49 protein-coding genes (1 of these 49 cut by a window edge) are annotated in these 57,671 nt (G+C 48.9%); 24 read left to right on the plus strand and 25 right to left on the minus strand.

Translation table 11 applies throughout. The features are described 5' to 3' along the window. A protein-coding gene (locus tag B7990_RS00520) for an EI24 domain-containing protein (RefSeq protein ID WP_088639132.1) crosses the window boundary here: on the minus strand, positions 1 to 728 show its 5' portion. Its footprint begins 31 nt before the window's first position; 728 of the gene's 759 nt are visible here — the first part of the coding sequence; its start codon is at positions 726 to 728; its stop codon lies off the left edge, out of view. A 380-nt stretch (positions 729 to 1,108) separates the two neighbouring features. Between B7990_RS00520 and B7990_RS00525 the strand changes: the two genes are divergently transcribed. Beyond that, a complete protein-coding gene (locus tag B7990_RS00525) occupies positions 1,109 to 3,502 on the plus strand; it encodes a Tex family protein (RefSeq protein WP_088639133.1) in 2,394 nt (797 codons plus the stop codon). A gap of 174 nt (positions 3,503 to 3,676) precedes the next feature. Here the strand turns inward: B7990_RS00525 and B7990_RS00530 are convergent, their stop codons facing one another. Further along, positions 3,677 to 3,874, minus strand: coding sequence for a ferredoxin (locus tag B7990_RS00530; RefSeq protein ID WP_014546849.1), 198 nt, complete (start codon positions 3,872 to 3,874; stop codon positions 3,677 to 3,679). A gap of 292 nt (positions 3,875 to 4,166) precedes the next feature. Between B7990_RS00530 and B7990_RS00535 the strand changes: the two genes are divergently transcribed. The 5 genes from B7990_RS00535 to B7990_RS00555 all read left to right on the plus strand — a co-directional run bounded on the left by B7990_RS00535 (position 4,167) and on the right by B7990_RS00555 (position 8,968). After that, positions 4,167 to 4,712: a hypothetical protein gene (locus B7990_RS00535; protein WP_088639134.1), complete on the plus strand. Its 546-nt coding sequence runs from the start codon at positions 4,167 to 4,169 to the stop codon at positions 4,710 to 4,712. 148 nt (positions 4,713 to 4,860) lie between these two features. Beyond that, positions 4,861 to 5,652 carry an acetylglutamate kinase gene (argB, locus tag B7990_RS00540; RefSeq protein WP_014546850.1) on the plus strand — a complete coding sequence of 264 codons (792 nt, stop codon included), beginning with the start codon at positions 4,861 to 4,863 and terminating at the stop codon, positions 5,650 to 5,652. Beyond that, positions 5,633 to 6,844, plus strand: coding sequence for an aspartate aminotransferase family protein (locus B7990_RS00545; RefSeq protein ID WP_088639135.1), 1,212 nt, complete (start codon positions 5,633 to 5,635; stop codon positions 6,842 to 6,844). The genes argB and B7990_RS00545 overlap by 20 nt, the downstream gene beginning before the upstream one ends. 298 nt (positions 6,845 to 7,142) lie before the next feature. Next, positions 7,143 to 7,847, plus strand: coding sequence for a hypothetical protein (locus B7990_RS00550; protein WP_141099191.1), 705 nt, complete (start codon positions 7,143 to 7,145; stop codon positions 7,845 to 7,847). 140 nt (positions 7,848 to 7,987) lie between these two features. After that, entirely contained in the window at positions 7,988 to 8,968 is a 981-nt protein-coding gene (locus B7990_RS00555) for an Rpn family recombination-promoting nuclease/putative transposase (RefSeq protein ID WP_088639137.1), read from the plus strand. A 129-nt stretch (positions 8,969 to 9,097) separates the two neighbouring features. On the opposite strand, the gene B7990_RS00560 is transcribed toward B7990_RS00555, so the two are convergent. Further along, the gene (locus B7990_RS00560; RefSeq protein ID WP_088639138.1) at positions 9,098 to 10,228 is read right to left on the minus strand and encodes a GGDEF domain-containing protein; all 1,131 of its coding nucleotides are present in this window, start codon (positions 10,226 to 10,228) and stop codon (positions 9,098 to 9,100) included. A gap of 136 nt (positions 10,229 to 10,364) precedes the next feature. On the opposite strand from B7990_RS00560, the gene B7990_RS00565 reads away from it, so the two are divergent. Continuing rightward, the gene (locus tag B7990_RS00565; RefSeq protein WP_088639139.1) at positions 10,365 to 11,201 is read left to right on the plus strand and encodes a site-specific integrase; all 837 of its coding nucleotides are present in this window, start codon (positions 10,365 to 10,367) and stop codon (positions 11,199 to 11,201) included. Positions 11,202 to 11,333: 132 nt separating this feature from the next. Here B7990_RS00565 and B7990_RS00570 read toward each other — a convergent pair whose 3' ends face one another. Continuing rightward, the gene (locus B7990_RS00570; RefSeq protein ID WP_088639913.1) at positions 11,334 to 12,839 is read right to left on the minus strand and encodes a radical SAM protein; all 1,506 of its coding nucleotides are present in this window, start codon (positions 12,837 to 12,839) and stop codon (positions 11,334 to 11,336) included. 89 nt (positions 12,840 to 12,928) lie between these two features. Here B7990_RS00570 and B7990_RS00575 point away from each other — a divergent pair, with 89 nt between their 5' ends. Beyond that, positions 12,929 to 13,510, plus strand: coding sequence for a toxin-antitoxin system YwqK family antitoxin (locus B7990_RS00575; protein WP_254917249.1), 582 nt, complete (start codon positions 12,929 to 12,931; stop codon positions 13,508 to 13,510). A gap of 96 nt (positions 13,511 to 13,606) precedes the next feature. Here B7990_RS00575 and B7990_RS00580 read toward each other — a convergent pair whose 3' ends face one another. The 6 genes from B7990_RS00580 to B7990_RS00605 are packed head-to-tail and all read right to left on the minus strand — an operon-like array spanning position 13,607 to position 20,292. Further along, a complete protein-coding gene (locus B7990_RS00580) occupies positions 13,607 to 14,362 on the minus strand; it encodes a DedA family protein (protein WP_088639141.1) in 756 nt (251 codons plus the stop codon). A gap of 18 nt (positions 14,363 to 14,380) precedes the next feature. Continuing rightward, a complete protein-coding gene (locus tag B7990_RS00585) occupies positions 14,381 to 15,946 on the minus strand; it encodes a hypothetical protein (RefSeq protein ID WP_088639142.1) in 1,566 nt (521 codons plus the stop codon). Between the two features lie 7 nt (positions 15,947 to 15,953). Then, on the minus strand, positions 15,954 to 16,628 hold the full coding sequence (locus B7990_RS00590; RefSeq protein ID WP_254917250.1) for a hypothetical protein: 675 nt from the start codon (positions 16,626 to 16,628) through the stop codon (positions 15,954 to 15,956). 3 nt (positions 16,629 to 16,631) lie between these two features. After that, complete coding sequence (locus B7990_RS00595; protein ID WP_088639143.1) at positions 16,632 to 18,017, minus strand: hypothetical protein; 1,386 nt, start codon at positions 18,015 to 18,017, stop codon at positions 16,632 to 16,634. Further along, positions 18,017 to 19,588, minus strand: a complete 1,572-nt coding sequence (locus B7990_RS00600) for a hypothetical protein (protein WP_088639144.1) — start codon at positions 19,586 to 19,588, stop codon at positions 18,017 to 18,019. The genes B7990_RS00595 and B7990_RS00600 overlap by 1 nt, the downstream gene beginning before the upstream one ends. After that, positions 19,585 to 20,292: a hypothetical protein gene (locus tag B7990_RS00605; RefSeq protein ID WP_088639145.1), complete on the minus strand. Its 708-nt coding sequence runs from the start codon at positions 20,290 to 20,292 to the stop codon at positions 19,585 to 19,587. The genes B7990_RS00600 and B7990_RS00605 overlap by 4 nt, the downstream gene beginning before the upstream one ends. A 62-nt stretch (positions 20,293 to 20,354) precedes the next feature. Here B7990_RS00605 and xseB point away from each other — a divergent pair, with 62 nt between their 5' ends. Next, on the plus strand, positions 20,355 to 20,522 hold the full coding sequence (gene xseB / locus B7990_RS00610) for an exodeoxyribonuclease VII small subunit (protein WP_244263647.1): 168 nt from the start codon (positions 20,355 to 20,357) through the stop codon (positions 20,520 to 20,522). Next, positions 20,522 to 21,346: an ABC transporter ATP-binding protein gene (locus B7990_RS00615; protein ID WP_088639146.1), complete on the plus strand. Its 825-nt coding sequence runs from the start codon at positions 20,522 to 20,524 to the stop codon at positions 21,344 to 21,346. Before xseB ends, B7990_RS00615 begins: the two co-directional genes overlap by 1 nt. A 61-nt stretch (positions 21,347 to 21,407) precedes the next feature. Here B7990_RS00615 and B7990_RS00620 read toward each other — a convergent pair whose 3' ends face one another. From B7990_RS00620 to B7990_RS00635, 4 genes are read right to left on the minus strand one after another with little or no spacing between them, the layout of a single operon-like run. Continuing rightward, positions 21,408 to 22,010: an ABC-type transport auxiliary lipoprotein family protein gene (locus B7990_RS00620; protein WP_254917251.1), complete on the minus strand. Its 603-nt coding sequence runs from the start codon at positions 22,008 to 22,010 to the stop codon at positions 21,408 to 21,410. A gap of 12 nt (positions 22,011 to 22,022) precedes the next feature. Beyond that, on the minus strand, positions 22,023 to 22,946 hold the full coding sequence (locus tag B7990_RS00625) for an MlaD family protein (RefSeq protein ID WP_088639147.1): 924 nt from the start codon (positions 22,944 to 22,946) through the stop codon (positions 22,023 to 22,025). A 12-nt stretch (positions 22,947 to 22,958) separates the two neighbouring features. Continuing rightward, positions 22,959 to 23,741, minus strand: coding sequence for an ABC transporter ATP-binding protein (locus B7990_RS00630; protein ID WP_014546866.1), 783 nt, complete (start codon positions 23,739 to 23,741; stop codon positions 22,959 to 22,961). A gap of 8 nt (positions 23,742 to 23,749) precedes the next feature. Beyond that, on the minus strand, positions 23,750 to 24,814 hold the full coding sequence (locus B7990_RS00635; RefSeq protein WP_088639148.1) for an ABC transporter permease: 1,065 nt from the start codon (positions 24,812 to 24,814) through the stop codon (positions 23,750 to 23,752). Between the two features lie 181 nt (positions 24,815 to 24,995). On the opposite strand from B7990_RS00635, the gene B7990_RS00640 reads away from it, so the two are divergent. The 4 genes from B7990_RS00640 to B7990_RS00655 all read left to right on the plus strand — a co-directional run bounded on the left by B7990_RS00640 (position 24,996) and on the right by B7990_RS00655 (position 28,513). Beyond that, complete coding sequence (locus B7990_RS00640; RefSeq protein ID WP_088639149.1) at positions 24,996 to 26,474, plus strand: class I SAM-dependent RNA methyltransferase; 1,479 nt, start codon at positions 24,996 to 24,998, stop codon at positions 26,472 to 26,474. 49 nt (positions 26,475 to 26,523) lie between these two features. Beyond that, entirely contained in the window at positions 26,524 to 26,967 is a 444-nt protein-coding gene (locus B7990_RS00645) for a hypothetical protein (protein WP_088639150.1), read from the plus strand. Between the two features lie 12 nt (positions 26,968 to 26,979). Next, a complete protein-coding gene (locus B7990_RS00650; RefSeq protein WP_088639151.1) occupies positions 26,980 to 27,906 on the plus strand; it encodes a hypothetical protein in 927 nt (308 codons plus the stop codon). Between the two features lie 160 nt (positions 27,907 to 28,066). Beyond that, complete coding sequence (locus B7990_RS00655) at positions 28,067 to 28,513, plus strand: hypothetical protein (protein ID WP_141099192.1); 447 nt, start codon at positions 28,067 to 28,069, stop codon at positions 28,511 to 28,513. A gap of 281 nt (positions 28,514 to 28,794) precedes the next feature. On the opposite strand, the gene B7990_RS00660 is transcribed toward B7990_RS00655, so the two are convergent. After that, positions 28,795 to 32,334 (minus strand): hypothetical protein, encoded by a 3,540-nt coding sequence (locus B7990_RS00660; RefSeq protein ID WP_088639153.1) that lies wholly within the window; start codon positions 32,332 to 32,334, stop codon positions 28,795 to 28,797. Between the two features lie 267 nt (positions 32,335 to 32,601). Next, positions 32,602 to 34,575, minus strand: coding sequence for a carbohydrate binding domain-containing protein (locus B7990_RS00665; RefSeq protein WP_088639154.1), 1,974 nt, complete (start codon positions 34,573 to 34,575; stop codon positions 32,602 to 32,604). Positions 34,576 to 34,780: 205 nt separating this feature from the next. Here B7990_RS00665 and B7990_RS00670 point away from each other — a divergent pair, with 205 nt between their 5' ends. Continuing rightward, a complete protein-coding gene (locus B7990_RS00670) occupies positions 34,781 to 36,163 on the plus strand; it encodes a nitroreductase family protein (RefSeq protein ID WP_088639155.1) in 1,383 nt (460 codons plus the stop codon). Between the two features lie 400 nt (positions 36,164 to 36,563). Beyond that, positions 36,564 to 37,166 carry a hypothetical protein gene (locus B7990_RS00675; protein ID WP_088639156.1) on the plus strand — a complete coding sequence of 201 codons (603 nt, stop codon included), beginning with the start codon at positions 36,564 to 36,566 and terminating at the stop codon, positions 37,164 to 37,166. Positions 37,167 to 37,727: 561 nt separating this feature from the next. On the opposite strand, the gene B7990_RS00680 is transcribed toward B7990_RS00675, so the two are convergent. Further along, positions 37,728 to 38,396 carry an LrgB family protein gene (locus B7990_RS00680; RefSeq protein ID WP_088639157.1) on the minus strand — a complete coding sequence of 223 codons (669 nt, stop codon included), beginning with the start codon at positions 38,394 to 38,396 and terminating at the stop codon, positions 37,728 to 37,730. Positions 38,397 to 38,410: 14 nt separating this feature from the next. Further along, positions 38,411 to 38,767, minus strand: coding sequence for a CidA/LrgA family protein (locus B7990_RS00685; protein ID WP_088639158.1), 357 nt, complete (start codon positions 38,765 to 38,767; stop codon positions 38,411 to 38,413). Positions 38,768 to 39,027: 260 nt separating this feature from the next. Here B7990_RS00685 and fmt point away from each other — a divergent pair, with 260 nt between their 5' ends. Genes fmt through B7990_RS00705 form a run of 4 tightly spaced genes read left to right on the plus strand, consistent with a single transcriptional unit; the run spans position 39,028 to position 43,530 of the window. Then, positions 39,028 to 39,951 carry a methionyl-tRNA formyltransferase gene (gene fmt / locus B7990_RS00690; RefSeq protein ID WP_088639159.1) on the plus strand — a complete coding sequence of 308 codons (924 nt, stop codon included), beginning with the start codon at positions 39,028 to 39,030 and terminating at the stop codon, positions 39,949 to 39,951. After that, positions 39,945 to 41,222, plus strand: coding sequence for a transcription antitermination factor NusB (locus B7990_RS00695; RefSeq protein ID WP_088639160.1), 1,278 nt, complete (start codon positions 39,945 to 39,947; stop codon positions 41,220 to 41,222). The genes fmt and B7990_RS00695 overlap by 7 nt, the downstream gene beginning before the upstream one ends. Next, the gene (locus B7990_RS00700) at positions 41,219 to 41,821 is read left to right on the plus strand and encodes a hypothetical protein (RefSeq protein WP_088639161.1); all 603 of its coding nucleotides are present in this window, start codon (positions 41,219 to 41,221) and stop codon (positions 41,819 to 41,821) included. The genes B7990_RS00695 and B7990_RS00700 overlap by 4 nt, the downstream gene beginning before the upstream one ends. Beyond that, on the plus strand, positions 41,821 to 43,530 hold the full coding sequence (locus B7990_RS00705; RefSeq protein ID WP_088639162.1) for a hypothetical protein: 1,710 nt from the start codon (positions 41,821 to 41,823) through the stop codon (positions 43,528 to 43,530). Before B7990_RS00700 ends, B7990_RS00705 begins: the two co-directional genes overlap by 1 nt. A gap of 32 nt (positions 43,531 to 43,562) precedes the next feature. Here the strand turns inward: B7990_RS00705 and B7990_RS00710 are convergent, their stop codons facing one another. The 7 genes from B7990_RS00710 to aroE form a co-directional block, all read right to left on the minus strand. Continuing rightward, entirely contained in the window at positions 43,563 to 44,717 is a 1,155-nt protein-coding gene (locus tag B7990_RS00710; protein WP_088639163.1) for an A/G-specific adenine glycosylase, read from the minus strand. Positions 44,718 to 44,774: 57 nt separating this feature from the next. After that, positions 44,775 to 46,205: a glycosyltransferase gene (locus B7990_RS00715; RefSeq protein WP_088639164.1), complete on the minus strand. Its 1,431-nt coding sequence runs from the start codon at positions 46,203 to 46,205 to the stop codon at positions 44,775 to 44,777. Further along, positions 46,168 to 46,950 (minus strand): phosphoribosylformimino-5-aminoimidazole carboxamide ribotide isomerase, encoded by a 783-nt coding sequence (gene hisA / locus B7990_RS00720; protein ID WP_088639165.1) that lies wholly within the window; start codon positions 46,948 to 46,950, stop codon positions 46,168 to 46,170. Before hisA ends, B7990_RS00715 begins: the two co-directional genes overlap by 38 nt. After that, a complete protein-coding gene (locus B7990_RS00725; protein WP_088639166.1) occupies positions 46,950 to 47,999 on the minus strand; it encodes a hypothetical protein in 1,050 nt (349 codons plus the stop codon). The genes hisA and B7990_RS00725 overlap by 1 nt, the downstream gene beginning before the upstream one ends. A 102-nt stretch (positions 48,000 to 48,101) precedes the next feature. Continuing rightward, entirely contained in the window at positions 48,102 to 49,085 is a 984-nt protein-coding gene (locus B7990_RS00730) for a GDP-mannose 4,6-dehydratase (protein ID WP_088639167.1), read from the minus strand. Further along, positions 49,086 to 50,708 carry a 3-dehydroquinate synthase gene (gene aroB / locus B7990_RS00735; protein WP_088639168.1) on the minus strand — a complete coding sequence of 541 codons (1,623 nt, stop codon included), beginning with the start codon at positions 50,706 to 50,708 and terminating at the stop codon, positions 49,086 to 49,088. 1 nt (position 50,709) lies between these two features. Continuing rightward, complete coding sequence (gene aroE / locus B7990_RS00740) at positions 50,710 to 51,627, minus strand: shikimate dehydrogenase (RefSeq protein WP_088639169.1); 918 nt, start codon at positions 51,625 to 51,627, stop codon at positions 50,710 to 50,712. A gap of 290 nt (positions 51,628 to 51,917) precedes the next feature. Between aroE and der the strand changes: the two genes are divergently transcribed. From der to B7990_RS00760, 4 genes are all read left to right on the plus strand, one after another. Then, positions 51,918 to 53,345 (plus strand): ribosome biogenesis GTPase Der, encoded by a 1,428-nt coding sequence (der, locus tag B7990_RS00745; protein ID WP_085490876.1) that lies wholly within the window; start codon positions 51,918 to 51,920, stop codon positions 53,343 to 53,345. Continuing rightward, positions 53,293 to 53,919 carry a glycerol-3-phosphate 1-O-acyltransferase PlsY gene (gene plsY / locus B7990_RS00750; protein ID WP_176407159.1) on the plus strand — a complete coding sequence of 209 codons (627 nt, stop codon included), beginning with the start codon at positions 53,293 to 53,295 and terminating at the stop codon, positions 53,917 to 53,919. The genes der and plsY overlap by 53 nt, the downstream gene beginning before the upstream one ends. Before the next feature lie 204 nt (positions 53,920 to 54,123). Beyond that, positions 54,124 to 55,155 (plus strand): NAD(P)H-dependent glycerol-3-phosphate dehydrogenase, encoded by a 1,032-nt coding sequence (locus B7990_RS00755; protein WP_088639171.1) that lies wholly within the window; start codon positions 54,124 to 54,126, stop codon positions 55,153 to 55,155. Between the two features lie 441 nt (positions 55,156 to 55,596). Then, positions 55,597 to 57,513, plus strand: a complete 1,917-nt coding sequence (locus B7990_RS00760) for an FISUMP domain-containing protein (protein WP_088639172.1) — start codon at positions 55,597 to 55,599, stop codon at positions 57,511 to 57,513. Positions 57,514 to 57,671: the final 158 nt, after the last annotated feature.

The following is a 57,671-nucleotide window of genomic DNA, read 5'->3' on the forward strand; positions in this document are numbered from 1 at the left end:
GTGGCGGCGACGGTTGAAACGCCCCCAATGAAGGCGGCGATGAACGATCCGCAGATGAGGTAAAGCGGTAGCGAATAAACGGCCCCGTTTGCAAATGCCACAAACTTTAGTTTATGTGTTTCCTTGCGGCTGTTCTTTGGCGATAAACGCCAGCGCTCGTAAGTGTAGTCCATGAATCCATAGCCAAAGTAATACGCGTTGATGATGAAAATCAGGACAAGCGATGCGATGCTTCCTGCGACGGGGATAAAGTTCAGCAAAAGGCAAAGAGCGGTCAAGACGAGCTGCTTTGCCGTGTTGCGGATGGCGATGATAACTGCGCGCCAGATGTCCTTGAGTGTTTGCTTCATGTCAAACGGAAATTCTTTCCCGGTGAGGATAGTTTCGGTTTTTTCGGAAAGGAACGTGTAAATGGGCGACATGAGAATGTTGACAATCGTGCCGCCGATGAAAATGAATAGCGCAAAGAAAACGATGGGGAGGATGATCTTGATGGCGACCATGCCGGCGTGAATCCAGCCGTTCATGTTTTCGGTGCTGCGCTCGATGATGCCGTTGATCCAGTCGCCTACGCCAACGCCCGAGAAGATGAATGCGACCACGACGATGATGTTCAAGATGGCGGGGATAAACAAATACTTTGTGAGTTTGTTGGCTCGGATGAGACGGATTGCCTTGACGTAGGCGGTGAAGCCAGTTTTGAGTTGTTTTGCGCGAGGTATTGCCATTTGTAGTTTCGAGGTTTGATGAAATTTTTTTCGAGTCGGAGAGGGGCATCCTGCGAAGGAGGTTCCATACGGTTCCTTTTTAGGATTTACATGCTAAAAAACATTGCTTGGATCTAAAGTATGTAAAATTTCAAGGATAGAGTAGTCTGTTATAAGTTTTTTACGTGTTAAAAGGGGGTGTGTTTCAAGCCAAACCCCAAAGTGTCAAAAATATGACACTTTCTTTTGCTATATTCAACAGACCCCCAAGAGGGGTGCCTGGCTGCGGTTGCGGCCGGGCTTGTGTCACCGAGGGCCGTGCGAGCTGTGCTATCCAATCAAGGGTGTATGGCTCGGTGGACCCCAAATCCGGAAACGGAATCTACAAGTAGGAATCTCAAATGGATTTTTCTGCGATCATTGCTGAAGAACTGAATCTTGAAGTGTGGCGCGTATCCAAAGCGCTCGAACTTATGGACCAGGGGGGTACGATCCCCTTTATCGCCCGTTACCGCAAGGACCAGACGGGAACTTTGAACGAAATTGAACTCCGCGACATCAGCCACCGTCGCGATTACCTCCAGGAACTTGTGGACCGCAAGGAAACGATCCTCAAGAGCATCGAGGAACAGGGCAAGCTCACGCCGGAACTCAAGGCTCAGATCGAAGCTTGCAAGGACAAGACTCTTCTCGAAGATATTTACGCTCCGTTCAAGCCGAAGAAGCGTACTCGCGCAACGATTGCAAAGGAACTTGGTCTGGAACCGCTCGCCCGCCTGATGTGGGCTCAGGAAAATACCGGAAACACGGCAGAAGAAATTGCACGCATTTATTTGTCCGAAGAAAAGGGCCTTGCCGACCCGCGTGCAGCACTCAAGGGTGCAGCAGACATCCTCGCCGAAGAAGTTGCAGACAACGCAGAATTCCGCCAGTACCTCCGCAACAAGGTCGAAAAGACTGGCGTCATGGTTTCCAAGGTCAAGAAGGATTTCGAAAAGCAAGAAACCAAGTTCAAGGACTACTATGACTTTAGCGAACCGGTCTCTAAGATTCCGAGCCACCGCATGCTCGCTCTCCGCCGTGGCGAAAAGGAAAAGGTGCTTCGCCTTTCCATCGAAGTTCCGAACGAAGAAATGATCGGTTACCTCCAGAATCAGGTCATCAAGCACGACTCTGTCTGGAAGCCGTACCTCGAAGATATGTGCAAGGACGCTTGGGAACGCTTGCTCCAGCCGAGTATGGAAAGCGAAGTGCGCCTCCTCCTCAAGGACAGCGCTGAAGAAGAAGCTTTCAAGGTGTTCTCCAAGAACCTTCAGGACGTTTTGCTCGCTGCTCCGGCAGGCCACAAGGCTGTGCTCGCCCTCGACCCGGGTTTCCGTACGGGTTGCAAGGTCGCTGTGCTCGACAAGAACGGCAAGTTCATGGATCACGGCATCATCAAGCCGCATGAACCGTGGAACGACAAGGCCGGTGCCGCAGTTTATCTGATGAGCCTCATCGACAAGTATCAGATTGACCTCATCGCTATTGGTAACGGTACGGCAAGCCGCGAAACGGACGCTTTCTGTGGCGAAATGGCTCTCAAGTTCAAGGGCAAGGTTCCGCCGCGCGTTATCGTTTCTGAAGCGGGTGCATCTGTTTATAGCGCAAGCATGATTGCTATTGCCGAATTCCCGAAGGAAGACGTGACGACCCGTGGTGCTATTTCCATTGGCCGCCGCTTGCAGGACCCGCTGGCAGAACTTGTCAAGGTCGATCCGCAGTCCATTGGCGTGGGCCAGTACCAGCACGACGTGAACCAGCGCGAACTCAAGAAGCGTTTGGACGAAGTCGTGGAAAGCTGCGTGAACATGGTCGGTGTTGACGTGAACAGCGCTTCTGCTCCGCTCCTCTCTCACGTGGCAGGCCTTAGCAATACGCTCTCTGAAGCGATTGTGAAGTACCGCGAAGAAAACGGCGCTTATGCAAGCCGTGAAGATTTGAAGAAGGTTAAGGGCTTTGGCCCGAAGGCTTTCGAACAGGCCGCAGGCTTTATGCGTATCCCGGGTGCTGAAAACCCGCTCGACGATTCCGCCGTGCATCCTGAAAACTACGCCCTCGTCGAAAAGATGGCTGAAAAGGTCGGCGTTCCGGTCAAGGAAATGGTCGGTAATGCAGACGCTGTGAAGGGCATCAAGCTCGATGAATTCCTCTCCGATGAAGTCGGTCGCGCTACTTTGGAAGATATCCTCAAGGAACTCCAGAAGCCAAGCCGCGACCCGCGTAAGGAATTCCGTTATGCTAAGTTCGATGACCGCATCAAGACTATCAACGACCTTGTGACGGGCAGCTGGATGGAAGGCGTGGTCACGAACGTTGCTAACTTCGGTGCTTTCGTGGACATCGGCGTGCATCAGGACGGTCTCGTTCACATTTCTGAAATTAGCGACAAGTACGTGACGGACGCTAAGGATGTGCTTACTGTCGGTGACGTGGTGAAGGTTCGCGTGGTTGCAGTCGATGCTAACCAGAAGCGCATCAGCCTTTCCATGAAGCAGGAACAGACGGACGGTGTTGCCGGTGCTGGCGCTAATGGTCCTCGCGGTCAGCGCGTGGGTGGCCCGCGTGGTAACTTCGGTCATCGCGACGGTGGTGCTCGCCCGCAGGGTGGCATCCAGGGCCATGCAACGATTGCCGACCTCAAGAACAAGATTGCCGGTAAGGAACGCCCGGGCATGCAGCCGCAGAAGAAGCCGAATGCAGCCCAGCCCGCCAAGCTGAACGCCTTGCTGAAGTCCATGAAAAAAGGCTTCTAGCCGAGAGTCGCGGCTTTCACTGTCATGCCCGCCGCCGAGCGGGCATCCCCCTTTTAAAACAAACAAAAACAGCACTCGATAGAATCGAGTGCTGTTTTTGTGTTCAATCTTACAAGATAAGCAAAGCTTCGTACCATCGCGGGGTTCCGCGATAACTTTGCCTAAATGCTCGAATTACGAGAACTTGATCACGCCGGCCGGGCAGCTGTCTGCAGCGTCCTTGATTTCGTTTTCGTATGCGCTGAAGTCAACGCCTTCCTTAACGACCATCTTTTCCGGAACGGAGAAGACTGCATCGCAAGTTGCTTCGCAAGCGCCGCAGGAGACGCATTCGTCGCTAGATTCATCGAGCCAAACTTTCGTAATTGCCATAAAATACCTCTTATATTGGTTAGGTTTTCCCAAAAGATATAAAAAAATTACGCTTGAAGAGTGAAAAAGTGAAAGAAATTTGGAAAAAATGGGGTTTGGCCATTAGTCAATGGTCAATAGTCATTAGCAATAACTAACAACTATTAACTAATAACTAGTAACTCCCAACTCCCAACTCCTAACCAACAACATGTTTTTATATATTCTCATTCAAATGCGTAAATTTGTCTGCCTTATAATCCTATTTTGCTCGTTCTCGTTTGCAAGTCCTCCAAGAGGTTTCTCTGGTCTTATGCATGATTTTGCTTATGCAGATTGGGTTGTAACTCCACTCTCTTTTTATATGAATATTCATAGTGATGTTAATTTGGGTTTTTGGAGCGGCAAGAAAATAGTAGATGGATTGTATTTGAATGGTCAGTCGTTTAATTTTCATTTGGTTGATGACGAAAAAGATTCGTGTACAAGAATTGGTGCTGCCTTTCTTTTGCATACGATTGTTATTCCGATTGCGTTTTATGATTTTTTTGATCCATCCAGTCATTCGATCTATGCATATTGTGCTATGGCATTGTTGCTGAATCCCACGTTGGAATTCTATGTCGTGCGTGAATATGTCCCCATTTCTGTAGGAATTGGTTACAATACAGATTGGTTTGCTTTTAAGCCTAAACGGAAATTTTATTTCCGGGCACATGGCGATGTAAACATCGATTTTCCTTTTGTTAGAGTGACTGCCTCTTATTCCTATTCGTTCTTGGATACTTATGATTTGAAAAAAGGTTTTAGTTTTTATTTGGGTGTAGCCTTGCTCCGTGTTCCAGAGTCAGATAGCTAGTGGTATAATTCATAAAAAATACAGAATAATCTCTACCCACTACCTACTGCTTGCTGCCAACTATTTTTAAATTTGCTTCAAGTTTTTCAAGCATATTCGGGCAATGGTGCTCGCATTTTGCGTGAAAATTATGAGGACATCGTTAACGATGAAAAAAGTGGTTGTAAAAATTGGTGGCAGCTTGGCAATCGATGAAGCCAAGTTGGCCGATTTTGTGGCGGCAGTCAGCAAGCTTCCGGCTATGGGCTGCCAAGTGGCCGTGGTGCACGGCGGTGGCAAGGACATCAACGAGAACATCTCCTTGCTCCGAGAACAACCCACCTTTATCGACGGTCTCCGAGTCACGACGCCTTCTATCATGAAGATGGTCGAAATGACGCTCTCGGGACACGTCAACAAGAAGCTCGTGCGAATGCTCCTCGAAAACAATTGCAACGCTGTCGGCCTCAGTGGCGTCGATGGCAAGTTGTTTGAAGTGGTCAAGAAGCAGGGCAAGGTGGATCTTGGCCTCGTGGGCGAAGTCAAGAAGGTCAATCCGCAGATTGTGGAAACGCTTTGGTCTGCAGGCTTTGTCCCGGTCGTAAGCCCGATTTCTATCGGTCCGGACGAAAACGGCAAGGCTGTGAGCTGGAACGTGAATGCTGATACTGCCGCAAGCGAACTGGCTGTGGCACTCCACGCTGACCAGTTCGTGCTGGTGAGCGATGTTCCGGGCGTGATGGACGATACCAAGACTGTCATTCCTGAACTCACGGAAGATGCAAGCGAAGCCCTCATTGCTTCTGGCGTCATCAACGGCGGCATGATCCCGAAGGTCCGCGAAAGCTTCAAGAGCATTGAACGCGGCCTCAAGAGCATTCACATTGTCGGCTGGAAGGATGCCGACCACTTTGTAAAACAAATTAATGGAGAACTGAACTATGGCACAATCCTTGGCTAATTCCGTTTTTGAAGAAGACAAGCAGTTTATCGCCCCGCTTTATGGCAAGGCCAATATTGAATTTGTCCGTGGCGAAGGTTCTTACTTGTTCGACAAGAACGGCAAGAAGTATCTTGACTTTGTCGCTGGCATCGCCGTGAACGCTCTCGGCCACCAGAACGCCGCAATCAAGAAGGCTGTCGAAGAACAGATGGACAGCTTCTTCCACATTTCGAACCTTTATCCGAACTACCCGCAGGTGAACCTCGCTAAGGCTCTCCTCGCTGCAACGGGTTTCGACAAGGCTTTCTTCTGCAATTCCGGTACCGAAGCTAACGAAGGCTGCATCAAGTTTGCTCGTAAGTATTTCGATCGCAAGGGTGAAAAGAACCGCCAGAAGATCGTAACGTTCATCAACAGCTTCCACGGTCGTACATTTGCTGCCCTTTCTGCAACGGGTCAGCCGGCCATCCGCGAAGGCTTTGGCTCCATGCCGGGTGACTTTGTTCACGTTCCTTGGAACGATGTCGCAGCCCTCAAGGCCGAAGTCAACAACGACACTTGCGCCATCATGCTTGAATCTCTCGCTGCCGAAGGTGGCGTGATGACCGTTTCCGATGAAATGGTCGCTGCAATCAACAGCTTGAAGAAAGAATTTGGCTGCCTCGTGATTGTCGACGAAGTCCAGGCAGGTATGGGCCGTCTCGGCACATTCCTCGGCCTCCAGAAGCATGGCATTGATGCTGACCTCGTGTCGCTTGCCAAGGCTCTTGGCGGCGGTCTCCCGCTCGGTGCTGTGCTCCTCCGCCAGAAGGTTGCTGACCAGCTCAAGGCGGGCGATCATGGCACGACGTTTGGTGGTAACCCGGTTGCTTGTGCCGTCGGTCTCGCTGTCGTGAACCAGATTGCAAAGCCGGAATTCCTCGCCAATGTCGAAGCTCGCTCCGCTCAGCTCAAGGCAGGCCTCGAAGCTATCGCAGCTAAGTTCCCGGCAGTGAAGGGCGTACGTGGTGAAGGCCTTATTCTCGGTCTCGCTCTCGACGAATCGCTCCCGGTCGGTAACGTAATTGCTGCCGCCCGCGACGAAGGCATGATGGTCCTCAGCGCTAAGGGCAACGTGCTACGTTTGCTCCCGCCGCTGAACGTCTCCGCCGCCGAATGCGACGAAGCTTTGACGAAGCTTGAAAAGGCTTTTGCAACAGCTACAAAGTAAACCGCGGCGCACTTGTCATGCCCGCGAAGGCGGGCATCACCTTTTAAAAACAGCCTATGGATAAACTCCATAGGCTAATTTTTTTGCATTCTGTATGTTTATTTATGTAGTTTATACAACGATGAAATCCTCGAAGTTAATAAGCGTTTTTGTTGCAATCCTTTTGACCTTGTTTTGCGTTTCTTGTTCTAAATCGAACGAGGAACCAGTTTCTAGTTTAAAGGAGTCGGGATCTGTTTATACAAAAGACTATTTTGTTCTGCGGCCATTTCATATAGCGTTGCCCAAGGGATATTCTGTGGAAAATATTCCTCATTTTGAGTTGGGTATTTACGAGATTAAAGACTCTGTAGGGCGTAAGCTTATGACTTTCATTCAAATGACGTACTATCATGGTGCATATCCGATTTCGTTTTTGCCTCCAAAAAATCCTAATGAGTTTAGCGAGGCGGGAAGGCTTGATACGGTTGTAACTATCGATGGAGTAAAAACTAAAAAGCGACAAGTTTATATTTGGTCTGATCGAACTCCGTTAAAGCGAAAAAGTTGGCAACCTCCTGAAATAGTTGAGTTTATTTATTATCCCGATCAGGTTGATTCGTCTATTTGTGAAAACATCATTCGTTCTGTAAAAATCCATAGTTATAATAAAGATTATATGTGCAATATTTATGTGTCTGAAAATAATTCTTTAGAAGGAACAAAAATGTCTAAAATGCGCAATTCGCAGATAAAAGATGTTCAAACATTGGTAAAAGATATTGAGTTGTTGCCTGCTGTATCTGCAAAACAGGACTTCTTTGAAAAGAGCGGAAAATACCTATTCCTCGCCGATTGCTTTATGAATGATGAATACAAGGGCTCTTTCCATATCAATGATTCCTGTGAAATTGGATGGAACGGAAAATACGCTGAAAAAGAAGACATCCTTGATTTGCTGGATGCCATGGAAGATAAACAGTTTAAAGAAAAGCTCGTGAAAAAGTGCAACTTTTCTCGATGAGATTTTATCTATTGTAAAATTTAAAAAATCTTTGAGAATTTTTAGGCCAAATGGGCTTCTAAAACGTGTTAATATAAAGGACGGGGAGCAATTTTCTGTCTATGAACCCGACATTTTCGGGGCTTTAACAACGGAAAAATATGGATAATAATATTGTGGCCGAAACGAAAAATAGCCATGGTGAAATGATTGGTGAGGCGAAAACTTTTGAAGAATACAAGGGCGCAGGCGTTTTCGCGGATCTTCTTCTCGACAGAACATTTAAGAAGGCTTTTAATCCCGACACGCAAAATAAGGTTTGCCTGATTGCTCTTTTGAACGCCGTGCTTGAAGGCGAAATAGCGTCACCGATTGTCGATGTGCAGTCCCGTAACAAGGAATACAGCGACGGATCGAACGAAAATCGAACTTCTGTCTTTGACTTGCACTGTATTGATTCTGCTCAGCGTAGGTTCATCATCGAAGTGCAGATTCTTTTTCAGAAAAACATAGTCAATCGTTCGATTTATTACGCCTCGCAGACGATTGTTGCTCAGGGGCAACGCGGTAAAAAGTACAATTACGAATTGAATCCTGTCGTTACGGTCGTGTTCATGGAATTTAACGTGTTTGCAGGTGACCGCTACATCCGCCGTGCAAAGCTTCGAGAAATGAACGGAGCTAGTATCAGCGATACTCTCAATTTTGCGTTTGTGGAGCTTCCGAAGTTCAACAAGCCTTTGGATGAGCTTGAAACGACGCTCGACAAGGCGCTTTACGCGCTTAAGAACATGAAAAACATGACGCAGATGCCCAAGCAGTATGTGAACACGGTGTTCGAACTCTTGTTTTCGACAGCGAAATTGGCTAAATTATCGAAAGAGGAACAGAAGATGATTGACGAAGCACAGAAAGCCAAGTGGGACAACTACGCAATCCATAAAGCGGCTATTGATAGTGGCTTGCAACAGGGCTTGCAACAAGGTTTGCGTCAAGGCTTGCAACAGGGGCTGAATGTTGCTAGGCAAGAAATGGCGAAGAAAATGCTGTTGAAAAAGAAGCCGATTGATGAAATTACTGAATTCACAGAACTATCTGAAGCAGAAATCCTTGCAATCAAGGCTGATTTAGATAAAGCTTGAATTGCTCACTCGTCACCTTAAAAATGCAAAAGCCTGGACTTAGTTCCAGGTCTTTTTGTATGTTTGGCGCATTGTCGCTTTCCTATAGCAAAACCTTCCTACTGTCTATTTCCTACTGCCTGCTACTTACTATCTCCCTTCCCGTGACGCTTTCTTTTGCTGGTACATGTGCTCGTCGGCTTCTGCAATGATTTCTTCTTCGGAATGCAGGCCTGTTGTGCGGACTGCAAAGCCGTAGGCTGCGCTTTCTGTAATTCCCTGAACCTGAGTTTGCTTGGATTCTTCAATAAAACGCTCTAGGAAGGCTTCGCATTTTGTACGGTTGAACTTGGGAATAATCACCAAAAATTCATCGCCTCCGGTGCGGATGGCTTCGGCGTTTTCGGGTAGGATCTTCTTTAAAATATTGGCGAAGTTCTGGATATATTCATCCCCTTTGTTGTGCCCATAGTTATCGTTAATTTTCTTGAGGTGGTTTAGGTCGAACATCACGTAGCTGCACGGGAGCTTGCGCTTCACGTCGTCAGGGTTCATTATCAGGTAGTTTCTGTTAAAAAGGCCTGTCATGGCATCGTTGAAGCTGAGCTTTTCGAGTAATTTGTGCGAAGTGTTTTCGCTGACCTGTACACCGACAAAAAGGCAAACAATTACAAAAATCACGCTGACGATATCCACGCGGATTCCTTCGACATATGGTGCTGCCGAGCCTGCGATAAAGGGCAGAATAAAGTAGATTATAAAGAAAATGACGGTTCGTCTTCCGAACTGCTTGCGGAAATAAATGATGATTCCCGCCATAAGGATGCCCCAGATGCCGGTCGCAAGCCAAGAAACGAGAGTTTCGTTTGTAGTCCAGTCGCGGGTGATATCGCCTGTAGAAACGTCTACGATGACGTTTACTAAAAAGTCGAGGATGCATAGCGCGTAAATCGTGTAACGCATGATTTTGTGCGGTTCGCATTTCCTGTTTTCGAGGAATGCAAATACATATTTCGAAAAAAAGAAAATGCACAGCGCGCTTGAAACAAAGCTGACTAAATCGACAATGGCATAAACGGGAACCGAAAGTTCACCGTCGCAAATATGGATGATAGCGTATGTGATGATTACGCCATGGTAGGCGATAATCATGCCTGTAAAGTTATATTGAAGCCTGTCGTTACGCCAGTGACCGACCCAGAGAAGGACTAAAATGAGGAACAGGATGGAAAGGCTGAACAAGTCGATACAGATATTTATCGCCTGGATAATATCGTTCATGGCTCCCTCCGCTAAAAAATGTGCAATAAATCGTAATATAAATATAATCTATGAATATGGGATGTTTTAAACAGAAGTCGAAATAATTGAAAAACGTGATTAGATTCAGCCTCCATTTTAAACAATTGGAGGTTTTATGCGTTTTTTGGACTGTGCGCTTGACTATTTAAAGAAAGATGCTGATGAACTCGCACCTTTGACGGTACGCACGTATTACTGGAATTTGAAGAAAATTTCGCTATTTGACCCAGGACTTGAATGCGAAAATGTGACTTCCGAGACGGTGCGGAATTACAAACGCCACTTGGAAACGCTCCACAACAAGGAGGCGACTGTGATCAAGGCGCTTTCGGTGTTTCGCATCTTTTGCAACAAGATGAGGGCTGATGGCATAATTCAAGGCGATCCGTTTGAAAACGTGAAGGTGGGGCGAGCCTACTCGCGTCGTGGATTTTTGACGTTGCGTGAGCTGAAACATCTTTATTTGAGTTACATGGAGTCGCATGTCGCTTTGACGCGGGCAGAAGATGACGTGATGCGCGTGTTCCTGTTCAGCTGTTTTACGGGACTCCGTTACGGGGACTTGCGCACACTTGATGCGTCTGAAATTTTTGACTGGAAAATCCGTAAGCAAATGCATAAGACGGGCGAGGCGGTGTACATCCCGATTCCTGTGCAGGCGCGGCTGTTGCTCCCGAACCCGCTAACGTCTGGGCGTGTGTTCCATGTGGTGGAAAACTCGACGTTTAATCGCACACTCCGCAAAGCGGCTAAAAAGCTAGGGCATTACAAGTATGTCCATTGCCACTTGGCGCGGCATACATTTGCAACAACATGCATTACGATTGGAATCCCGCTCCCGGCAACGAGCAAACTTCTCGGCCACCGCAATTTGGATACGACACTCATTTATGCAAAATACGTCGATACGTTTTTGGACAAAGAAATGAAAAAGTTTGATCGGCTGAAATGATGGCTGAAAAAAACGGCCCGCTTATTTGCGGGTCGCTTTTGAAATTTAACTGGATTCTTCGAGGCTATTCGCCTCTCAGAATGACGTATGATTCCAAGGAAAGGAGTCTAGAGGGAAACCTCGGGTTTCCCTTTACTCTTTAATCGTCGGAGCTTGTCTTGCGACCGGGGCGAGTTCACCATGCTTTCTGAACAGGTGCTTCACGAGCGTGCCGAATCCACGGAGGACGCGGTAACGTTCACGCGGGTTCTTGATGGCCATGATGCCCTGACGGATGATGTAGCTCGGACGCAGGTAGAATTCACGGCGGGCCTTGTCGCAGAAGTCCACGAGAGCCTGGCTTGTGAGTTCGCCGCGCTGGATTGTAGTGCGGTGGAAACCGTCCTTGTCGAGCCACTGGCTGTAATCCTTCGACTTCAAGGCTCCACTTTCAAGAGCTTCCTTGTAGGCTTCGGTGCCGGGGTAAGCCATGATGGGGTAGAACTGGGCCGTGTTCGGGTTCAGCTTCTTGGCATAGTCGAGCGTCATGCGGAGTGTTTCCGGCGTGTCGCCCGGGTTACCGACCATGAAGCATCCGTGAACGAGGAGTCCTGCCTTGCGGGCATTCTTCGTAAATTCAATAGCCTTGTCGGTGTTCTTCACGCCCTTGTGGATCTTTTCGAGAACCTCGGGGGAGGCGCTTTCGAAGCCCACGCACATTTCGCGGCCACCGGCCTTCTTCATGAGCTTGAGCAAGTCGAGCGGCACATCGGCGCGGGCATTGCAGCTCCACGTAATCTTGAGGCCACGTTCGAGAATCAAGTTGCAAATCTGGCGCACGTGTTCGTGGCTTGCCGTAAACGTATCGTCTTCAAAGAACACTTCGCCTAAATCTTCGAAGTTTTCCTTGATGTACTGGAGTTCGTCGACAACATCCTTCGGATCGCGGCGGCGGAACTTGTGGCCGTTGAGCGTCTGCGGAATCACACAGTAGCTGCAGTGGTTCGGGCAACCGCGGCCACTGAGAATCACGATGAGCGGGTTCAGGTTTGCGCCATAGAAATACTTCTTGTAGCAGCTGTAAAGATGCTTGCGATAGACCTTGGAAACCCACGGGATTTCGTTCAGGTTTTCAATCTTCGGGCCTTCGGGCTGGAAGTCCACCTTGCCTTCGGCGGTGCGGTAGGCAAGGCCTGCAAACTGACCGACCGGAGCGCCATCGCCACGCAGTGCGCGGACGAGGTTCCTACAGGTGTAGTCGGCTTCGCCAATCACCACATAGTCCAAAGATGGTTCCATTTCCATGGATTCGAGCGGCTCGGCCGTGGCGTGTGTGCCCATGATGGCAACCTTCACGTTCGGCAAAGCTTCTTTAATCGCATGGACGACCTTGAGGTCATTCAAAATACTCGGAGTGCTTGTGCTGCAAATAACGAGTTCCGGGCCGAACTTCTTGATGCCTTCGAGCGTCTGGGGCAAGTCAAGTTCCATGGCGGGGCTGTCAATCAGCTGGATTTCGTTACCGTCGGCCTCACAAACGCCGGCAGCATAGCTCAAAAACATGGGCCAGTAAAGCGTACTGGACTTCGTAACACACGGGGATCTGGATTCCCGACTGAACATCGGGTGGAAGGGGGGATTTAAAAAAGTAACGTTCATGACGCTCACAAAATACATAATCTAAAAGGATTATGCTACATTATAATGCAATGAAAAAGCGTTTTTTTACAATTTTTGCGTGTATAGTGATGGGATGCACGGCAATCCCGGCTTTTGCGGCGCCAAAGTCCAATAATGTGGCTCTTGATACGGTCCGTATGACATTTGATGACGGACGTGTGGCGAGAATTTACACGGTCAAAAAGGGTACTGACGTGCGCGAGGGGGTAGCTCTTTCGTACCATCCGAATGGGAAATTAGCCGTTGAAGCTCCGTATAGGGATGGCAAGTTGGATGGGGTTTTACGTTCGTACGATGAAAACGGGATGCCGCTTGAAACTGTTGGCTATATGGATGGGGAAGAAGAGGGCTTTAGCATTATTTATTACCAAAACGGCAAAAAGAAACGCCGCGAATCTTACCATCGCGGAGTTCTGAATGGCATGTCCGAAGAATGGTATGAAAATGGAAAGCTCTATCGCCAAATTCCATTTGATAATGGACAAATTCACGGAGTCTTTAAAGTGTATGACGAAATGGGATTCTTAGCTGAGGATATGAACTTCGTTCGCGGAATCCGCAATGGCCTTTACCACCGCTACACTTTTGGCAAGGTTACTCTAGAAGCGGAATTCCAGAATAACCGCTGCGTCAAGAATTGCAATTTTTAGTCATTGGTCAATGGTCGTTGGTCTTTAGTTATATAAGTGCGCTGAAAGCGCCAAACTTAAAATTGATGACTAATAACTAACAACTAACGACTGCCCTCACTTTTTCTTTGGCTTTACAGCGCTCCAGACCATGTAGCCGATGAAAAGTACGCCGAAGCCAAGCAACGCAATGGCAAGTTCGGAGTTGTATTTTTCGATGATGTCCTTTTGACCGTGGGCAAGATAGCCGAGCAGCGCTAAGACGCAATTCCAGATGGCTGCACCGAGGAACGTGTAGAGCGTAAACGGGGCGAGCTTCATTTTTGCAAGGCCCGCCGGGATTGAAATCAGCTGGCGGATGACCGTGATGAGGCGGCCGACGAACGTCGAAATGGCGCCGTGTTCGCGGAAGTAGTTTTCGGCCTTTTCGACCTTTTCGACATCGAGCAGCAAAAAGTGCCCGATGCGGCTGTCGGCGAACTTGTAGATAATCGGCCGTCCGAGAATCTTTGCGAGATAGTAGTTGATGTAGGCTCCGATGAGAGCGCCGAATGTCGCAAACAGGACGATGAGTGCGATGTTGAGGCCCGAACCCGGCTGCAAAGCCTTGTAAGCGGCGGGCGGCACGACAAGTTCAGACGGGAACGGAATGAACGAGCTTTCAATCGCCATCAAGAGTGTAATGGTGCCGTAGTTCAAGTTGTCATTGTACCAGTCGATAATTTGGTTGTAAATCCCTGTCGATTTTGCGGTATCGGCTGCGGTGCTTGCGAGAGCGCCTGCTGCGTCTACAGAAGCTGTATCGGCTGCGAATGAAAAAGCGGTAAAGAGGAGAGCTAAGGCAATAGTTGTTTTAAAGGCTGTATTTTTCATTGGGTCAAATTTAGAAAATTAAAAATAGAAGTAGAGGCCGACGCCGAGGAGGGCGGCGCCTGTTCCTAGTAAAATGCCTCCGGCAATCGCTTTGTTGTCTCCCTGATCGACAAGCTTCTTGTTCTTTTTGACTTTGTCCTGATAATTCTTGCCTTTGACAGCGCCAGGAATTTTAAGGTCTTTCTTGATTTCGTCGGCGTCGTTGTAGTCCAGGTGGGCAAAGTACATCATCAAGGATCCGATGAGGATTGTTCCTGCCGCACCTCCGATAAACGCTTCCCCAAGAGTCTGCATTTTTTTATCGTGTAGCCATTTTTTTTGCTTTTCGATTTCATCGAAATTGGTCAGCTTTTCAAGATCTATGCTTAAGTCGATTTGCGAAACGGGCGCCACAAAGAAGCTTACAAGCGTGTCTCGGTAGCCCGCTTTGCGGATTAAAAGGCTGTCTGTTCCCATGTTGTATGCCGGGAATTTATCTGGAGTTTGGGCTATCGCCTTGGAACGCTTTGTAATAGGCGAATTTGCCTTGTAGATGTTTGCCCCTTCGGGGAATGTGAGAATCCTGATCTCGGGTGCGACGCGCTTAAGCTTGAGTGAAACATGGACGGTGTCGCCTGGTAGTGGTATAATGTTTGTGCTTGCGCCCCAGAGGTGCCGATCGACGTTCCAGTATGCATGCACCGTAAATTTGGCTGTATCCGTGGTGACAAATGTGCAGGGTGATTTGCATATGGCTTCATCGTCTACGCGCGAAATTGTAGCCCCGTCGGGGTCCGTCTCGATATGGATATAAGATCTGTCCTTCTTTGTTTTTATGGTCTCTTTGCCTTGTGCGTCGAGAAGCTGATTCTTTAATTTGTTGTTTGTGATGGCGTCGCTGAAAGCGGTTTCCCTGGACACGTTTACGCTTGCTCTATGCAGCATTGGAAGTGAATCTTCATAGAAGGCGTGGGTCAAGTTCAATGTCAAGCTGTCTGTCTTGATGTTGGAAACGATTTCTCCGAGATAGATGGACTTAAATCCATGGGATGCGAGTTCGCTTTGAATGCAGATGTTGTCATCGCAGTTTTGAATATCGCTTTTACGCATGATTTGCAGGTTCTCGCCGGATTCCATCAAAATGCGGGCTGTGAGTGCCGTGAACTGATCGGCAATGCTTTGCGTGACACCTTCGGTCGTGTAGGCGATAAGAACTGTTTTGTGCGGCTGTTGGACCTTTTTTTCGGTTGTTACAGAATCTTGTTTAGGGACCTCGACGGTATCTGTTTTTGCAATGGTAGCGCTTGAAAGTGCCGTTGTCGAACTCGAGGCTACAGAACTCGAACTAGGTATGGTTTGCGGAGATCCGTTTAGCAGGTCGTTCCCGTGTTCATCGATAATTTTCTTGAATTGTTTTTTTGCAATTCTTACAACTGTAAATTTGTTCTGAATGTAGCCGCCGAGGCTTACGGTGTCGTTTTCGATGCCGAGGAACTTTGCTCGTTGATGGGTGCCAGACAGCAGTTCGACATCCACAAAAATCCCTTCGGAATCGGCGAAGGCGGCTGTTAACGCGAAAGCGATAATTAAGAAGATCTTTTTCATGTTCTACCTAAAATGAAAGGACGAATCCTGCGGTGAGAAATGTTAAACCTGTAAAAAAGAAAATTCCAGAGACCGTTTTGGCGGTTTGTGCGCTACCTTTATGATCTTTAAAATTCATCTTGTGCTCATCGTATTTTTCGTTCATAAAGTGAGTTTGTTCCATTGCCTTTTTGTGGTCCTTGGCTTTGCTTATATTGTATAGCGAAACTATTGCTGAAATCCCGCTGATCGTAAAAGGCGCAATGGATGCCCATCGTAGGTAACTCCCGAGGATGCGCTTGTTTCTGTGTCTCATAAGTTTTTGGTTGTTCTCGATGGTTTCTTCGTCATACGTCTGGCGTAGTGCTACAATTATGAAAGACGTGTCCTTGTCTGACAGCTTGATGTTTATAGTCGTGTCTGCGTAATCTGGATGGAAAAATGAAACGATGACATTGTCCTCTCCGCTAGAAACGGGGATGAACGCCGGCGAAACGTAACTGGGTCTGCTTGCGAAATCAGGCTGTAATGTGCCTGTGTACAAATCGACCGTTGAAGGGTTCGTTGCTATATGCAGATAACGGGTGACGGTTTCTTGCGAAGTACTTTTGAGCGTGTCTTGCAGAGAGTCCTGTTGTCCCAAGGAAATATTGCAAAGTGTAAAAAGCAAAATGAAAATGATGGAGGCCTTGTTTGATGTCATCGCTTATTCCTCCGTTTTTGAAAATGGTCCTGTAATTTTTGTCTCAGTACCATTGACTTTGATTTTCCAATAAACATTGGGAGCCTTGTTACGAGCATAGTCTTCGGCTCTTATGACAAGATTGCATTCTTTTTTGCATGTATTCGGTATTGACAGTATGTGATTTTCGAATTTTGTTTGTAATGAATCGTTGTTGATGAAAGCCTGGTTTTTTGAAGCGTTGACGCCTGCACCATTATCGAAAATGAAAAATCTTAGTGCAGAATTTGTTTGTACCACGGTCTCGACGGGAACCATATTGGGCTTGACTTTGTCGCGCAAGAACAGCGTGTCTGTCGTTGTTTTCGTGCTGGGCGCCAGATCAACCATCATGGAATCACAGCCGAATTCTGTACGGATGCTGTCGCAAACGACAATTTTGATATTTGATTGAGGTTGCAGCTCCTCGCGGATGACGGTATTGGCTTTAGCATTGGATATTCTAAAGAGTGTATCTCCTGTAGCTGAAATGATGGCCCCGTTCAGCGAGGATTTTTCGGGGTACTGATCAAATTGGCATGCGACAGGAATTTCGATGATGGAATTTTCGCTGTTGTGCAGCTTTGTCGAAAAACTGAAGATTTCGCTAAATGCGTGTTCTACGGAACCTCTACCATTTTTGATGGATGCTTCTACAGCCCAGTAGATTGTAGAACTTTCCATGTCGTGGTTGATGGAATCTCCTTTTTCGTCGATATATAAATCAAGCTCGCCGAGTAGGTTGACGCCTTCGGAACAGTAGGTGTCGCCAAGTGGTGCGCTCCAGACGGAATCTTTGTCATAGCTGGCGTAAATGGTGCAAAAGGAGGTTTCCCAAGGGTCGATGCCAGAAACATTCCACAAAAGCTCAAGACCATTTTCATTTTTTCCGTCAACTTGATTGTAGTTGTTTGCCGGAGTCTGGAGTGAAACGGTAGATGGCGTGTTTACGTAGATTGTGGCGTCCGTTCGAATGGTATCTCCGATATGGTCTACGGTTTCGAACGTGACTTTGTGAATCCCGGCCTTGTCAAAGCTTTGGTAAACCGTAGATGCGTTTACGTCCTTGTTGTCGATTAGCCATCTGTGTGTGTTGTAATACGGAGTCGACTCTTCTGAGGAAATGTAATTTCCATCAAGGGAATAGATGCCGCATATTTTGATTTTTTCGTTGACATTGACAAAGAATTCATCGGATGGATGGTAGCGCTTGCTTTCGTATGGATTTCCGTAATAGCTTTCTGGAACCACAAAAATAGATTGCGTTATTTCGGGAATGTCCGATGAATTTATTTTGAAATCAGTGCAGGCGGTAAGCAAAAAAGATGCTGTTGCAAAGACTACTGAAATTGGAAAAATTTTGTGTTGCATTATTCTTCCTCCTTCGATGTGGCTTTAGTAACTGTGAGTGTCCAGTTCTTGCTTTGCTGCATGCCGTTTGTATAGATGACTGTAGACTGTATTGTTTGCTCTGGTTCAAAAAGACTTGCTTCAAGGTTTGCCCTATATGAGTTGTTTTTTGATCCAGGAATTGAAATGATCGACTTGTTTTGAGTGATGTTGAAAAATTTTATGGTATCTACTTTGAAATCGAATGGATTGTGGTCTATGACGAAAAAGTCGATAGATTCATTGCTTGCAATTGTTGTATCGTTGTTTGTGTCAAACCAGAATGTACTTGGCATGATATAGAACGACTTTTTAGCGGAATTCTGGCTTCTGTCCATTGCGGAAATGTTGAGAATCCTATAGGCCCAGCTCTGGTCTGTTTTTTTGAGAATCACCGTTAAAATGCTGTCTTTGTATGTTTTGTCTACAACGGGTTCGCCTTCCAAGTTGACGGAAATATTTTGTAGTGAAATGGCTTCTCCTCCGTCTTTGACGATGAACTGGAGTGTATCGGCGTAAGCGATGGTGTCGTGACTGGAAAATGTCTTAATGACAGGCGCAATTGAATCGGAGAATTTTATAGACCTTGTGGTTGTTATAAAGCCATCGTTTATGCTGATGTCTTCGATGATCTCATTAAAGTCCGAATAGTCGGAACTTATTGCTAAGTGGTAATCACCTGCGGGAATGCTTCCCAATGAAATTTCATTATTCGTCTTAGAAATGGAAAAGTTGTAATGGATGGGTGTGTTTTGGCTGCGAGTGTTCTGTAATGATAGATGTACTGGAACTGCTGTCGCGTTTCCGATGTCAATGGTCGAATTAAAAGATCCTTCGCCAGGAAGCCCCTTTGTGAAAAAGAAGGATTCGATTTTTTCTTCTGAAACCAGGTCGTATTCGTTTATGGCTTGAACGGTCCATTTGTATTTCTTTAATGGATTCAGCTTGTTGTGGTATATGAAATGCGGCTCTGTTAAAACGGTATCGATTGTTGTGAATGTAGATTTTGCATTTGCGTAGCTTTGCTCGCTCAGGGTAAAGGAGTAACGATGCGCAAGTTTGATCCCTTCGGTTTTTGCACTCCATGTAAAGTAAATAGCCTCGTAGGGGTCGATTGCCTGAGTCCCTTCGGCGGGCGTGAAGGTGCTGTCGTTTAATGTTGGACTTGGCGCAATCCAGATTTCTAGCGAGTCATAGTGCATGTCCCCGAAGTAATCTTTTAGCATGAATGTGAATTTGTGGTACCCGGGTTCTGTAATTTGTTTTTTGAAATTGTATTCCGAAGAACAATATTTCCCGTCCATCAACCATTGGTAATCTTGAACTTTGATGATTTTATTGGGGCTGATTGTGGTGATGAAATAAACGGTGTCGTTGATGTTGAAAGTATCTGCCTTGACGATTTTCGAATAGTCCGTCATGGAATTCGAAAGTGTTGTCTCAACCTTGATATCGACTGCTTGTGCGGCATCGAATAAATGGTCGTCAGAATTGAAGCAGGACTGGAGCAGAAATGCTGTAACAGCAACGAGGAAGCCTTTTAAGTAATTCATTTTGCCTCCAGAGTGTCAACGACATAAAAACTTTTATAGGCGATCGTGTCTGAGTCTCCGTATAAATCGCGGACAATGATGCGGAATGAGTGTTTCCCGGCTTTGAAGCCGGATTGCTTGACTTGCATAAGGGTTCCGACATCGTATTGCGTACTGTCGATTTCTAGAATGTGGAAAAGCGTGTCTCCATTGGCTAAATCCATGTCTAGACTGTACCACTCGAATAAGAATGCAGATTCTTTTGTCCCGTAGAGCGTATCGCCATTTACGGGAATTGTAGAATCTGAAAGGACTGGGGCGGTGTTGATGATGACTGAAAATTCGTAAGTCTGCTTGTTGCTTTCTTTGTCGCTTACTGTGAGTTTATTTGGAATTGCGCTTTCGGAACGGCTTGGATAAAAAGTGAACTGTTCCCCTTTTTGAAGTAGGCTGTCTTTCCCTTCAAATGTGTAGTACCATTTGAACGAGAGGTCCTTCTGTAATTTTTCAGGTTCGACGGTTGCTAAAATGGTTGCTGAATCTGACGGGTGCACCTTGAGATCGGTTGAGTAGTCGCCCTTGTCTTGCTTGATTTTGATGTTTACGGATTCGACGGGCTGTAAATCGTCTGGATCGCTGGGGGCGTCGAGACAACCAGCAAGAAATACGCCTAAAAGGGCGATGGTTACAAAAAGGGGGAATATGGAACGGTAGAACAAATTCATTTGAATTAAATCTAACTATATTCGTGAATATGAGTGCGCAAAATTTTGAATATAAAAACGCAATGACGCGTTTAGAAGAAATTCTTTCGAAAATCGACAATTCCGAGATGGAAATAGATGAACTTGCTGTTGAGGTTCAAGAGGCTACGCAGCTTTTGCGCAAGTGTAGGCAGATTTTGATTGCGACCGAAAAGAATGTTCAGGACGCTCTTGCTGAGTTGGATGGTTGATGAATACCGAAAAATTTGATAGTACGGTTCCTGCTATCGAGGTAAACGGGCTTACGGTCAAGTTCCCGATTCGCGGGGGCGTTTTTAGCAAGGTCAAGGATTATTTCACTGCCGTAGACAATGTCTCGTTCACGCTCCCGCAAGGGAAGATTCTTTCGATCGTGGGGGAGTCTGGGTGCGGCAAGTCGACTCTCGTGAAGTCTTTAGTAGGGCTTGTGCCGGTTTCTAGCGGTAAAGTTAATTTGTTTGGACTGCCGGTGAATGGCGGCAAAGCAGGAACTGGGAAGGATTTTGTGCGCGTCTCGGACCTGGTGCAGATGATTTTCCAGGATCCGTTCAGCAGCTTGAACCCGCGCCAGACGGTGACGGAAATCTTGACGGCGCCCGTGATTGCTCGCGGCGTTCCGTATGACGAGGCTTGTGCCCGTGCTGTAGAACTGTTGGACCGCGTCTCGCTCCCGGCAGGGGCGATGGACAAGTTCCCGCATGAGTTTTCGGGCGGTCAGCGCCAGCGCCTTTGCATTGCGCGTAGCTTGATGGTGCGCCCGAAGGTGCTGCTCTGTGACGAAGTGACGAGTGCCTTGGACGTGTCCGTGCAGGCGCAAATCTTGCATTTGCTCGATGATCTGCGTAATGAACTTGGGCTTAGCATTCTCTTTATCAGCCACGATATGCAGGTTGTTCGCGCGTTAAGCGACGAAGTTCTGGTGATGTACTTTGGGCATGCCGTAGAGCACGGCCCTGCCGATGAAGTCCTCACGAACCCGCAAAACGACTATACGAAAAAATTGCTGGCGAGCGTCCCGACCATTAGACGGGAATGAAAAAGGCGGACTTAGGTCCGCCTTGCAATTCTTCCTACTTCCTACCGCCTACTTCCTACTATTATTTCACTTTCGCGATATTTTCCAAAGCGTCTTGCATGTACTTGGCGTAGAGCTTCGAGAGCGCTTCGGCTGCGGAATGGGCATCGCGCTTGTTCATGCTCTGGCGCTCGTCGTAGCGCTTTTCCCACAGCGGAGTTTCTTCACCGGCTTTGCGGAACGTGAGCTGCACGGCGAGGTGGGCTTCCTGCGAATCGCCTTCGTCAATTTCTTCGATTGCATCGACATTGCCGAGCAATTCAAAGTCCGGCTTGCCCATCGGCTTCAAGTCCACAGACTTGAACATGTTGCTCTTGATTAGGTATTCACTTGCGACCTGCGTGAGGATCTGTTCTGGACGCGTGGCCCACAGATCTCTATTGTAGAACATAAAGTCGTACGGCGATTCGCGGTAGACGATGTTCGTGCGCTGGTAGGCTGGGTCGATCGTAAATTTCTTGACGTGCACACGGGTGTCGCTTGATGCACCCGAGGTCGAAATGGATTCCGCAGAAATTGTGTAGTAGCGGGATGGTTCGGTCGATCCGCCGCCACAACCTGTGAGCGCGAATACAGAAAGGAGTGCGGCAACAGCCAAAAAACGATTTGCTTTGAAAATGCGCATGGTTTCTCCTTGTTAACGACCGCTCTTGGCTTCGGAGCGGATAAGTGCGGACGGGTTGTTCTTGATTTTCTGGGTAAATTCTTCGAGGTTTTCGAGAATCACGTTGAGTTCATCTATGGCGTTTCCGACCTGGTCTTCGTTCTTGTAAACGATGGCGTCCACGCGCTGCGTGAGCTTGTTCATCGATTCGGTGGTCTGCATCAGGTTCTCGTTCAAGCCCTTGGTGTCGATGGCTTCGAGCTTTTCCTTGAGCACCGTAAGGTTCTGTTCGGTCTTTGCGGCGAGCTTCGCTTCTTCGATTTCTGCAAGAATCTTCTGTAGCGAAGTGGCGGACTTGCTCATCGTCTTGAGCGGCTTGCCGAGGTCATCTGTCAAATGGCTCAGGTTTGCGGTCGTCTTTTCGAGATTCTTGAGCGTACGCGTAATGGTTTCCGCGTTGTCCGGGGTAAGCAAAATGGAAAGCCCGTCTACGATCGGCGTGACCTTGCCAAAGAGGTCGCCCACCTGGCCTGTAATCTGGTCGAACATAGATGTGGCCGCTGGTACGAGGCCGCCTTCAGGAACGTTCGGTTCGCTGAAAGATCCTCCCGAGAGGATCACTTGTTTTTCACCGGTGAGGTTCATGCCCGCAGTCATGCCTGCACGGGTGCCGATCTTGATCGGGGTCCCGCGCTGCACCTTGAATTCAACGACGACCTGGTTCAAGTCTTTCTCGTTGATGGTGATGTTCGTGACGCTACCGACGGCGATACCGTTCAGCTTCACCTTGGCATCGACAAAAAGCCCGTTCACGTCTGTGTCGAAAATGGTGTAGTAGTTGTCGTATTGTTCGCTCAGATAACGTTTGAGCACGTAACCCAGGAATACGCAAATAAGCACTCCGCAAAAGAGCATAAATGCGCCAAGTTTTATTCTTTCGGATCGGGTGGTTTCCATTATTTCTCCAACTCAATCAATAAAATCAAAGTGGTAAAAGTCTTCGGCATTGTATTCTTTCGGGCACTGCCTATTGAAGAAATGCCTGAGGATGGGATCGTCAGATTCCATGCCTTCTTTCAAAGTCGCATCTTTCAGAACGTAACCGTCCTTGAGGTACACAAAGCGGTCGCAGACGATCTTGATGCTTTCAAGTTCGTGGCTCACGATCACCATCGAGACGCCGAGCGTGTCGCGCAGTTCGAGGAGCAGTTCGTCGAGCGAACGGGCGGTCACCGGGTCAAGGCCTGTGGACGGTTCATCGCAGAACAGGAGTTCCGGCTTGAGTGCAATCGCGCGGGCAAGCGCCGCACGCTTTTTCATACCGCCAGAAATCTCGCCGGGGAACTTGTGGAACGCGTGGAGCAGGTGCACCTTTTCGAGACGGTCTGCGACAATCGCTTCCATCTGGCTCTTGGGCATGTAGGGCATGCTGCGCTTGAGCGGGAGCATCGCGTTTTCGGCGACGGTCAAGTCCGCAAGCAGAGCGCCACTCTGGAAGAGGACGCCTGTGCGCATACGCGTTTCGCTGTCGAGGCCTTCCTTGGGGCCGAACGACTTTCCGAAGTAAGTGATCGTTCCTTCATCGGACTTGATGAACTTGAGCACGTTGTTTAAGAGAGTCGATTTACCGCAACCGGAGCTACCGAGCACCATGCGGATTTCGCCCTTCTTGACGCCAAACGAAATATCCTTGAGGATTGTCTCGTTGCCGTAGCTCGCTTTCAAATGGTCAACTTTTAGAATTTCGTCCATATTGACCTCTAGTAGAAAATGAAGGCGAAAAGGGTATCAGAAATCACGATCGTGCAAATTGCAGCCACGACGCTGGACGTGGTCGCCTTACCGACCGCTTCTGCACCGCCATGGGCGTTGAGGCCCTTGTTGCAGGCGATGAGTGTTACAATCCAGCCAAATACGAGCGCCTTGATCGTGCTCTTGAGGAACGTCATCGGGTCGATGCCGTCGCGAAGCCCCATCATGTAGTTCGAGAAAGAAATATCGCAGAAGAAATACGCAATGAGGAATCCGGCAAAACTGCCGACGATGGATGCGCTAAACGAGAGGATCGGTGTCGTGATGCTCAAGGCGATGAATCTCGGGACCACGAGGTACTGCACCGGCGGGATGGCCATGGACTTCAATGCCTTGACTTCTTCGCAGACGCTCATGTTTGCAATTTCTGCTGCCATGGCGCTACCGGAACGCCCTGCCAAAATAATCGTCGTGAGGAGCGGGCCGATTTCTGCAAAAATGAGGAACCCAAGCCCCGAAGCGAGGTAAGAACCGCCGCCGACCGCATTCAGCATCACTGAACTCTGGAGAGCCATCGTAAGGCAGATAAGGCCCACGAACAGGAAGCAAATGCCCATGGCTTCACTGCCCGACTTGAACATCTGCTTGGTGATACCGCCAAAGTGGATTTTACCCTTGTCGAACGGTCCGACAAGCGTCCAGTAAATCGCCGTAAAGAGCAAAATAAGGACTTCGAAGACTTCCTTGAGCAGCGAAAAACCGGCACCACCCATCATTTCGAGGATGTTGTTGGTTTCGCGCTGCGGCTTCTCGGGCGGAGCCATCTTGCGGAGGTTTTGCAAATGCTGCTTGATTTCGGGCGAAAAATGCTCAAGAACGAGCTTGTTGCCCGTCTTTTCGGAGAGTTCCGCTAAAAGTGCAAAAAAGGCATCGGCGCTATAGTCCATCGAGGTCAGGCTTGATCCGTCCAGATGAAGCTCCCCTTTGGTGAGGGCACTCCTGCAACTCGAAAGCAGCTTTTTGCTGTTCGCGGCAGTGAGAGCGCTAGGTAAAACTATCGATGTCGTTTCCATTGGGCGACAATTTAGAAAAAATATGCGATTTAAATATGGTAATAATGACAGACTATTAAATATACGTGATGAAATGCAAAAATACGGTAAAGTCTTCATCATGTCTTTGTCTTGTCATGCCCAACTTGATTGGGCATCTCCCTCTCGTGAGAACCCCGTAAAAATTCTATTTTATAGCGGTATGCCAGAATTCCGCAGAAACAACCGCTCAACTCGAGACCGCTTTAATCGCGGCAATTCTCGTCCGAACCGCAATAATGACCGTCGTGACTCTAGCCGAGAGCCGCGAGGTGAATGCTTGACGCTTCGCATCGAAAAGATGGTGCAGGGGGGCGAAGGCATGGCGCGTCTGGAAGATGGTCGCGTGTGCTTTGTGGCGGGTGCGCTCCCGGGGGAACTCTGCAAGGTGCGGCTCACGTTCCAGAAAAAGGACTTTACCAAGGGGCGCGTTGTCGAAGTTCTGGAAGCAAGCCCCGATCGCGTGAAGCCGCGTTGCCCGTTGTACGGCAAGTGCGGTGGTTGCAGCCTGCAACACCTGGCTTCTGAGAAGCAGGCGGAATATCTGGAAAAGGTCGAGCGTGAAAATTTCAAGCGCCTCGCTCATGCGGAACTGCCCGAAGATTTTGTCATCCATACGGGGAATGCCTGGGGGTACAGGAATCGCGCCCGCGTCGTGTTCCGTGGTAATTCTGGTTACGATGGCGCGGCAAATCGTGATGGTGCTGCAAAACGCGCTGTCTTTGGTTTCCGTGGCGAAGAAAGCAACAACATTGTTCCTTTTGAAAAATGTCCCGTGCTCACGGACGGCTTGAATGAATTTTTACGCGGACCCGCTGCGACGCTTCTCGCGGGCGATTCTAATCGCAATTTCGGCGGTTTCAATAGCAATTCGGGCGGTCGCGAGGATTCTCGCAGATATTCACGCGATATCGATGTGAACATTTTCGATAACGGTGCTGGCGAAATCTCATTCTATTACCCAGGAATGCACAAGTCCGAATTCGATGCTCATGCCGTGAGCCATGTCGAAATTGCAGGCCGCAAAATCGAAGCGGATGCATCTGTGTTTTTCCAGAGCAATCTGGGCCTTTTGCCGGAACTCGTCAATGCTGTCCGCAAGGCTGTGGATGAAGGCTTATCAAGCGGCAAGTCCTCTGACGCTTGGCTGATCGACTTGTTCAGCGGTGTCGGTTTCTTTGCCTGCATTTTGCAGGACAAGTTTAAAAAAATCACGACTGTCGAACGCGAAGATGGTTGCCTCAAACACGCTAAAGTTAATTTGTCTGTTCCGGCGGCATCTCGCGAAGATTCAGCGGCATCTCGAGACTGCGCGGCTTCTTGTGACTCTGAAAATCGCGCGGCATCTTGTGCTGTAGAAAACGTCTCGGCTCCTGCCGAAGATTGGCTTGTCGAAAACGTCGTCGATGTCCCCGCCACTCTCATCGTAGACCCTCCGCGAACGGGGCTCCCCAAAGAAGCTTTGACTGCCATCGTGAATAGCTCTGTTAACCGCCTGATTTACGTTTCTTGCGACCCGGTGACGCTTGCTCGCGATTTCGCCAAGTTCTCCGAGGCCGGTTTTGCCCTTTCTCACGCCGAAGGCTTCGCTTTTTACCCTCAAACACCCCATCTTGAGATGATGTTTGTACTTGACAGATAGTTTTTTGCTATTTTGAAAAGTGCTGTTGGGCAAAAAAGAGAGGGATAAAATGAACAAAAAACAGAAAGTCGTTATGCTTGCTACTTTAGCCTTGGGTGGGCTTTTTGCAGGTTGCTCAAAATCCGAACCCATTATCGCCTGTGGCCGTGAATGGAATCCGGCTGTGGGTTATGTTGCCGATACGGGTAGCGTCTTCAGGATGGCTGATGAACTCATCATCCAGTTGCGTTATGGAACGGGGTTCGACTTTAATACATTGAAATTTGCCTTTTACGAAGGAACGCTCGCCAGTAAGGGTGAAAAACTTTGGGAACATGATTTCCATGTTTCCAATAAAATGGAAGCGTTTACGCTTGAAGCCCGTTCGCGCCGTGGTGGCTATGCAACCGCCCGCGAAATGACGAAGCTCAAGGCTCCGGGAACAGTCGTTGTCGAAGTCTCTTCTGAAAGGGGCGTGATTGCTTCGAAACAGTTATCTATTGTCAATCAATAATTGGTTATCTTGATGAATAAAATAAAATTCTTGAGTGGAATGTTTGTCGCTGCAATGCTTACCGCTTGTGGCGAGTCTGAAGTATCTGTTAATTATAAATTAAATGAACCTGTCACGCTCGAAATGTACACCGAAAGCTTTTATGCGACGCTGGACCTGAAGGGCGAAGAAAAGATGGGGACGATTACGGCGACGTATGCCGATTTGAACTACTCTTCAAAAGGCGATACGACGTTTGTCAAGCGCAATTACGTGATTGACAAGTCTCGCGGATACCTCAAGAATTTTATGCCGACGGAACTCGCCTGGCGCATCAAGGAAGTGAACCTTGCCGCTGTGGATCGCAATGTGACGAGCCTCACCGGCATTGACGATGGCTACGACACGTTGCTGGCTCATGTCCCGATGCCAAGCCGCTGGCGCGATCAGCTCTTGAATCCTGAATTCAAGCCGCACCTCAAGCGTTTGGAAAAACACCGCTGGGAAATGGACCACTTGCTCAAGGGCGTTGTGCCGGTCAAGGGCAATGTGACTGAACTCCTCAGGCAGCAGGGGCGTCTGAACTTCGCGCTTATCAAAGTGGACTCCGTGGTGACCAAGGGTTTCCAGAATCGCGACCATCGCAAGTGCCTGGACTACGTTGTCTATTTGCAAGAAACCGAAAGCTTCCCGTACTTCATCTGGGAACAGCACGTAGGCAGTAAGATTGTGCCGGAAAAGTTCAAGGCTTACACTGCTGGCCTCAAGGGCGAATACCGCACCGAGTTCGAAGTCATGATCGAGCCGGAAACGGGCCTCCCGTGCCAGGAACGTGAAGTCAAGGTCGGAACGCACACGATGATTCACCCGGAAACGAAGGACTCCGTCACGTTCACGAGCCACATCTCGTACGAAAGACTTTACAACACCAAGCGTGAAGTGACCGAAGCCGCCGAGTAGAGGTTGCTTCGCAACAGTTCCTAGTTCTGAGATACTAGTTACTAGAGAATTTCATATTAAGAATTCTAGTAACTATTAACTAGTACCTAGTAACTAAAGAATCTTTAGTAACTTCTAACTTCCTACTGTCTACTTCCTTCTTTTTTTGTACTTTAATCCCATGCGTTTGACAATCCCATTCTTCCTTCTCCCTGTTGCTTTGAACTTCATCGGTTGTGCGACGCACGTTTCGTCGCAGCAAACCATGGCCGATGATCGCAATCTCGTTTACGAAGATACGTACAAGGCGTACCGCGAAGCCGAAGAAAAGTATTTGAACTTGCTGTTCAATATCGAGCGCATGCCTGAAGAAGAAGAACTTTGGGTGATGAAACGTGAGCGCATGATTGAACTCATGCAGCTTAAGGAACTGATGCTTAATGCGCGTCAGGAGCTTGATGGTGCTATTCAGGAATGGGAACGCCACTTGCTTGATGTCCAGGCCGAGGTAAAATCCCGCGAAATCAAGAAGCTCAATCCAAACTTCAGAGGTCGCGACGCCGAGCGCACGAGTCCCGGCCAGCTCCTCCCCGGCGAAGCGAAGAAAACCCCAAGCTACAACTACTAAACCTTAACTATTAAATTTTAAACAAAAAAACGGCGGCTCTAAGCCGCCTTTCGTTTATGCTAATCTAGAACTGCATACACAATTATAGTTGCAGATACGTTTTATAATGCAATAAGCGTCGGCCAAGGTATTTCCTTCGCAGTAGCGTGCAAAACGAGTGTTGCGACGGGCTGCTTGCAGACCGGCATAACCGAGTGAAGCCGCTGACGCCGTTAGGCGTCAACTCTGAGCTGGGGCCCCGCCCGCGTGAAGTACTATTTTGATTTATAATTGGCAATTTTTTATTGCCAACTATTTTGGAACCCCATCCCAATTGAAAACTTGATTCTCGTGGGGCAGATGTTCTTGTGCAACAGCGGCAAGTCAATCGGGGTCAGCTTTTTACCGCCATGCAAATCCTTGTCTTCTCCAATGCGACTCAGACCGCGCGCAAACGTGAGCGTAATATCGAACGGAATGTTGTCCCATATCTTATTGCTCATGCGGAAGCTTAAGCCCACGGAACGGTCCCAGAAATCATGCTTTGTAATCTTGTCTGTAAAGAAATTTCCGGTCCATGCCGCGCCGATTTGCGCAAACAGGTCTACGTACAAACTACGAGTCGAGAATATCCAGAGGTTGTGCCGCCAGTCATCGTAAATCGGGTAGAGGTAATGGAGTTCCGCCATTGCAGTCTTTGTGCCTGCAAGAGTGTAGTCCTCATCGCTTCTCAAGTACGGGTAGCCATCGAGGAATACAGGTGTGTAGTAGTACGAATCGAGCGTGTCGCTTACATCGTCCGTGTTCCAGTGGAGGTAGCTAGAAATTTTTCCGCCTGCGGCCAGACGTGCATGGAGGAACGGTGTCTGTATGCTTCCGTAAAGGTTCAAACCGAACTGGTGGAGTGCAAAGTTTCTGTAGTGTGTTTCAATTCGGCCGTTTTCGGTAATGTAGAGCGTTCCCGGACGGCTGAGGTCGCTGTTGGCGTACTGGTAATAGGCAAAGAGTCCGTTCCCTTGGCCGGTAATTCCAGAGCCGCCTTCGCCTTCGTGGTCTCCGTAAAGCCCGAAACCGACTGTTGCGCTAAAGCGCTTTTGGTATGTCCATTCAATTCGGTCATCGTAGAAGTTGACGTTCGCCCAGTCGTAACTGATGGCGGCCTGCAATGTGTCGATGCTCTTGAAAATGCTGTAGCCTGCGGTTCCTGTAATGGCTTGCATGGCGTAAGAATAGCGGCTCGTGCCGACGCTATCTGCTACGTCTGAACCTACGCCTTCGTAACGTACGGTTTCTTCATTCGTGTAGTTCGCGTAGCTGTACGAAATGCCGAGATCAATTGGCGTACTGCGGTTGTCCCATGCGATAAAAAATTCCTTTTCTTGCCTGGGGTTAAGTCCGTCGCCGTTGATGTAGTCGATGCCCTTACCGAGTTCGAGTAAAAGCCCTAACTGCACTGTGTTTTTCTTGAGGGCGTCGCTGATGACAACGGCAAGGCCGAGTTTCGCCTTGACTTCGCCCTCGCCAAAGACGGTCACTCTTGGGGCGTTTTCTGAAATGCTGAAAATCGGGACGAACAGCGGAATGTTCGGGATAGGCTTGTAATCGCGTTCTGCACCGGCAAATTCGCGTTCGATAAGTTCCAGCTCTTTGTGGGGCTTTTGCGGAAGTGTCCCGTGCAAGATGATTTCTCGTTGTGTCGTATCCGCTGTGGCAACCTTGATGGTGTCGTGGACTTCCACCTGAATCACGTCCTTGCGCAAGACTATTTGTGTGCATCTTGCGGAATCGGCGATGTTGGCGTCGGCAATTTTAACTGAGGCCTTCCCGGCATTTGTCGAATCGGCTGGCTTCGTGGTATCTGCACATGCGACCTGAATGGTATCGGCAACTTGCAGAACGCTATCACGGATGCTCACGACAATGCTATCGCGGAATATGGGGTCCGCTTCTTTTGCGTATGGCAACTTGTAAAGCGAGAAACCGTCCTTGTCGTACTGCGTGAAGAAAATGGTATCGCCTGCAAGTGTCGGCGTGAATGCGCCACCGACCACGTTTGTGAGGACTCGTTCCTTGCCAGTGCTTAAATCCTTTTCGATCAAGTTGAAAATGCTGTTTCTGTTGCTTGCGAAAATAATCTTGTCGTTGTCAATCCAGTTGACATCGCGTTCGTCATAGCCTGCTGTGCTTACGACTTTGAAGTTTGATCCGTTTGTGTCTACAACGGCTATCCCGCGTTGCTTGTCGTCAAAGAAGCTGAACGCGATGTGCTTCCCGTCTGGGCTGAACTTGGGACTGTAAATATTATAGTAGAGGAGGGTGGAGTCTGCCTTGAATATGTCAATGGGTTCCTCGGTGGAGGCGTTTTTCAAATCGCTATTGAACGGAATCTTGCTCAAGACGAATCTTGTGCTGAATGGCTCGCGTCTCACGAATACGATTGATGTTCCTTGCTTGTTGAATGACGGGTAAACGGCATCGACGAGGTACGTGATGGCGGCCTCGTTCTTGTTCGTATCGCTCACGGCAACGTCGAAGTGCGCATGGCCATCCTTGTCTCGGTTCTGGTAGCTGATGTAGGCGAGAATTGGACCGTGTGTGCTGTCGTCGTAAACGTCGATGCCCTTGTCGAACCAGGGCTTTTTCGCCTTGAAGCCGGACTTTGCAAAATCAGCGATGTTGATGAGGCTGCTGTCGGCGCCTTCAACTTCGATATCGCCAATTTCAACCTTCGCAGAATCCGCGACTTTCGCCGAGTCTGTCGCCGTACTATCTTTCGTCTCTAGTCTCTCGTCTTTCGTCTTGAGAGTGTCTTCCAGCGGAATCTTGAACACGCTTCCGTCAAACCACGGGCCGCCAAAGTTCGAAATGCCGTAAAGGTTCTTGCCGCTCACGACTGGGAAGTCCTGCCAGAAAGCGTCCTTCGTGATTTTGATACCTTCGACAAGCGTTCCGAGAGAATCCTTTTGTGCCTGGTAATGCTCGGTAATTTCTTTTTTCCAGTTATCGTAAAGTTGCTGTTCGCTGATGCCGAGAGCGCTCTTGATGGCTCCGTTAAGCGTTGCTCGGTAGGGCTTGCTAAGTTCTTTCCAAATTTTTGGGATCGCGTCTTCGCCGTAATGCTTCGCGATGTAGAGCACAAGTGAAAAACCTTGCGTGTAGGGGCCGAGTTCAGCAAGCAACGAATTGTCGGAAAACTCGTGCATATACGGGAGCGTCATGAGGCTGTCGTTCAAGGCTGCCGTGCGGAGAAGCATGTCGCGGTGCGTGTCCCAGGCGTCAAAGCCCATGCGCGAGGATTCGTATTGCGCCGTTCCTTCGGCAAACCAAAGCGGCTGCAAGGTGAACGGAATCATTGTGAGAAAATCCGTTCTTGTGCGTTCGTTGTAATAGTCGGTATAGTTGAATTGGAAACCGTAAAGGTTTGGAACGATTTTGGCACCGCTTTCGATGCTCACGAGGTGGCTGAATTCATGCGTCACCACGTCCGAAATCCAGCCATGGCTGCTGCGGATTTTGAAGTCCCAGTTGGTGAGCCAGAGGTTTATGGCGTTTTCGCTCGGGATGGCGCTGCCGTTGCTGTAAAGTGCGTTGTTCAGGACCGCGCTGATGCGTGGGAGTGGCTTGTTGTAGCGGCTTGTGACGGAATCGTAAACGGCTTCGGCGTAAGCTGAAACTTTAGCGGCGTGTGTCGAGTATTCAACGGGGTAAATGAATTGAAAATGTTCCGTGCCTGCGGTTTTCCACTTGATATCGCTCTGGTTGCCATAAAAGCCGGCGGCGCTTGCTGTTCCCGCCAGCAATGCGGTACAGACTGCAAAAATGCTCTTGATCTTAAACTTCATGATTGTAATTTAGAATTTTGTACGTGCCCGGAAAAATAAAAGCATATAGAAAAACCGCACGATTACTCATGCGGTTGTTTGGAGGAGATGAGGATTTATTATTACGTTAATAAAAATACGTAATAAGCCTATCGCAAAATATTTTAAAATTGTCTGTTTTGATGCATCTGTGTCAACTGTATTTGCTGCATGCTCCAGACATCCTTATTCCGAAAAAAAAGTCGCGCATTTCTGCGCGGCTTTTTTGTGGATTTCAAGGAGAGATTCTTATTTTCCGACGCCGAGAGCCTTGTCGAGGCCTTCGATCAACTTGCCGTTCTCGATCACGGAGAAGTTGCCGGTGTAGCCCCAGTGCGTCCAAGGAATCTGGAGCGTGTCGCAGATTTCGCGCATGGCCGTGAGGTAGTTGATGCGGGATTCTGCTGTAGAGCGGAGGTTCAATGCGCCGAATTCGTTGATGATCACCGGCACGTTGTTGGTGGCTGCCCACTTCTTGGCTTTGAGAATCTGTTCCAAGATGGCTTCCTTGCTTCCGGTCTTGTAGTAGTTCTTGATGTTCGTCTTCACGTAAGCCTTTGTGCTCTTGTTGACACCGAAGTCGCCAGAAACCGTAGACCACTTTGCCGGATCGTAGGGGAACGGAATGTCGTGGATGGTGGCATAGTCTGTCCAGGATCCGCCCTGATGCGTAAAGGCGAACGGTTCGTAGGTGTGGATCACGTAGATGATGTTGTCGTCGGTGAACGGGGTGCGCTTGGCAAGGAGGCTGATCGAGTACCATTGGGCATCGCCGAAGAGGATGGTATGCTTGGTATCGACGGTGCGGATGGCGTCAATCATGGCCTGGGCTGCAACGGTCCACTGGGCTGCGGTGACCTTACCATCGCTCATGTCCGGTTCGTTCAGGAGTTCGAAGAACAAGTCTTCGCGTGGGCTTTCGGCATAGTGGGCGGCCACATGCTTCCATACTTCAGCCATCATCTTGATGTAGTTGGTGTCCTTTGCGCTCGTGGTGTTGTAGCTGTTGTCGTATTCGTGGTAGTCGATTACGAGAGACATGTTGTACTTGCCGGTCCATTCCACGAATGAGTCGAGAACCAGGAACAGCGTGTCGTCGTCGAATTTCAGTTCAGCATCGGTGCCCTTAACAAATGCATCGCGGTTTGTAGCGTAAAGGTCGAGGTCAATCGGCAAGCGCAGGCTCTTGAAACCATTTTCAGCGAGGATCTGGACATCCTTTTCGCCCAATTCAAAGGACTTGAACTTGCCATCGGCGTTTTCGAGCCAGTTGGTAAAGTTGACGCCCTTGTTGAGGTACTTCATGGCCTTTTCTTGCAATGGATTGGTCACGGTGATTTCTGCTTCGGTGAAGGTTACGGTCGGAATGACCGGATCCTTGATTTCCATATCCGGCTGGTCCTTTTCGACCTCAGAGGTGTCTTGCAGATAAATGTTATCGATGAAGAGGGAGTCGGTTATGACCTTGCTCTTGCTGCCTTTTGCCTGGAAGCTGATGGCATTGAGATGCTTGGCGTCGAAGACAACTTCTTCGCCCCAGCCGCCCTGGACAAGATCCTTGAAGCGGATGACAGCCTGTTTCCAGGAGCGCGATGCCGGCACTTTGGCAAGATGCACGTCGTAGTCTTTGACATCGGAGACTTCGATGTGTACTTCGTGTGCGCCACCCTTGTACCAGTAGGTGATTCCGCCAAAACGGCCGTTTGCGCTATCTTCGGTAATTTTCAGGCCCCAGCCTACATACGGATCGTATTCATATTCGCCTCTGTCGAGAGTGTAGTTGACTTGCAGGGCGAAGTTGGAACCGTTGTTGACACGGCCCGGCATGTTGTCGCCGTCGTCGTTGAGCGGAGTCACGATAGAGGATGCACCGCCGTTGTTCTTATCGTCGTAGGTGTACCAGAAATCGCCAAGCTTGCTTTCGTGATTGGCGTCTTCAAAGTCGTCCACTAAAACGCCAAGACCTTGCGGCAAGGTGATTGGGCCTTCTGCGGGAAGTTCCGTCGGCGGGAGAGTTTTGCTTGTGTCAGTCGAAGTTGTGTCAATGGCCGGAATGGAGTCTGTTCCCGGTTGCGGATTGTTGTTCGGAATGGAGTCACGAATTTCAGAACCCGGATCGCTAGGAAGCGGAATTTGAGTATTGTCATCGCCGCAGGCGCTGAGAGCCATCACGGTTGCGATGCCGAGAATGCTGATTTGTGGGTAAAATTTCTTGAGTTGCATAATGCCCTCTTGTGGGTGTTTTCTTTTTTCCTAAAAATATATTTGAGGCATGGCTCTAAATACTGGAAAATGGGATATTGATGTTAAAAGTGTATTAAGTGTTTTGGTCGAAATGTCAACTTTTTGTACGAAAATCGTTGGAAAATGTTTTATTTATATAACGCAACGCTTCCGGCGAGAATTAATCTTTTTATCTTTGGAATGGATGCGCTTTTTCTCGGAAATTTACCACGAATCGACCCAGTATATTCCCCATGGAAGTGGGGATCCCGTCATTATGCACTGGGAAAAACAGGCGTATGCCGACAAACGCTATGAAGGGTGCAACCGTTATCCTTTTACAGCGGCTTTTATGCCACTCCTTGCCCCAGTTTCCGCTGATTACCTGAATCCGGTCTGTGTCTATGCCGTGGTGCATGGGGGAGAAGTTCCCGATGGCGTTTATTACGTGGACCGCGAGGATTCAAAGCTTGTAAAGTTTGGCGGAGCCGATGTTCGCAAGGCGATTCTTGCCGCATTTCCGGAACAGGAATTTATAACCGAAGCGCAGACGATTTTCATTTACACAGGGCTCCTGGAACGTGCGGTTTGGCGGTTTCGCGAGGCGGCGTATCGACAGGTGCAAATGGACGTGGGTTCGGCTTGCGCGAATACGATCCTTTTGGCAAAGTCTCGTGGGCAAAAAGTTTTTGCGCTAGGCGGATTTGTCGATGATTCCATTGCAGTCTCGCTCAAGCTTGGAGCAACAGAAATGCCGATGGCTGCGATTGCGGTTTTCCCGGAAAAGAGCATGGTCGCGTTCAATTCCGTCGATGATGGCGTTGGTGAACTCGCGTATTCGAACCATGCGGAGATGGGCGCGTATGCGGGCGAGGATGAATGCCGCATGGAAATTTCGCGTTATCCGTCAAGATTCATGCTGCAAAACCGCCTGGAAAACATTGATGACTTGAACCTTTGCATGAAGGTGCGCCGCTTGAATGCGCAGGCGCTCCCGGGCGATGAATTTCCGCTCACTCCGTCGAAGTTCACGAATGAGTATTATTTGCGTGAACTGTGGTATTTACGCACCGATAAAAAAGTCGCGGCTCCGTTTGTTCACGGAACGTTAGACTTGGATGATTTTTCGTCGATGTTGCGCTGGCTGGAATTGGCGCAGTTGAACGCTTTTGGCGCGGGGCTAATAAAAATTTGGGTGGTTGTTTTTGATGTGATGTTCGTGTACGCTGGTGTGTACCGCTACATCCCTGTTCGCAAGTCCATTTACATGCAAAGCGGTTCTGCCAATCCGAAAAAGTTTAACAAGTGCTTCGCTGTTCCCGAACAAGTTCAAAATTCCATGTTCGCCGTAGTGCTTACTTCGAACTTGAATGAATCTTGCCAGGTGCTCGGGAATCGCGGCTACCGCTACATGAACTTGAATGCCGGCGTTCTCGCCGAATCGCTTTACGTCTCCGCGCGTCTGCTCAACAAGACTGCCCGCGAAGAGCATTTCTTCTATCACGATGAACTCAAAAAGCTTCTCGAAATTCCTGAAACCGAAAGCATCATCTCGACTGTCGTAATCGGAAAAAGTCCAGCCAGATAGCAATTAGACTGTAGGCAATTGGTCAATAGTTGTTTCTGCTTTGTCATGCCTGCCGTAGCCTGTAGCGTCATGGCGGACTTGATCCGCCATCTCGAAGCTTTGTCATGCCCGCCACCGAGCGGGCACCTCCCTCTCGTCATCCTGAAGGCGTACCATTCTTCGTCATCCTGAGGAGCTGTTATTTTCACATTGTCATCCTGAAGGCGTAAGCCTGAAGGATCCCGTCACATTTTACGCGAACACTTTCAACAATACTGGCGTTACAAAAACGGTCATCACGCCTATTTATTGAATAATGTTTTACTTTTAAAAAACTTGACAATTGATTCTTTTTTAACGAATAAATTTATTTTTATGATGGTGCTAATCTAATACTCTTAGATGCAAGGAGAAAGAAAAAATGAAAAAGTTTATAATAATTATGATAATAGTAATGATAGCGTTTTACGGTTGTGATAACGGCTCCAATTTCTATGATCGCGAGATTGTTGTAAGTGAAGATTGTACAATTGGAGATCGTGTTGGAGTTGAATTTGATTCCGATTCGGTTCGTTGTGGTATGAGTGGAAATATATATTTTGGAATTGGTCGAAAAGATGAAAGTGATTTTTCTCCGTTTGCTTTTTATGTGTTCTCTGATAGTGGTGCGAAAAATACAAGGGATTCTGTATGGATTTTGGAAACTGATTCTGATAGGTACTCCTCATGTGAAAAAAAGGAAATATCCAGTAAAAATTTTCAAGGAACTTTTTGCCTGAAAAAATTTTATGATTCAACTACTAGGGAAATGGTGAATTATTATGATGTGCTAGAAAAAAATGGTAAATATGAATACTATTTCATTTATAGTAAATATGATTCGTATAAAGCATTCTGTAATATTTCGTCGAAAGATTGTGAATTGCTTTATTCGTGTGTCGTTTTGTATGACGGATTGTATAACTTTTCTAAAGTTCCTGATGCAGATAATGCGAAACGAAAAAACATTGGATGTGTTTTCTAAAAAGAGGTGGTAAATGAAAAAAATATTATTAACTATGATTGCGATATGCATTTCGATAGCTCAAGCTGATGATCCTAAATACGATGACGATAATCGATGCAATACATCGGATGCGTCGCTTGCGCCGGGAATTTATGTGCTCACGGATATGTGTGTAAATTAGCGAGTGAATCCAATGGAACTGTTATTTTTTGGTTAGGAACTTCTGCTGATTGCAATAAGTTTCATACAACGAAGATGACGACGTATTATCCTATAAAGAATCAACCAAGCAGTTTAGATTATAATCATCCAAATAATGAATTACGTTTGACTTTGTTGCCGGATGGTGTTGATGCAAATATGTTTGGTGTGCCGTTATGGCATCGCAACTTGTTTCTGCAAAAAGTGATCGGGCTAAAGTCAGTGTGATTTATAGTTTTAAACCAGGTCCTTCTGGGCCTGACTTAAATTCTGTTCGGTTGCACTCTGTTAGTCGAGTGGATTAAGGTGATTTATTGGTTTAGGCTTTAGAGTCGCATTCTTTTATAAGAATGCTTTATATCGTTTGCTGTATGCTCGTTACCCTAAAATATTGAGCATCACCGGCGTCACGAATACGGTCATCACGCCAGCGACTCCGATTGACAAGCTGCTCATGGCTCCTTGAACTTCTCCGATTTCCATGGCTTTTGTCGTGCCAAGCGCATGGCTTGCTGTTCCAATCGCGACACCTTGCGCAACCGGATTCCCGATGCGGAAAAATTTGCAAACAAGCGGTGCTGTCACGGCGCCCGTAATTCCTGTAATGACAATCGCTACAATTGTGATGGACGGAATACCGCCAATCTGCTCGGATACCACAGAACCCATCGGAATAGTGATGGACTTTGGAATGAGCGAAAGCATCAGAGTCTTGCTGATGTTGAAAATCTTGGCGCATGCGATCACGCAAACAATGCTCGTAATGCAACCGACGAGAATCCCCGCCAAAATCGGGAGCCAGTTGTTCTTGAGCGCCTGGATGTGTCTGTACAAAGGAACGGCAAGCAGAACTGTTACAGGTCCGAGAAAGAACGAAATGTAATCGCCGCCTACTTTGTATGTTTCGTATTCGATGCCCGTGACTGTCAAAAATCCGATGATGAGAATGGTGGCGATGAGGATCGGGTTCAAAAGCGGGTTACGCCATTTGTTGCGGATGGTGACACCCAGTTCAAAAGCGATGATTGTAAGAATGATTCCAAACATAACGCATTAAAAAATCAGTTTTTGTCTTTGGATTTTTTGCTTAAAAGTTGAACGGTCCAGCCGGTCGTTACCATGGTCACGATCGTAATCACGATGCAGAGGAAGAGTAATAGTGGCCACTGACTTTTGACGTCATCGCCAACGAGCATAAGCCCGATTGCTGGCGGCAAGAAAAAGAACGAAAGGCGTTTCAAGAAGAAATCGCTCACTTCGCGAATCTGGTCGAGCTTCACGATTTTTAGGCAAAGTAACAAGAGCAGGATTAGCATTCCGAGAATGTTGCCGGGAACGGGGATGCCTGTGTGTTCGTGAATGAGGTCTCCTGCGTAGCAAATCCCCAAAATCAGAGCTAGTTGTAAAAGTACTCGCATGCGCCCAAAGATAGAAAATAAGGGCTCACGCCAAAGGTGTTTTTTTTAATGCAAAAAGTAGATTATGCGGGCGGGGCCCCAGCTCGGAGTTGCGAAGGCCGCACGGGCCCCTCCCTGCACCCTCCCCATCCTTGGCCGACGCTTTTATTCTCTCAACGATTTGTTTCTGTTTCTATAGTTATTTAAACTTCTCGCTTATACTAGAGCAAGTGCTTTTTGTATAAGACTTGAAATGCTTTCTAATAGCTATATTTCCTTGCATGAAAATTGTATTTATGGGAACGCCCGCGTTTGCGGCTCAATTCTTGGAGCATCTCGTTGCTTCCGATAACGAAGTTTTAGCTGTTGTCACACAGCCCGATCGCCCGGCAGGCCGTGGCCGAGTGCTTACGCCTCCGCCTGTGAAAGAGGCTGCGCTCAAGCACAATTTGCCGGTCTTGCAGCCGACGGACTTGAAGTCTCCTGAATTCGAAGCTGACCTCCGCAAGTACGATGCCGACCTCTATGTCGTCGTGGCGTATTCCATCTTGCCCAAGAACATCTTGGGAATCACGAAGTTTGGTGCCGTGAACGTTCACGGTAGTTTATTGCCGAAGTACCGTGGTGCCGCTCCGGTGCAGCGCGCTATTGCCGATGGCCTCAAGGAAACTGGCGTGACCGTTTTCCGCCTGGACGAAAAGATGGACCACGGTCCGATTCTTGCACAGCGCACTGTCGTGATTGACCATCAGGACACAACCGCAAGCTTGCTCGACAAGATGGTCGCTCCGGGTTGCGATGCCTTGGACGATGCTTTGAACCAGCTTAAGAACGGTTGCGAAAAGGATTTGACGCAAGACCACGCTCAGGCAAGTGGCGCTCCGAAAATCAAGAAAGAAGAAGGCTTGATCGACTTCAATTTGCCGGCTCGCACGATTCACAATCGCATCCGTGCGTTCAATCCGTGGCCGGGTGGTTACGGAAAGCTCGGTGGCCGCATGGTGTACTTGCGCCAGACGGACACTCCCGAAAACGGTCCGAAGCTTGCGCCAGGTGTTGTCGAATTCAAGGACAACCGACTCTTTGTCGGCACTGGCGAAGGCGTTCTCGAAGTTCTCGAAATTCAGGCCGAAGGCAAAAAGCCGATGCCTGTGGCTGACTTTATGCGTGGCATTCAAAAGCGCGAGGGACTAGAGTTTTGCTAACGGAACGTGAAGAAGCCTATCGAGTCCTTTTGCTTTGGCAAAAAGATGGCTCGTTCATTAAGGAAAGCGGACTTTCTCCATTTGCGATGGAACTTGCTCTGGGCGTTTGCCGCAGGCACTTGTACCTTGAATATTTCGTCAAGTCGCTCACAAAGAAATTGCCATCGCTCGAAGCTCGCGTGATTCTTGAAATGGGCCTCTTCCAGATGTTCTTTATGGACGTGCCGGATTACGCTGCCATCAACGATAGCGTGGAACTGGCAAAGTCTGTAAATCTCGGCGAGAGTACTGCGCGTCTTGTGAACGCGGTGCTTCGCACTGCTCGCCGTCAAGGCGAGCCTGCGCTTCCGCCGCAGCGCGTTCGCCGCGTGAGCGTCGAGAATTCTGTGCCCGAATGGCTTGTGCGTCGCTGGTTCGACGTGTACGGAGGCGACCGCGCCGAAGCTTTGGCGAAGGCGACTCTGGAGCGCCCGACTGAATGGATCCGCGTGAACTTGCAAAAGACGAGCGCTCCGGTGCTTGCCGAAAAAATCGGCATTACGGGCGCCTCGATTCTCTACGACCGCTTTATTGAAATCCCGCGCGATGTGGGCGTGAAGCTCCTGCTTGCGCTTCCGGAATTTGTGAAGGGTGAATTCTCGTTCCAGAATCCGTCTGCATTCGAAGTTGTGAAACTCCTCGACTTGAAGCCTGGCTTGAAAGTCTGGGACGCTTGTGCTGCTCCCGGCGGCAAAACCGCACTCATGGCAGAAATGGATAGCTCGCTTGAAATTCTTGCGAGCGATTCGTCCGCCTCGCGCCTTGAAAAAATGCAAGACCTGATGAACCGCCTCGGCCTTACAAACATCAAGACCGAAGTCATCGACCTTGCCCCAGCCCAAGCTCCCGCGACCTCCCCGCAGCATTCCTCTCTCGTCTCTCGTCTCTCGTCTGAGGCTAAGTTCGACCGCATCCTCCTCGATGTCCCGTGCAGCAACATGGGCGTAATCGCTCGCCGTCCGGAATCCGTCTACCGCATGACACCAGAATCCATCAATGAAGTTGCTGAACTCCAGTTCAAGATTCTCGAAAATGCATCTGCCGCACTCGCTCCTGGCGGGCGCCTCGTGTATGCTACATGCAGCCCTGACCCGACGGAAACGACGCGCGTCATCGCCCGATTTGTCAAGGCTCATCCCGAATTTGTGAAAGTTGGCGAACCCGTCTTGCCGGGCCTCAAGGATTCCCGCCTCGACGGTTTTTTTGCACAAGCTTTGGAATACAAAAAATGAAAAAAATCATTACGATTCTAGCATTAGGACTGGCGTCGATTTTGCATGCCGAGGATCCGCTAGCGTTTAGAAACGACTCTGCGGCGGTTGCAAACGATATCTCATTCTCACATTTGTCCGTTTTCCTTGAAGGTGGCGAAATCTACCCGATGGGAGACCTGATGGATGCTGTCGAAAACGCTTTGTATGGTGGCGTTGGCGTTCGCTACACTTACTGGGAAAATGTAGATGGAATAGTTATGTTCCAGTACACATATTTCAAGCCGATGACCGACATTTATTATGATGGCGTTCACCAGTTTATGGGACGCGTTGGTCTAGAGTGGAAATGGCCTCTCATTCAACCCGTTGCGCTGGGTGCCGGCTTTACATGTTCCTGGACTCGAGCCGATGCTGAAGAACACCTTTATTCAGCTTATGGTGGAACGTTGACGGATAACGAAACCGAATTTGGCTGGTATGCAAGAATTAGCTTGCCTGTAATCAAACGTGAAAAGTTCAGTGTTGGCTTCCATGTGGCCTGGGAACAGCTTTGGACTCTTCCTAAACGCTCTAATATGTTGTCTGCGGGAGTAACTCTCGAAAGGAGTATTTGGTAATGAACTCCTTTGTCAAAAAATTTGTTTCTGCTTTGGCAATTTCTGCAAGTTTTGCCTTTGCTTCTGTTGATGCCGAAATGGAAGGTATGGACGTTGTCTCCCGTGACGACGGTACTTTCTTGATCGCTTCTCCGACATTCTATTTTGATCGTGCTTTAGGCGCTGGCGGTATCCATTCCGAAAGTGAATTGTGGACCCCGCGTAAGTTGCGCTATCGCCAGCTTCTTAATCGTTTGTCTGTGCTGCCTAGTTGGAATCCCGTTGAAACGCCTTCGGTGTGGATGAAAACGGGAAATGAATTGGGTGATTTAATTTATCAGGACTTTATCACGGATCCAAGTGAACGTCCTGTGAATAGAACTCCAATCTTGGAAGTAGGGGCTAGAACTCCTGAATATCGCGGATTCTGGGCAACATTTCGCTTGTTCCAGGATGACCATTACTGTTATTCCTCATCTTATTCTTATCGAAAAAATTTAGTTGATAACAAATTCTCGTTCTTTGGTGAAAATTGGCCTATGTTCAGTTCTGCTTATGGCGGACTTGGATATACGAACGATTTTATAAATGCATCTATTCTTGCGGGAAAGGAATATGTGTGGATCTTTTCCGAAAGTTCGAGATGGATTCCTGTGTCATACTCGCCTCGAATCGAAGCCCGTGCGGATTTCTGGAATTTTTCTACGACATTAGTTTTTGAAAATGCAAACTATCAGGATAAACGAAAAAAAGAAACTGGTGAACGTAAAGAAGTAAATGGTTCTATAGTTTATAGTTGCGGTGAAAATTGTAAACGAGGAATGCTTCAGCTTTCTGCTGGTCTTGCTTTCCGCTTTGTTGGCGATGAGGGCACTGTCTATACAGGGCTTGATGAAGATCGCGTCTTGTGGCCTTTCCTTGAAATGAGTATTCGCCCTACGGATGAACTCAGGTTCGATGTGATGTTTGGCGTGAATAACAGGGATTGGCTTATTCAGGATAGCATTGAGTACCAGGTACCTGTATTTAATCGGTTGAATGTTTCTGTTGGCGCTAAAAATATTGCAGGAACTCGCCTGAATCCGATTGCTGACACGTACGAATATTTTGATGGCGATACGATTTCGCTTGCTGCAAATGGCCGTATGAATTTAATGCAAGGTTATGTTCGCTTTGAAGATTCTCTAACGAATTTTCTTGTTTTTGGTGCTCGAGGCAGTTTCTGGGCTGAACATGGTGCCGAAACTTTTAAAACAGAAAAATTTGTTAAGGATAAAATCTACACGTTCCGTCATGGCGATGTTGGCCGCATCAATTCCTGGATCAAGGGCGTTACGGGTGAATTTTGGCTAAAGCTCCGGTATGGGGAACTGTTTAACTTTACGGCGCTTACAGGTTTTGAACGCATTGATGGAGATGAAAAACGCTTTGAAGTGAATCCGTCAGAATTCTTTGTTTCGTTTAATGCCGACTGGATCATCAAAAAATCTTTCCGTATATCCCATTCCTTGCGCTATCGAAGTGATGCCGAATGGAACCTGCGTTACAAGGATCCATACATAGTAAAGGGTGACTGGTTCTGGGATGCTACTTTTGAGCAACGTTTCCCGAAGTGGGGAATTTCTCTCGCAGGAACCATCGTCCAGGCTCTGGGCAAGGAAGTGGTGGAAGCTCCAAATGGTGAGTATAGCCGAGTGCGCTTCTTCTGTACTGCAAAGAAGGCGTTCTAATTTGTCATGCCTGCCTCAGAGCAGGCATCTCCTTAAAATACTTTTTTCAAAGCTTTTAAACTGAATGAATTCGCGAAAGTCTCAAGGGCTTTTGCTTTTTCTATCCATTCAAATGCGGATGGCTTGTCGCTGTTTGCAATTTGCCTTGGCAAATGTGCGACATTTGCTTTTGTTGAAAGCTGCACATGCAGCACATCGCATTCGATTTTATGCACCGTGATGCTATGGCGAAATGTTCCGCAGTGTTCAACGGATTTGACTTCATCGGCGTTAATGTAATCTTCCGCTTTGGCCGGGAGCGCAACTGTAGCATGGCGAGAACTTTCAAAATGCGGGAGTGCAAGCTGCTTGTCCAGGAATTTTTGCCCGCCGTTTACTGCAAGAATCTTGGCGTCCGTGCTCTCGACAACAAGCACTGTTCCGTGCCAGCTTTTATCGGTACGCTTCTTTGCGGGCGGGAATTCTGCGGTGCGGCCATCTAGAAACGCTCGGCATTCTTTATGGAGCGGGCATGTTTCGCAAAGCGGTGATTTCGTCTTGCAAACAGTTCGTCCGAGTTCCATCAGCGCTTCGTTGTGCATGTATGCTTTCGGGGAATCCGCCACTTCCCGCGCATATTCCCAATAAATCTCGGAGGCAGATTTTTCTGTCATGCCTGTTTCGTTATTTGTCATGCCCGATTTAATCGGGCATCTCCTTTTTGGGGCTTTATCCGTCGGCAGAAAAGCAAGCTCGTACAACCGGCTGAAAATCCTGACCAGATTTCCATCCAAGATTGCTTCGCGTTTATGGTAGGCGAGGCTTAAAATGGCCCCAGCCGTGTATGCTCCGATTCCCGGCAACGCTTCCAGTTCCTTGCGCGTTTCGGGCATCTTGTTCTGATGAGACGCGACAATCTTCGCTGTCTTTAAAATATTCCTGGCGCGGCTGTAATACCCAAGCCCTTGCCAGTACTTAAAGACGTCGGCTTCCTCCGCCTTGGCGAGCGTTTCCACATCCGGGAAGCGCTCCATCCATCGCGTAAAATAATCTTTGACTGTCGAAACCTGCGTCTGTTGCAACATCGTCTCGCTAATCCATACTGCATACGGATCGCGCAGCGCATCCAAGTCCGCAGGCCTCCACGGCAATTCCGCCGCGTTCGCCCTGAACCACTCGCGCAAACGTTTCAACGAATCTGGAGTCATTTGTTGATTGTCTTTCGTCTCTCGTCTGTAGGCGCTTTGCGCCGTTCTCTCGTCTAACTAAATCCCGTACACTTCCCGCTTGAGCTTTCTAAAGAATTCAAACTGCGTCTTGGTCGAGCTTGCAAGCGTGTAGCGTTCGCTGCGCTTGTGGCTGTCGATGCGCATCTGTTCGTAGACTTCCGGTTTTTCGAGCTTGATGGTTCGGCATTCTTCGAGTGTGTCCATCCACTTTGCTTCGTCAATCGGCAAAATGCGTCCGCAGCTGTCGTCCTGCACAATGTCGTGCGGGCCACCGTAATTGCTTACGATGGCTGGCGTTCCTGTAGACATCGCTTCCACAACCACATTGCCGAACGTGTCCGTCGTGCTCGGGAACAAGAAAAAGTCTGCATTCGCATAAAGGCTTGCGAGCATCTCGCCGCCCTGTTCTCCTGCAAAGCAGACGCTCGGGTTGTCCTTGAACTGCTTCTTGATTTCTTCAAGATACCAGCCGTAGCCCACGTACATGAGTTCCACATCGTCGTGCTTGGCCGAGAACTTGCTCCATACGGAGTTCAAAAATTCCAGATTCTTTTCCTTCGAAATTCTACCGATAAACGCAAATCGCACGGGTCTCTTGGCGCGGTCGCTGCCGAATTTTTCCCATGCTCCGTTTCCACGCAATGATGGCGAAAAACGCTCTAGCGGGAGTCCACGGGGGAGAATCTGCACCTGGTTTGCGGGAACTTTCAAGTCTTTTTGCAAAATGTTGGCATAGTCATCGCACGGGCTAATGACCGGGCGCGCCATCCAGTAGAAAATGCGCATGAGCCAAAGTACGTATGTGTGCATCCACTTCGCCTTTACAAGCGTCTTTGCGTAAGTGGGCACGTCGGTGCGATAATGGCTAAAGACCTTGATGCCGGCAAGCCATCCGCAAAGGCAGATGACCCATGCGCCAGGGCTTGGCGTTTCAAGCTCAATCATGTCGATGGGGTAGCGCTTGAGCAATCGCAGTGCTGGCGAAACGCGCGGAAGCGCAAGTTCGCTGTTGGCGTAGCCGAGCTGTTCCATGCTGAACAGGCGCGGCAACAAGATGCAGTAGCTGTTTTCCACGACTCCGCACGGGCGTGTGTTGAATGCGCTCCCGGCGAGGTAAGCCTTCATGCCGTGAGCGCGCATATACGGGATCACGTTTCTCAAGTTGTTTGCAATGCCGTTCGTCTCGTCCAGGTTGTCCGAGTAAAACAGAATGCGCACATCGTCCGGGTCTCTGCGTTTGCGTTCTTTTTTCAAATAAAAGCGCAATTTCAGGAGCTTCGGCAGGTTTGTTATCGGTGTGAGTGCAACAAGTGGCGGAATCCAGCAAGTGCGGATATTTCCGGGTGGTCTGTGGTCAAACGAGAACATCTTGCGGAAGGTGCTTGTGACCTTGCGTCCAAAAATAGCCGGGCGGGAATCGAGCTTGTCGCTAGCCTTGAGCTTTGTTGAACTTGACGCAGTCGTCATACTTCACTCCTTTGCCGCCGAACAAGTCTAATGCACTACCAATGGTGAGGTCTACCTTTCCGTTCGAAATTTCTTTGCAATGAATCAAGTCTTCAAGCGATTTTGCACCACCTGCATACGTCACAGGAATCGGGCTATTCTCGGCGAGGAACATGATGAGCTCGTCGTCCATGCCCTGCTGCTTGCCTTCGACATCTGCTGCGTGAACCAAGAATTCATCACAGCTCTTGGCGAGGTCTTCAAGCGTTTCCTTGTTGATTTCGATATCGATAATCGTCTGCCAGCGGTTAGTCGCAATTTTCCATTGCGGTTTGCCATTGACAATGCCTGTGCGCTTGCAGCTCAAGTCCAGAATCAGGTGTTCCTTGCCGACTGTCTTTACTAGTTCGTCAAGGCGCGAACGGTCGAGTTTTCCGTCTGGAAAAATCCAGCTCGTCACAATCACGTGCGAAGCGCCTGCGTCAATATATTCCTTAGCGTTCTGGGCGTTGATGCCACCACCAACTTGCAGCCCCCCTGGATACGCCGAAAGCGCGTCCTTTGCTGCGCTCTCGTTTCCCTTGCCAAGCATGATCACATGCCCGCCTTTGATACCGTCTCTTTTGTAGAGTTCGGCGAACCATGCGGATGATCTGTCTGTTTCAAAATTTGTCTTGAGCCCCGCTCCGCTATCGGAGAGTGAACTTCCGACGATCTGCTTTACCTTGCCATCGTGCAAATCAATGCACGGCCTAAATTTCGTCATTAGTCCTTGACCCCTGTAATAGCCCAGTCGATATTCTTGCCGAGACCGTTCTTGCTTCTGCCGCGGTAGAACAGCACTTCGCCGCCTGCGGCAATCTTCATGGCCTTCTTTGCAAACCAGCCGTCAATCTTGTCCAAAAGCGATGCCTTCTGCAATACCTTGTTCACGGGGAACACCATTGCCGGGACGCCGTTCTTCCATTCAAAGGAGAGCGTGGTCTTCGGGAACTTCTTGCCGTTATAATCGGAACCGCCTTCCTTGACCTTTGTCGGGATGGCGACCTTCATGCCCTGCGGACCGTTGTAAAGTGCATAGCCCATAATCTGCCCATCCGTCGTGAGCGTAATGCGTCCGGCGTACATCGGCGATTTGTCGCTTGTGCTAAAGTTGATGGTGCGCGATGCCAGTTCGGTTGCCTGTGCGGTTTGCCATGTCTGGTCCATGTAGGCGTAGCCCTTGACCGTCAAAGTATCTTCGTTGTAGGCAATCTTGCCTGTTACGCGACCGTACGGAATATGAATGTACTGGGCGAACTTTTCCTTGCCGAATGTCCAGGTGCCGTTTCCGGGAACCATGCCTTGGACGGCGCTTTCGAAAGTCACGTCAAGGAGGAACTTTCCGCCCTTGTCGGCGCTGTAAAGCACACGGTGGCCCTTGCCCGGCTTGTTCTGGAGCATGTATTCGCCCTTGATGTCGATCGTAGCCTTTTCTTTGCTTGCGACAAGGCGTTCCGGCGGGTACTGGCGGCCGACAGAATAAGTTTTACCCTTGAAGTTCCAGAAACTCAAGTCGCAGCCAATCTTGCGGCCCGAACCCGGTACGTGAAGCACGGAATAGTTCACAAAGGCGCGAGTGCCGTTGTCGAACACGAACTGGTAACTCCATGTCTCGTTAAATTCCTTGGTGATTGCCTTGTGGGGCATAAAGTCGCTTACAGTGAGGGCTCTGTCGCCACCCTGTGGTCCTGTAACTTCTGCGGCGTGAGTTGTCGCAGAAATAGCAAGCAGGGTGCAAATCCCCAAAACAATATTTTTTATTTGTAATCTCATACTTGAAAAAATAAAAAAAAGCTGTTCCAGAGGAACAGCCTTATTCTAGAAATTCGCTGAATGGCGGTTATCGCGGAATGAACTGCCGATAAACGGAATAAGTTACAGTCTAAGGTCGCGGCCCATGCCCATCTTGAGTTCCACGCGGCGGCGGACCACCATTTCGTTGAACAAGTCCGAGAGGCAGTCTTCCATGCAGATCATGGGCTTCCAGCCGAGATTCATGATCTTGGTGGGGTCGCCAATCAAGAGCGGAATGTCGTTGCAGCGGTCGTAACCCGGGTCAAAACGGAAGTCCACGCTCACGCCGGAGATGTCCACGAGCATTTCCACGAGCTCGCGGAACGTGTAAGACTTTCCGCAGCAGATGTTGAATGCTTCGCCGGATTCGGCGGTATTCAAAATCTGGATGGCGGCGCGGGCAACGTCACGGACGTCAACTACGTCACGGCTTACGTCGAGGCTTCCCGAATAAATGACCGGTTCAGCACCGTAATACTTTATCTTCACTAGCTGGTAGGCTATGGAAGGGATTACAAAGCGGCGGCTGTGATGCGGACCCGTAAAATGGAATGGGCGGGCAAATACAATATGCAAACCGTTTGCGTTGCGGAACTGGTTCCCGAGAATTTCCATGCATGCCTTGGATGTGGCATACGGAGTAAGCGGGTTAGGAGGGTCCGTTTCCTTGTGCAGGTAAGTCAACTGCTGTTCCGTTCTGCCGTAGATTTCGCTACTGCTGAGGAGCAAGACTTTTGCCTTCGGCACAACCTGTCGAACCGCTTCGAGAAGCGTCTGCGTACCCAACAAGTTGATGTTGAGCGTTTCATAAGGCTTCTTGTAGCTAAGTCCCACAGAGGACTGGCTTGCCAAATGGTAAATGTGCGTCGGGGAAACTTTCTGAATCATTTCCAGCACATCCCTGAAGTCCAGCAAATCACCGGTCAGGTACTGTACTCCTTCGACCTTTTGCCACGGCTGCGGAAGCTCATCACTGAAGCTGTACAGCTCGTGATTGGTGCCGCTTAAGTTAGATAGAATACTGTACCCAAGTGATCCCGTTCCCCCGGTAACCAATATGCTCATCTAAACCTCACTCGCCTGGATGGCTTTCCAGGCTTCTGCAATAATACCCTTATCAATATTACAAACTTTTTCGACCTTTCCGATCTTTGTAGGCAAAATATAAACTCTAGTGCCTTTTTCTGCTTTCTTGTCAACCGCCATCGCAGCCCATGCCGCTTCGACATCCGTGTTGTACGTCTTCGGGAATCCGAGATCATCGAGCAACTTGTTTTGACGCTGTTCGTCTTCTTTCGAAAGCTTCCCGAGGAGCACTGCGGCGCGTGCGGCCACTCGCATGCCCAGAGAAACGGCGATACCGTGGCTGTAAAGCTCGTAATGCGTGAGCTTTTCAATGGCATGACCGAAAGTGTGACCGTAATTGAGGATAGCGCGGAGGCCAGCTTCCTTCTCGTCGATGCCGACCACTTCGGCCTTGATTTGGCAGCTGCGGAAAATCATGTGCTTCAACACGTCAAAGTCGTGAGCCTTGATCTTTTCGACGTTGTTTTCAAGGTAGGTGAAAAATTCTTCATCGTAAATCACGCCGTACTTGACGATTTCGGCAAGGCCCGCAAGGTATTCGGTTGGGGGGAGCGTGTTCAGCACAGAAATGTCGCACACAACTGCTTTCGGCTGGTAGAATGCGCCAATCATGTTCTTGCCTTCGGCATGGTTCACGGCAACCTTGCCGCCAACGGAACTGTCGACCATCGACAAGAGTGTTGTCGGGAACTGCACAAACGGAATGCCGCGCTGGTACGTGGCGGCGCCAAAGCCAGCCATGTCACCTACGACACCGCCGCTGAACTGCAAAAGGCAGCTCTTGCGGGTATAACCGCGGTGCAGCATAAAGCTGTAAAGCTGGTTTAAGTTGTGGAGCGTCTTGTGGCCTTCGCCGGCCTGGAACTTGAAAATCGGGCAACGGCCTGCCTGGCCGCGCAGTTCCGAAAGCTTCGTGTTCTGTTCCTTGGCAATCGTCGTGTCGGTGCAAATCAAGAATTCATAAGTCGGGGCAAGGCGTAAGCCTTCAAGCATAATGGCCGCATCCGGCACAATGTTCTTGCCGATGAAAATCGGGTAGCGACCGCCTTCGCTTGGGTGCACGTCAAGCGCATGGCTTTCCCAGAACTTGAGCATGTGCATGATGCGTTCCGTGACGTGCGTTTCGGAATAGTCGTTCGAGCTTTCGACGCTAAAGTCCGCATTGGCGTAATTCTTTTCGCGGTCTTTCAGCATCTGCTTGATCTTTTCGAGGCGTTCTTCGTCCGAGAGGTTCGCGAGGAGCGGGCGCGTGTTCTTGCGGCCAATGCGTTCCGAAAGCACTTCGGGCTTTGCCCACAGGCGGATAATCGTTCCGTTTTCGCGGATGACCTTCAAGTTTTCGGCCTGCGTGAGAGCGCCACCGCCGAGAGATACAACGAGAGGCTTTTCGCTCTGTGCAATTTCGGCAATCACGTCGCGTTCCATCTTGCGGAATGCGGCTTCGCCTTCTTGTTCAAAAATTTCGTTGATGGACTTGCCGGCACGTTCCACAATGACGTTGTCTGTATCGACAAACGGGCGTCCGAGGCGGTCTGCAAGGGCGCGACCCGTGCGGCTCTTGCCGCTGGCCATGAATCCGGTAAAGTAGAGATGCTTCTTCATATTAGCCCTGCATTCCTTTGCGCATAATCGCAGTAAGTTCTTCGTTTGTTTTGTTTTCGGTTTCCTTCGGGAACCACTTTTTAAAGCTTTCGAGCCCCTGGTGGACTAGCATTCCTTCGCCCGTGACGATCTTGCAGCCGTTCGCTTCGGCCATTTGCAAGAGTTTGGTGCGTGGCGGCGTATAGACGATGTCGCAGACAACCTGACCTTTGTGCAGACATTCGTCTGTAATGGGGGAGGCGTCAACGTTTGGGCTCATGCCGACCGAGGTTGCATTGATGATGATGTCAAAGTTTGCAGAAATACTTGCAAAATCGCCGAACGTCGTGACTTGAACGGTCGTGAAATTCTTATTGCCTGCTTTGCCCGACTGGAAAAACTTGTTCAGTGAACCCGCGAGCGTATCACCTTTTTCCTTGGTGCGGCAAACAATGGTAAGCTCGTTTCCTTGTTCCACAAGCGTAAATGCAATCGACTGGGCTGCACCACCGTTTCCGAGCAGTGCAATTTTTTTGTTCGATGGATCGACCCCATTCTCTTCGAGATTGCGTACACAACCGTAAGGGTCCGTCGTCGTTCCGCAAAGTGTTCCGCCGATAATCCCGTCTTTCCAGTATAGCGTGTTCACACTGCCGGTGAACTTCGAAATTTCCGAAAGTTCATCCACCAGGTGGGCAGAACCGTCTGCATTGAAGAATTCCGTCTTGTAGGGAATGGTGACATTTGCACCGTGGAACTTCATCGCCTTGAAGCCTTGAATCGCCTGGGCGAAATTTTCCGGTTCGGGTGCGTAGGGGAGATAAGCCGCATTGATGCCAAGGGCGTCAAAAAGGGCGTTGTGCATGGCGGGCGATTTGCTGTGAGCAACCGGATGCCCGAAAATGCAAAGAGTTTCCGTCTTTCCGTTTATGGAAGCCAAAGTAACCTCGTATGTCCTTCCCACCTGTGGGGAAAAACTCTAAATAATACACTACAAAGATATATTATTCTAGATAAAAAATTATGCAATAAGAAATTAACAGTGGGTAGTAGGCAGTAGGAAGTAGACAGTAGGAAGTAGACGGTAGGAAGTATCATTCCCGCCGAATCCTGTCATGCCCGCCTCTGAGCGGGAATCTCCTTTTTTATTGCCTTCATTCCTAATTCCGAAATCCTAATTCCTAATTGCCCGCTACCGCCCCCTAGACACAATTTCTATATTTGTGCCCAATGAAATTACCTATCGTTTGCATAATTGGACGTCCGAACGTCGGAAAGTCCTCCCTCTTCAACCGCATTCTTGGCCGCCGTGCTGCCGTGGTGAGCGACCGCGATGGTGTTACCCGCGACCGTCATTACCAGAATGCGATTTACAAGGGTCACGAATTTACAGTCGTCGATACGGGTGGATTCTTGCCTGATGATTCTATCGACGTCTTGGCGGACAGTGTCCGTACCCAGATTTTCAACGCTGTGAACGAAGCCGACCTCGTGCTCTTCATGGTTGATATCCGCGTGGGCATTACCAAGCTCGACCAGCAGTTTGCGCGCCTCATTCGCAAGCTCGATAAGAAGGTCATCCTCGTCGCAAACAAGAGCGAATTGCAGGGCGACCGCCAGGAAAGCTACGAATTTTTGAAGCTTGGCTTTGGCCAGCCGCGTACGGTCAGTGCCCTGACCGGCTACGCTTGCCTCTCGCTCTTGGACGAAGTGGTCTCCGTGCTCCCGACGCCGGTGCGTGGCGAACGCCGCGAAGAACGCCCGGTGCGTTTTGCTATTCTCGGCCGCCCGAATGCTGGCAAGAGCACACTCCTCAACCGCCTGTTGAACGAAGACCGCGCCGTGGTTTCCGACATTCCGGGAACGACCCGCGATTCCATCGACTGTGACTTTGTCGTTGACGGACAAAAGTTTGTCGTTACCGATACCGCAGGCCTTCGCAAAAAGGCCCGCGTCGAAGACGAAGTGGAAGTCTTCAGCAACATGCGTACGCTCGAAAGCATCCGCCGTTCTGACCTGTCCGTGCTCGTCGTCGATTGCACTCGCGGCATGGAAATCCAGGACTACCGCATCATCACGGAAATCCGCAAGGCCGGTAAGGGCCTCGTCGTCGTGCTGAACAAGTGGGATATCCTCCCGAACAAGAACGACAAGTCCTTCGATCACATGGTCAAGGAACTCCTCGAACGCGAACCGATGCTTGAATTTGTACCGATTCTCTCGATCAGTGCCAAGGAAGGCCAGCGCGTAGGCCGCGTGATTCAGGCTATCCAGACCGTCTATGCCAACTGCCGTCGTGTGCTTGGCCGTGACCGCGTTGCCGAAAGCTTTGCGAACTTCTTGCAAGAAAAGGCTCCTCCGAGCCACAACGGCCGTGTGGTCATGCTTACTCGCGCCTGCCAGATCATGGTGGAACCGCCGGTCATCGACATCGAAACCCGCACGCCGGAACTTGTCGACGAATCGTACAAGCGCTACTTGCTCAAAAAGTTTTATGACGAATTCCAGTTGCAGGGCGCTCCGCTCCGCCTGAATTTCGATAGAAAGTTAACCCTCAGAAAGGATGAAGAACTTGAACAGTTTACTGAGTCTTCCAATAGCGTACTTGCTGGGGTCGATCCCCAGCGCCATATGGATCGCAAAACTCGCGAAAGGTAAGAATTTTGATATTCGTGACTACGGCTCCAAGAATGCGGGCCTCACGAATACATTCCGTGTGCTCGGCTGGAAGCCAGCTCTCCCGGTCGTGTTCATGGACCTTTTGAAGGGCTTCTTTGGACCGTTTATCGCTCAAAAAATGTGCGAAGCACAGGTCGCCGCTGGCGGTGCCGATTACAGTGCTTGGGTGCCGCTTGTTGCTGGCCTCCTCGTGATTCTCGGTCACAGCTTCACTTGCTTTGCCGGTTTCCGCGGTGGTAAGGGCGTGCTCGCTGCGCTTGGCGTGTTCCTCGCCATTTCACCGCTCACGGTTCTTTGCGCATTTGCCCTCTGGATTCTCCTCACGGTCACCACGAAGTACGTCTCCGTCGGTAGCATCTTTGGGTGCGGGCTTCTCGGCGCACTTTCTGTGTTTGGCTATGTCTGCCCGGAATACTACTTCGAAAGCATCAATCTTGGCCAGATGATTCTCGCCGTGATTGTCGCCGTGTTCGTCATCGTGAAGCACAAGTCGAACATCAAGCGCCTCCTCAACGGCACCGAGAACGGCTTCGGCTCCAAGCGCAAAAAGTAAGTAAGAAGTGGGCTATGGGCTCGCTTGCGATGCTCGCTTTGGGGTATGAGGCTGTTTTTATAGCTTTATACTAGGTCTATATTCTGTAAATTATATAGATTATAGCGAAAAGGTCGCATTTAAAAGCCCAAAGCGTAGCGTGCTCACACCTCAAAGGGAGCCGTAGGCGACCGTGCTCATAGCTTTTAATAAGGAAACGATATTATGAAAGTTACAGTTTTAGGTACCGGTGGCTGGGGTCTGACCCTCGGTCAAGTTGTTTACGAAAACAAGAACGAACTCACTTTTTGGACCAATTCCCAAGCAGAAGTAGATCTTCTCTCCACCGAACACCAGTACAAGGACAAGCTCCCTGGCGTTATTTTCCCGGCTGATTTTAAGTACACGACCGATATGCATGCAGCTCTCGAAGGCTGCGACATGGTCCTTATCGTCGTTCCGTCTCAGTTTATGGCAAGCGTTGCTGCAAATCTTGGCTCCTGGACTCCTGCAAAGGGCAAGGAACCGATCGTCGTCTGCGCCACGAAGGGTATTCTCGAAGGCACGGACCAGCTCATGAGCGAAGTCATCCTCGAAAAGGTTCCTTGGCTGACCGAAGACAAGATGGTTGCCTTTAGCGGTCCGTCTCACGCCGAAGAAGTGAGCCGCCATGTGCTGACCGCCATTGTCGCTGCCTGCGTGAACGAAGACTCTGCAAAGATCGTGCAGAAGGCGATGAGCTGCTCTTACCTCCGCGTCTATACTTCGACTGACATCGTCGGTGTTGAACTCTGCGGTTCCGTGAAGAACGTGATTGCAATTGCTTCCGGTGTGCTCTATGGCCTCGAAGCTAGTGGCAAGTTCAAGATCGGTGATAATACCCGCGCTGCAATCCTTACGCGTGGCCAGGCCGAAATGTGCCGTTTGGGCAAGGCTCTTGGTGCAAAGCCCGAAACGTTTGCGGGCCTCGCCGGCATGGGCGATCTCATTGTGACGTGCCTTTCTCAACACAGCCGTAACCGTTATGTGGGCGAACACATTGGTAAGGGCGAAACGCTCGACCAGGTTCTTGCTGGCATGAAGATGATTGCCGAAGGTGTGCCGACTTGCCGCAGCACTCGCGCTCTCGCCAAGAAGCTCGGCGTAGAAATGCCGATCGTCGAAGCCGTTTATCAGATGTTGTTCGAAAACCGCAAGGTTGAAGATGTGGTCAAGGAAATCTGGGGCCGCGAACTCAAGGCTGAAAATTGGGCTTAGTTAATACAAACTAATGAAATTTGGCTCCCGCGATCGTTTGACCGCGGGGCTTTTTTATCTCGTCGTCCTGAACTCGTCATTCTGAGGGTGAAAGCCCAAAGGATCCTGTTATTTCTCGAAAAAACAGAAAAAACATGAAAAATACAAATGCAAACGAAAATTTACAATTTGGTTTCTGAATATCTTTTTTTTGCTTTCTTGCCTTAAGTTGCTAAAAATCAAAAATGGCGAAATCAGCTAAATTTCGCAAAAATCAAAGAAAAATATTAATTTTATGCTTGGTAATATTTTTGTAAGAAGATATACGTAATTTTGAAAGCTTATTCCAAGTGGGAATAGCTTTTTGTAAGTTTTTGTTTGCGTTTTTTGTAAAAAATATGTAAGATTTGTGTTGTGAAGATGATTCACAAAGATTGGAGAAAATTAACAAGGGAGCATATTATGCAAAACAAAATCCTTGGAGTTGCGGGCTGTGCCGCTCTCATGCTTGGACTCGCCGCTTGTTCTGGTGAAGACGGCGTTAACGGTGTAAACGGTCTTAATGGTAAAAATGGTGCCGATGGTAAAAACGGTACAAGCTGCGAAGTTAAGGCTCTGAAAAATAATACCGGTTATAAGGTGCTTTGCGCAGGGGACTCTGTAGGCGTCTTGAAAAACGGTAAAGATGGTACCAATGGTAAAGCTGGTACAAGCTGTACCACTACGGAACGTTCAGACAAAACTGGTTTTGACGTGATGTGCGGCGGCAAGTCTGTTGGTTCGTTGCTTAACGGCAAGGCTGGTGAATCCTGTACGGTAAATCGTTCTGATTTAGGTGCTGTTGTCAAGTGCGGTAATCAGGAAGCAACCCTCCTTGATGGTAAGAGCTGCTCGGCTTCAACCACTTCTAAGAATGGCCGAGAAGGTATCGTCGTGACATGCGATGGTGAAGTTGTCGGTACTGTCTGGAATGGTGAAACGGGTACAGGCTGCTCTGCAACACCTGCAAAATTGGGTGATAAGACCGGTTTCACGCTGTATTGCGGCGATGAAGCTGTCGGAACCGTGTGGAACGGTACTGAGGGTACAAGCTGCACTAGCACGGAAAAGGCCAATGGCAAGATTGAGGTGAAGTGCGGTGATGCATCTGCAGTTACCATTTACAAGGCCATGTGCGGTGACGATTCCTATGATCCTGCTGAACAGTTCTGCGTCCTTGGCAAGCTCTATGACAAGTGCGATGGCAAGACCTTCGTTGTTAATAGAGAATACTGCAATGATGATGTTGTTGCCCCATTGTGTTCTGAAGTCAAGTTGAAAAAAGATGGAAGCTATGAAGTGGTCGCCAATCGTGCAACTAAGGCGGATGAATTCTGCTTGGCAGGCATCATTACGAAAAAGTGCGGTGGTGAGGAGTTCTCCATGAACCAGTATTGCGACAAGAAGCATGATGGCGTAACGGACTCTATCAAGGACTACTGTAAGTATGCCGATGATGAAAAACTTGAAATGGCTTATCAGAAAATCGGTAAGAGTCTATTCCCTGAAGAAGAAGAGGAAGATGTCGAAGCAGCTTCTTCTAGCTCAAGCTTCTTTGGTGGCTTGATTGGGAAAAAGCTTGACGATTTTACATCGGAACAGTTGGGATTGTTCTACGAAGCTCTTGAAGGGCTGAAGACCACCTGTGGTGTAGAATCCGATCCTGATCTGTGCGGTGGGGTTGCCTATAATCCAGAAAAGAAGTTCTGCGATATTCGTGACAATCATCTCTATGCGTTTAAGGAAATTAACGGGGTGACCTGGTTTACTGAAAACCTTGCCTTCAAATATAAGTTGCCGAAGAAGGTGTATGAAATTGACAAAGCAACGGGCGATACTTTAAGTATTTCTCTTGATGCTAGAAGCGGTGTACTGTATTACGAGGACGACCCCTTTGAAAACTTCGAGGCTGCTGAAGGTCGCTACTATACCTGGAACTCTGCAATGGGTATCGGTGATATGAGAAGTGACGTTGATCTTAGTGAAACGAGCCTTAAGGATAAAGACAAGGTTGTAGGTGCATGCCCGGCTGGCTGGAGATTGCCGACTAAGGCGGAACTCGAAGATCTTAGCAATTTTGCTAACGATGTGGCCGAGGGTGGCTTTGAAGACCTTGATAATACTGATAAGGTTCTCAACTTCAATGTTGACTTCTTGGGATACTATAATATCAGCGCGAAGAAGCCTATGGGCACTGAAGCTAACTTCTGGTCTAGCGATGCTGCTGCATCGGATGAACAGGCTTGGGGCTTGGTTATCGTAGACAATGATAACAGCTCTGTTGAAACTTCCAACAAGGCCTATGCATATACAATCCGTTGCGTCAAGGATGTGATCTAGCATTGTTGCAACAAATAAAATAAATCTCACATAATACAGCTCCAAGGCACTTGGCTCTCCTCCAGGTGCCTTTTTGTATAAAAGAAAACTACCGGCTAAGCCGGTAGTTCCATAGAGCCTTCTGGCGGTCATGAAGAAAAAAGAAATCCTTTGATTAC

It is taken from the genome of Fibrobacter sp. UWB4 (assembly GCF_002210345.1).
Taxonomy (GTDB): Bacteria; Fibrobacterota; Fibrobacteria; order Fibrobacterales; family Fibrobacteraceae; genus Fibrobacter.

Coding starts and splice junctions, on each gene's coding strand:
- B7990_RS00730 (WP_088639167.1), bottom strand. CDS start 49,085: ATGAGCATATTGGTTACCGGGGGAACGGGATCACTTGGGTACAGTATT.
- B7990_RS00675 (WP_088639156.1), top strand. CDS start 36,564: ATGAAAAAGTTTATAATAATTATGATAATAGTAATGATAGCGTTTTAC.
- B7990_RS00525 (WP_088639133.1), top strand. CDS start 1,109: ATGGATTTTTCTGCGATCATTGCTGAAGAACTGAATCTTGAAGTGTGG.
- B7990_RS00715 (WP_088639164.1), bottom strand. CDS start 46,205: ATGACGACTGCGTCAAGTTCAACAAAGCTCAAGGCTAGCGACAAGCTC.
- argB (WP_014546850.1), top strand. CDS start 4,861: ATGAAAAAAGTGGTTGTAAAAATTGGTGGCAGCTTGGCAATCGATGAA.
- B7990_RS00600 (WP_088639144.1), bottom strand. CDS start 19,588: ATGAATTACTTAAAAGGCTTCCTCGTTGCTGTTACAGCATTTCTGCTC.
- B7990_RS00615 (WP_088639146.1), top strand. CDS start 20,522: ATGAATACCGAAAAATTTGATAGTACGGTTCCTGCTATCGAGGTAAAC.
- B7990_RS00655 (WP_141099192.1), top strand. CDS start 28,067: ATGCGTTTGACAATCCCATTCTTCCTTCTCCCTGTTGCTTTGAACTTC.
- B7990_RS00605 (WP_088639145.1), bottom strand. CDS start 20,292: ATGAATTTGTTCTACCGTTCCATATTCCCCCTTTTTGTAACCATCGCC.
- xseB (WP_244263647.1), top strand. CDS start 20,355: ATGACGCGTTTAGAAGAAATTCTTTCGAAAATCGACAATTCCGAGATG.
- B7990_RS00595 (WP_088639143.1), bottom strand. CDS start 18,017: ATGCAACACAAAATTTTTCCAATTTCAGTAGTCTTTGCAACAGCATCT.
- B7990_RS00585 (WP_088639142.1), bottom strand. CDS start 15,946: ATGAAAAAGATCTTCTTAATTATCGCTTTCGCGTTAACAGCCGCCTTC.
- B7990_RS00710 (WP_088639163.1), bottom strand. CDS start 44,717: ATGACTCCAGATTCGTTGAAACGTTTGCGCGAGTGGTTCAGGGCGAAC.
- hisA (WP_088639165.1), bottom strand. CDS start 46,950: ATGACGAAATTTAGGCCGTGCATTGATTTGCACGATGGCAAGGTAAAG.
- B7990_RS00535 (WP_088639134.1), top strand. CDS start 4,167: ATGCATGATTTTGCTTATGCAGATTGGGTTGTAACTCCACTCTCTTTT.
- B7990_RS00665 (WP_088639154.1), bottom strand. CDS start 34,575: ATGCAACTCAAGAAATTTTACCCACAAATCAGCATTCTCGGCATCGCA.
- B7990_RS00635 (WP_088639148.1), bottom strand. CDS start 24,814: ATGGAAACGACATCGATAGTTTTACCTAGCGCTCTCACTGCCGCGAAC.
- B7990_RS00570 (WP_088639913.1), bottom strand. CDS start 12,839: ATGAACGTTACTTTTTTAAATCCCCCCTTCCACCCGATGTTCAGTCGG.
- B7990_RS00630 (WP_014546866.1), bottom strand. CDS start 23,741: ATGGACGAAATTCTAAAAGTTGACCATTTGAAAGCGAGCTACGGCAAC.
- B7990_RS00650 (WP_088639151.1), top strand. CDS start 26,980: ATGAATAAAATAAAATTCTTGAGTGGAATGTTTGTCGCTGCAATGCTT.
- B7990_RS00560 (WP_088639138.1), bottom strand. CDS start 10,228: ATGAACGATATTATCCAGGCGATAAATATCTGTATCGACTTGTTCAGC.
- B7990_RS00660 (WP_088639153.1), bottom strand. CDS start 32,334: ATGAAGTTTAAGATCAAGAGCATTTTTGCAGTCTGTACCGCATTGCTG.
- B7990_RS00545 (WP_088639135.1), top strand. CDS start 5,633: ATGGCACAATCCTTGGCTAATTCCGTTTTTGAAGAAGACAAGCAGTTT.
- B7990_RS00705 (WP_088639162.1), top strand. CDS start 41,821: ATGAACTCCTTTGTCAAAAAATTTGTTTCTGCTTTGGCAATTTCTGCA.
- B7990_RS00555 (WP_088639137.1), top strand. CDS start 7,988: ATGGATAATAATATTGTGGCCGAAACGAAAAATAGCCATGGTGAAATG.
- B7990_RS00620 (WP_254917251.1), bottom strand. CDS start 22,010: ATGCGCATTTTCAAAGCAAATCGTTTTTTGGCTGTTGCCGCACTCCTT.
- B7990_RS00575 (WP_254917249.1), top strand. CDS start 12,929: ATGGGATGCACGGCAATCCCGGCTTTTGCGGCGCCAAAGTCCAATAAT.
- B7990_RS00760 (WP_088639172.1), top strand. CDS start 55,597: ATGCAAAACAAAATCCTTGGAGTTGCGGGCTGTGCCGCTCTCATGCTT.
- fmt (WP_088639159.1), top strand. CDS start 39,028: ATGAAAATTGTATTTATGGGAACGCCCGCGTTTGCGGCTCAATTCTTG.
- B7990_RS00680 (WP_088639157.1), bottom strand. CDS start 38,396: ATGTTTGGAATCATTCTTACAATCATCGCTTTTGAACTGGGTGTCACC.
- B7990_RS00590 (WP_254917250.1), bottom strand. CDS start 16,628: ATGACATCAAACAAGGCCTCCATCATTTTCATTTTGCTTTTTACACTT.
- B7990_RS00645 (WP_088639150.1), top strand. CDS start 26,524: ATGAACAAAAAACAGAAAGTCGTTATGCTTGCTACTTTAGCCTTGGGT.
- B7990_RS00580 (WP_088639141.1), bottom strand. CDS start 14,362: ATGAAAAATACAGCCTTTAAAACAACTATTGCCTTAGCTCTCCTCTTT.
- B7990_RS00725 (WP_088639166.1), bottom strand. CDS start 47,999: ATGAGATTACAAATAAAAAATATTGTTTTGGGGATTTGCACCCTGCTT.
- B7990_RS00625 (WP_088639147.1), bottom strand. CDS start 22,946: ATGGAAACCACCCGATCCGAAAGAATAAAACTTGGCGCATTTATGCTC.
- B7990_RS00700 (WP_088639161.1), top strand. CDS start 41,219: ATGAAAAAAATCATTACGATTCTAGCATTAGGACTGGCGTCGATTTTG.
- B7990_RS00640 (WP_088639149.1), top strand. CDS start 24,996: ATGCCAGAATTCCGCAGAAACAACCGCTCAACTCGAGACCGCTTTAAT.
- B7990_RS00530 (WP_014546849.1), bottom strand. CDS start 3,874: ATGGCAATTACGAAAGTTTGGCTCGATGAATCTAGCGACGAATGCGTC.
- B7990_RS00755 (WP_088639171.1), top strand. CDS start 54,124: ATGAAAGTTACAGTTTTAGGTACCGGTGGCTGGGGTCTGACCCTCGGT.
- B7990_RS00685 (WP_088639158.1), bottom strand. CDS start 38,767: ATGCGAGTACTTTTACAACTAGCTCTGATTTTGGGGATTTGCTACGCA.
- B7990_RS00565 (WP_088639139.1), top strand. CDS start 10,365: ATGCGTTTTTTGGACTGTGCGCTTGACTATTTAAAGAAAGATGCTGAT.
- aroB (WP_088639168.1), bottom strand. CDS start 50,708: ATGAAGAAGCATCTCTACTTTACCGGATTCATGGCCAGCGGCAAGAGC.
- der (WP_085490876.1), top strand. CDS start 51,918: ATGAAATTACCTATCGTTTGCATAATTGGACGTCCGAACGTCGGAAAG.
- B7990_RS00670 (WP_088639155.1), top strand. CDS start 34,781: ATGCGCTTTTTCTCGGAAATTTACCACGAATCGACCCAGTATATTCCC.